The organism is Cognataquiflexum aquatile (genome assembly GCF_003316845.1).
GTDB classification, from domain to species: domain Bacteria; phylum Bacteroidota; class Bacteroidia; order Cytophagales; family Cyclobacteriaceae; genus Cognataquiflexum; species Cognataquiflexum aquatile.
Window position 1 is genome coordinate 115,183 of sequence record NZ_QMIK01000007.1, and the last position, 57,671, is coordinate 172,853.

At 43.0% G+C, this 57,671-nt stretch carries 36 protein-coding genes (1 of these 36 running past the window's edge); 20 read left to right on the forward strand and 16 right to left on the reverse strand.

Annotation, left to right across the window (positions count from 1 at the left end; genetic code table 11):
* A protein-coding gene (locus DQW11_RS18905) for a TonB-dependent receptor plug domain-containing protein (RefSeq protein WP_113925674.1) crosses the window boundary here: on the reverse strand, positions 1-1,961 show its 5' portion. The gene continues 595 nt to the left of window position 1, outside the view; 1,961 of the gene's 2,556 nt are visible here — the first part of the coding sequence; its start codon is at positions 1,959-1,961; its stop codon lies beyond the left edge, outside the window.
* A 109-nt stretch (positions 1,962-2,070) separates the two neighbouring features.
* Between DQW11_RS18905 and DQW11_RS18910 the strand changes: the two genes are divergently transcribed.
* Complete coding sequence (locus tag DQW11_RS18910; protein WP_113925675.1) at positions 2,071-2,922, forward strand: sugar phosphate isomerase/epimerase family protein; 852 nt, start codon at positions 2,071-2,073, stop codon at positions 2,920-2,922.
* A 54-nt stretch (positions 2,923-2,976) separates the two neighbouring features.
* Positions 2,977-4,353 carry a sulfatase family protein gene (locus tag DQW11_RS18915; RefSeq protein WP_113925676.1) on the forward strand — a complete coding sequence of 459 codons (1,377 nt, stop codon included), beginning with the start codon at positions 2,977-2,979 and terminating at the stop codon, positions 4,351-4,353.
* On the opposite strand, the gene DQW11_RS18920 is transcribed toward DQW11_RS18915, so the two are convergent.
* The 5 genes from DQW11_RS18920 to DQW11_RS18940 form a co-directional block, all read right to left on the reverse strand.
* The gene (locus DQW11_RS18920) at positions 4,350-5,171 is read right to left on the reverse strand and encodes an alpha/beta fold hydrolase (protein ID WP_113925677.1); all 822 of its coding nucleotides are present in this window, start codon (positions 5,169-5,171) and stop codon (positions 4,350-4,352) included. The two genes, DQW11_RS18915 and DQW11_RS18920, sit on opposite strands and share 4 nt — an antisense overlap.
* Positions 5,172-5,480: 309 nt before the next feature.
* Positions 5,481-6,308 (reverse strand): sugar phosphate isomerase/epimerase family protein, encoded by an 828-nt coding sequence (locus DQW11_RS18925; RefSeq protein WP_232826800.1) that lies wholly within the window; start codon positions 6,306-6,308, stop codon positions 5,481-5,483.
* A 36-nt stretch (positions 6,309-6,344) separates the two neighbouring features.
* The gene (locus tag DQW11_RS18930; RefSeq protein ID WP_113925678.1) at positions 6,345-7,478 is read right to left on the reverse strand and encodes a PDDEXK nuclease domain-containing protein; all 1,134 of its coding nucleotides are present in this window, start codon (positions 7,476-7,478) and stop codon (positions 6,345-6,347) included.
* A gap of 116 nt (positions 7,479-7,594) precedes the next feature.
* Positions 7,595-8,047, reverse strand: coding sequence for a nuclear transport factor 2 family protein (locus tag DQW11_RS18935; RefSeq protein ID WP_113925679.1), 453 nt, complete (start codon positions 8,045-8,047; stop codon positions 7,595-7,597).
* A gap of 40 nt (positions 8,048-8,087) precedes the next feature.
* Positions 8,088-9,488, reverse strand: a complete 1,401-nt coding sequence (locus DQW11_RS18940) for an aminopeptidase P family protein (RefSeq protein ID WP_113925680.1) — start codon at positions 9,486-9,488, stop codon at positions 8,088-8,090.
* 312 nt (positions 9,489-9,800) lie between these two features.
* On the opposite strand from DQW11_RS18940, the gene DQW11_RS18950 reads away from it, so the two are divergent.
* Positions 9,801-11,369 carry an L-serine ammonia-lyase, iron-sulfur-dependent, subunit alpha gene (locus DQW11_RS18950; protein WP_113925682.1) on the forward strand — a complete coding sequence of 523 codons (1,569 nt, stop codon included), beginning with the start codon at positions 9,801-9,803 and terminating at the stop codon, positions 11,367-11,369.
* 234 nt (positions 11,370-11,603) lie between these two features.
* Here DQW11_RS18950 and DQW11_RS18955 read toward each other — a convergent pair whose 3' ends face one another.
* From DQW11_RS18955 to DQW11_RS18975, 5 genes are all read right to left on the reverse strand, one after another.
* The gene (locus DQW11_RS18955) at positions 11,604-12,284 is read right to left on the reverse strand and encodes a hypothetical protein (protein WP_113925683.1); all 681 of its coding nucleotides are present in this window, start codon (positions 12,282-12,284) and stop codon (positions 11,604-11,606) included.
* A gap of 61 nt (positions 12,285-12,345) precedes the next feature.
* Positions 12,346-12,753 carry a hypothetical protein gene (locus DQW11_RS18960; protein WP_113925684.1) on the reverse strand — a complete coding sequence of 136 codons (408 nt, stop codon included), beginning with the start codon at positions 12,751-12,753 and terminating at the stop codon, positions 12,346-12,348.
* Complete coding sequence (locus DQW11_RS18965) at positions 12,753-13,169, reverse strand: hypothetical protein (protein WP_157966152.1); 417 nt, start codon at positions 13,167-13,169, stop codon at positions 12,753-12,755. The genes DQW11_RS18960 and DQW11_RS18965 overlap by 1 nt, the downstream gene beginning before the upstream one ends.
* A 221-nt stretch (positions 13,170-13,390) precedes the next feature.
* A complete protein-coding gene (locus DQW11_RS18970) occupies positions 13,391-16,108 on the reverse strand; it encodes a DUF6797 domain-containing protein (RefSeq protein WP_113925686.1) in 2,718 nt (905 codons plus the stop codon).
* Positions 16,109-16,387: 279 nt separating this feature from the next.
* Positions 16,388-19,555 (reverse strand): PVC-type heme-binding CxxCH protein, encoded by a 3,168-nt coding sequence (locus tag DQW11_RS18975; RefSeq protein WP_113925687.1) that lies wholly within the window; start codon positions 19,553-19,555, stop codon positions 16,388-16,390.
* A 320-nt stretch (positions 19,556-19,875) separates the two neighbouring features.
* On the opposite strand from DQW11_RS18975, the gene DQW11_RS18980 reads away from it, so the two are divergent.
* The 4 genes from DQW11_RS18980 (at position 19,876) to DQW11_RS18995 (ending at position 27,352) form a co-directional block, all read left to right on the forward strand.
* Positions 19,876-22,257, forward strand: a complete 2,382-nt coding sequence (locus tag DQW11_RS18980) for a DUF1549 domain-containing protein (protein ID WP_113925688.1) — start codon at positions 19,876-19,878, stop codon at positions 22,255-22,257.
* A 15-nt stretch (positions 22,258-22,272) separates the two neighbouring features.
* Positions 22,273-23,703: a DUF1501 domain-containing protein gene (locus tag DQW11_RS18985; RefSeq protein WP_113925689.1), complete on the forward strand. Its 1,431-nt coding sequence runs from the start codon at positions 22,273-22,275 to the stop codon at positions 23,701-23,703.
* Between the two features lie 140 nt (positions 23,704-23,843).
* Positions 23,844-26,501, forward strand: coding sequence for a c-type cytochrome (locus DQW11_RS18990; protein ID WP_113925690.1), 2,658 nt, complete (start codon positions 23,844-23,846; stop codon positions 26,499-26,501).
* 131 nt (positions 26,502-26,632) lie between these two features.
* Positions 26,633-27,352, forward strand: a complete 720-nt coding sequence (locus tag DQW11_RS18995; RefSeq protein ID WP_113925802.1) for a 3-keto-disaccharide hydrolase — start codon at positions 26,633-26,635, stop codon at positions 27,350-27,352.
* 205 nt (positions 27,353-27,557) lie between these two features.
* On the opposite strand, the gene DQW11_RS19000 is transcribed toward DQW11_RS18995, so the two are convergent.
* On the reverse strand, positions 27,558-28,343 hold the full coding sequence (locus tag DQW11_RS19000) for an NIPSNAP family protein (protein WP_113925691.1): 786 nt from the start codon (positions 28,341-28,343) through the stop codon (positions 27,558-27,560).
* Between the two features lie 336 nt (positions 28,344-28,679).
* Here DQW11_RS19000 and DQW11_RS19005 point away from each other — a divergent pair, with 336 nt between their 5' ends.
* The 4 genes from DQW11_RS19005 to DQW11_RS19020 all read left to right on the forward strand — a co-directional run bounded on the left by DQW11_RS19005 (position 28,680) and on the right by DQW11_RS19020 (position 33,759).
* A complete protein-coding gene (locus DQW11_RS19005; RefSeq protein WP_113925692.1) occupies positions 28,680-29,756 on the forward strand; it encodes an aldose 1-epimerase family protein in 1,077 nt (358 codons plus the stop codon).
* Positions 29,757-29,890: 134 nt separating this feature from the next.
* The gene (locus DQW11_RS19010) at positions 29,891-31,102 is read left to right on the forward strand and encodes a cupin domain-containing protein (protein ID WP_113925693.1); all 1,212 of its coding nucleotides are present in this window, start codon (positions 29,891-29,893) and stop codon (positions 31,100-31,102) included.
* A gap of 266 nt (positions 31,103-31,368) precedes the next feature.
* Complete coding sequence (locus DQW11_RS19015) at positions 31,369-32,400, forward strand: sugar phosphate isomerase/epimerase family protein (RefSeq protein WP_113925694.1); 1,032 nt, start codon at positions 31,369-31,371, stop codon at positions 32,398-32,400.
* A gap of 198 nt (positions 32,401-32,598) precedes the next feature.
* Positions 32,599-33,759, forward strand: coding sequence for a Gfo/Idh/MocA family protein (locus DQW11_RS19020; protein WP_113925695.1), 1,161 nt, complete (start codon positions 32,599-32,601; stop codon positions 33,757-33,759).
* A 71-nt stretch (positions 33,760-33,830) separates the two neighbouring features.
* On the opposite strand, the gene DQW11_RS19025 is transcribed toward DQW11_RS19020, so the two are convergent.
* The gene (locus DQW11_RS19025) at positions 33,831-34,436 is read right to left on the reverse strand and encodes a DUF2911 domain-containing protein (protein WP_113925696.1); all 606 of its coding nucleotides are present in this window, start codon (positions 34,434-34,436) and stop codon (positions 33,831-33,833) included.
* Between the two features lie 201 nt (positions 34,437-34,637).
* On the opposite strand from DQW11_RS19025, the gene DQW11_RS19030 reads away from it, so the two are divergent.
* The 9 genes from DQW11_RS19030 to DQW11_RS19070 all read left to right on the forward strand — a co-directional run bounded on the left by DQW11_RS19030 (position 34,638) and on the right by DQW11_RS19070 (position 54,431).
* Entirely contained in the window at positions 34,638-44,300 is a 9,663-nt protein-coding gene (locus DQW11_RS19030) for a non-ribosomal peptide synthetase (RefSeq protein WP_113925697.1), read from the forward strand.
* The gene (locus DQW11_RS19035) at positions 44,297-45,013 is read left to right on the forward strand and encodes a 4'-phosphopantetheinyl transferase family protein (RefSeq protein WP_113925698.1); all 717 of its coding nucleotides are present in this window, start codon (positions 44,297-44,299) and stop codon (positions 45,011-45,013) included. Before DQW11_RS19030 ends, DQW11_RS19035 begins: the two co-directional genes overlap by 4 nt.
* A gap of 42 nt (positions 45,014-45,055) precedes the next feature.
* On the forward strand, positions 45,056-47,260 hold the full coding sequence (locus DQW11_RS19040; RefSeq protein ID WP_113925699.1) for a S9 family peptidase: 2,205 nt from the start codon (positions 45,056-45,058) through the stop codon (positions 47,258-47,260).
* Between the two features lie 453 nt (positions 47,261-47,713).
* Positions 47,714-48,616: an EboA domain-containing protein gene (locus DQW11_RS19045; RefSeq protein WP_113925700.1), complete on the forward strand. Its 903-nt coding sequence runs from the start codon at positions 47,714-47,716 to the stop codon at positions 48,614-48,616.
* Between the two features lie 122 nt (positions 48,617-48,738).
* Complete coding sequence (locus DQW11_RS19050; RefSeq protein WP_113925701.1) at positions 48,739-49,647, forward strand: TatD family hydrolase; 909 nt, start codon at positions 48,739-48,741, stop codon at positions 49,645-49,647.
* Positions 49,648-49,649: 2 nt separating this feature from the next.
* Complete coding sequence (gene eboC / locus DQW11_RS19055) at positions 49,650-50,561, forward strand: UbiA-like protein EboC (RefSeq protein WP_113925702.1); 912 nt, start codon at positions 49,650-49,652, stop codon at positions 50,559-50,561.
* Between the two features lie 93 nt (positions 50,562-50,654).
* The gene (locus tag DQW11_RS19060; RefSeq protein ID WP_113925703.1) at positions 50,655-51,809 is read left to right on the forward strand and encodes a 3-dehydroquinate synthase; all 1,155 of its coding nucleotides are present in this window, start codon (positions 50,655-50,657) and stop codon (positions 51,807-51,809) included.
* Between the two features lie 34 nt (positions 51,810-51,843).
* The gene (gene eboE / locus DQW11_RS19065; protein ID WP_113925704.1) at positions 51,844-53,058 is read left to right on the forward strand and encodes a metabolite traffic protein EboE; all 1,215 of its coding nucleotides are present in this window, start codon (positions 51,844-51,846) and stop codon (positions 53,056-53,058) included.
* Positions 53,055-54,431 carry an alkaline phosphatase family protein gene (locus tag DQW11_RS19070; RefSeq protein ID WP_113925803.1) on the forward strand — a complete coding sequence of 459 codons (1,377 nt, stop codon included), beginning with the start codon at positions 53,055-53,057 and terminating at the stop codon, positions 54,429-54,431. Before eboE ends, DQW11_RS19070 begins: the two co-directional genes overlap by 4 nt.
* 174 nt (positions 54,432-54,605) lie before the next feature.
* Here the strand turns inward: DQW11_RS19070 and DQW11_RS19075 are convergent, their stop codons facing one another.
* From DQW11_RS19075 to DQW11_RS19085, 3 genes are read right to left on the reverse strand one after another with little or no spacing between them, the layout of a single operon-like run.
* The gene (locus tag DQW11_RS19075; protein WP_113925705.1) at positions 54,606-55,886 is read right to left on the reverse strand and encodes a TIM barrel protein; all 1,281 of its coding nucleotides are present in this window, start codon (positions 55,884-55,886) and stop codon (positions 54,606-54,608) included.
* A complete protein-coding gene (locus DQW11_RS19080; RefSeq protein WP_113925706.1) occupies positions 55,870-56,064 on the reverse strand; it encodes a hypothetical protein in 195 nt (64 codons plus the stop codon). Before DQW11_RS19080 ends, DQW11_RS19075 begins: the two co-directional genes overlap by 17 nt.
* Positions 56,061-57,461, reverse strand: coding sequence for a purine-cytosine permease family protein (locus DQW11_RS19085; protein ID WP_113925707.1), 1,401 nt, complete (start codon positions 57,459-57,461; stop codon positions 56,061-56,063). The genes DQW11_RS19080 and DQW11_RS19085 overlap by 4 nt, the downstream gene beginning before the upstream one ends.
* Between the last annotated feature and the right edge of the window lie 210 nt (positions 57,462-57,671).

Consider the following 57,671-nt stretch of genomic DNA (forward strand, 5'->3'; position numbering starts at 1 on the left):
AAAAACTCAAGCGCCCTGCCTGTCCCGATTGGCTCGCCTGTCCTCAGGGTGCTATATTGGTAATGTGGGCCTCCTCCAACAGCCCTGGTGACCCCTATGTCATATCCTTCCAAGCTTGTGAATTCAGCATCCAAGTCTTTCCATTCTGATTTGAGAAAGGTGGCATTAAGACTGCTTTGATAGATTACCATTCCGATTTTAACCGAATTCAAACCGAGAACCCATTCCATCCCTCTGTTTCTGATTTCCCCAAAATTCTGGTAAGTATTGGGATAATAGGAATTCCCATCTGTATAATCCCAATCATATGCCCGCATCAGATTGATAAAATCAGAAGACCTGCTTGTAAAAAACCTCAATTCCCCAGATAGCTTATTCTGGAAAAAGGAACCACTCCCTCCTATTTCCAATTGATGGGTGTCTTCCCACTTCAAATCTGGGTTGGCATAATGGGTGAAATTAACAAAAGGTTCCACCTGTAAAATTGTTTTGCTCAAACCAGTGCGATCAGGAATCAAACCGGTATGGGAATAGGATGTAAAAATCTGAAATTTTTGACTGAGACGGTATTTCAGATCCAGTCCAAAAAACTGCCCCCATCCTGCATTTTCCCCCAAATTGGAAGAAATTTCAGGTTGGTAGAGGAAGTCAAAGTACAATCTTTGTTTCCAATTGGACTGCAAGAAAAAACCCAAGGCATTCAGCGTATATTTACCGATTTGAGGATTCAGTGTTTGCACCACGACAGTATTCTCAGGTTCAAATGGCCTGATTAGATTGGTGCCTGTTTGGTCATAGGAAATCTTTTGGGAGGATAAACGAATACCCGGATTGAAAGTAAAGTCGTTGATTTGAATCAAATAATCGGATGAAAACTCCATGTAAGTACGGTCATCCTTTCTTGTTTTATTCCTCTGAAAGGTTCCCGCATTATTGCTCAATCCAATGATACCATCAAATTGAAACTGATCTTTTGTTAAACCGACTTTGCCTATTCTTCCACTGATTGTCCATTGGGGAAAAGGATTGGCAGTAATATTTGCCTGTACCATTTCCATTTTTGAATCCAAAGTATTTTGATCCGCAGTCATTCGAAGCCATGGATTTCCTCCATACCTATTGAAGGAATTGACTGGTTGATCCAATGCAAAAGTCGGATTCATTCCCACCGCTGCCTGGAAAAAATCAGAATTACCTATTTCAGAATCCCTATCAACAACCAAAGCCGAGACTCCTGCTTTGACCTTATTTTTCAAAAAAGAATAATCAAGGGCACCATAAATACTTAATTGTTGGAAGCCGGTCTCCTTTTGGATACCTGCCACATTGCGATGACTGAGGATTACTTTGGAATTCAAATTTCCCGTCCGGTAACCGAGTTTCAGACCGGTATTGGTTGACCAAGCAGTTTGTGTCAACGCTTCCAACCAATCCGTATCACTGTTTCCAAAAAATGTTCCCGGCGGCGCCTGATTCCTATATTCCTGTGCATTCAGGTTGCCATAAGGTCTTTGGTAATTTTCCATGCTGACATTTTGAAGAAAGGTTACTGAAAGCCCTTCCTTCCCATTATTGGAAATTGCAGCATCAAACACTCCGGCGGCAGCTTGTAAACCCATTTGTGCCAATTGGCTCCCTCTGCGAACACTCATCGAATCTATCAAAAAAGGATCTACCATGTGCCAAGCCAAACCGGGCATTCCGTCCAACATCAACATCGGCTGCATCCTACCAAGAAAAGTATGGTAACCACGGTAAATCATATCAAAGTTACCATTGGGATTTGATCCCGGTCTTGAGACCAAGAGTCCCGGTATCTGACTCTGTATAGCCTGCGGCAAAGAAAGAATCAAGCCCTGATTGAATGGTTTTTGCTCCATCGTGAGGCTGTCAGATTCTTGAGCTTTAAGTGAAAAAGCTAATTGTAAAAGTCCGATTGCAATAATCAAAAACCGAAGCATTTGTATTTGGGTTGTTTTGGGAACTGAAATTAAATATAGGCTTTTTAGTTGATTTTTTTCATATAGAAGTAATTTGAATTTCTTATTTTTAGCAAAACCCTATTAACCCATGAATAAAATCGGATTTAATGTTTTGGCTTGGTCGGCAGCGATGTCTGATGACCTCAAACCAATTTTGGACAGGCTGAAAAAGATCGGCTATGATGGTGCTGAGTTTTTTGTTGGCTCTGACGATATCCCTGCCTACAAAAGAATCGGAGAGCATTGCAAAAATATTGGCTTGGAGGTCACTACGGTTTTTGTGCTCAGTCCGGAAGAAAACCTCGTCAGTCCGGATAACGATGTCCGCCAAAAGGGCCTTGAAAAAATCAAGTGGACTATTGACCGTTCGCATGATTTGGGTTCGCAGGTGCTTTGTGGCCCTTTCCATTCTGCTTTTGCTACTTTTTCCAAAGCCGCCCCTCAGGATATCGAGTATGCGCGCAGTGCTGAAATCCTCCATCAGGCGGGAGATTATGCCGCACAGGCAGGAATCCTGCTGACGCCTGAGGCGCTCAACAGGTTTGAATGCTACCTCTGCAATACCATGGAGCAGCTTTTTCACCTGCTGAAAATCGTCAACCACCCCAATGTCAAGGCGATGTTTGACACCCATCATGCCAATATGGAGGAGAAAAAACTGGGAGAAGCCATACACCGCATCGCACCTTACCTTGCCCACTTCCACATCAGTGAAAACGACCGTGGCACGCCGGGTTCCGGGCATGTGCCTTGGGATGAGACTTTTGCCGCTTTGGCTGCTATCAAGTACAAAGGATGGCTGACTATCGAAGGATTCACAAGGAACGATCCTGATTTTGCCAATGCCATTGGGGTATGGAGGCAGTTTTCAGAACCTTGGGAAATGGCTGAAAGTGGATATCGATTTATCAGGGAAATGGGAGAAAAGCATGGGCTGTAGGTATTTGTTATGCAATGACTAGACTTTGGTAATTTCACAATTACCCAAAAAAATATGGGAAGAATTCTGATTTTAACCATCTCTATTATTCTAAGCTTAGATCTCCTTGGTTTTTCTCAAGATGACCGGCCCAATATCATTTTCATCCTCACAGATGATCAAAGATGGGATGCTTTGGGATTTGCGGGTAACCAATTGATCTTTACCCCTGAAATCGACCGACTTGCCTCGGAAGGGATATTTTTTGAAAATGCCTTTGTAACCACTCCTATCTGTGCGGCGAGTAGGGCCAGCATTTTAACAGGAACTTATGAAAGAACACATGGGTATACTTTTGGACAAGGGGAAATCAAGCAGCCATTTATTGATCAATCCTATCCTGCTTTGATGAGAAATAGCGGTTACAACACCGGCTTTTTCGGAAAATTCGGTGTCAATTATTCTGGTTTCGAGGAGCTATTTGATATTGGCGAGAATTACGACCGATTGGATCGCTACAAAGATAGAAGGGGCTATTTCTTTAAAACACTTGGTATGGATACGGTTCATTTGACCCGCTATACGGGCCAAAAAGCGATTGAGTTTATCCGCCAAGCACCCAAAGAAAAACCATTTATGCTTTCTTTAAGTTTCAGTGCCCCGCATGCCCATGATCCGGCAGAGGAGCAATATTTTTGGGAGAAGGAATTTGATTCTTTGTATGCATCACAATATTTTCCCGAGCCTCCTTTAAGTGATCAGGAATATCTTGATGCGCTACCTCCCTATGTTCGGGAAGGTGAAAACCGTAAACGTTGGCATTGGAGATTCGACACAAAGGAAAAATACCAAAGGAGTATGAAGGGATACTTTAGGATGATTTCTGAAATTGATCATGAAATCGGGTTGATAAGGAAAGAGTTATCAAAACAGGGAAAGGATAAAAATACAGTTATCATTTTTATGAGTGACAACGGCTATTTTTTGGGAGAGCGCCAACTGGCCGGAAAGTGGTTGATGTATGATAATTCCCTTAGGGTTCCGATGATCATTTATGATCCCCGATCTGTCCAAGCCCGAAAAGTAAAAGACCTGGTTTTGAATATTGATATAGCACCGACCATTTTTGACCTTGCCGGGCTTGATAAACCAAATTCTTGGCAAGGTCTAAGTTTAGCCGGATTTTTAGAAGAAAACAGTCCTAATTTGGGTCGGGAGGATTTTATTTGTGAACACCTTTGGCAGGTGGATATTATACCGCCAAGTGAAGGCCTTAGGACCGAGGACTGGAAATATTTCCGTTACATCAATGATCCTCAGCATGAGGAATTATATGATTTGAAATCAGATCCCTTAGAAAAGAATAACCTTGCCTTGAACCCTAAATTCAATGGCAGATTAATGGAAATGAGGAGAAAATTTGAGAATAAAGAAAAGGAGTTGAGAAATTAAACCTGGATGGATCCATTTGGATTCTTCAACCATTGATCAACCCTGTCATTAAATTCCTCCAGGTTTTCCCAATGGAAAGCATGGCCACTTTTCTCATAGATATGCAATACCGAATTAGGAATTGCAGCGGCTACTTCCTTGGTCATCCATACAGGCGTAAAAATATCCTCTTCACCACCCAAGACTAAAACCGGGCAATTCACTTTTGCCAAATCCGAAAGTACATCATGTGTCACACAAGCAGCAGCCTGTCCTTCCAATCCGATCAGCGGTTGAGGATTCGGATCCAAAGCGGCATTTTTCCTGTCTTCCAACAGACCCGCATGAAATTCCTCATTGTCCCATGATTGCTTGGAAAAAATCAATAACTGGATATAAACGCTGAATTCTTCAGGTTTCAATCTTGCTTTGCAGTCCTTCATGTGTTGGAAAATCGCCTTGGCAGAATTGTCACAACGTGCCCAAGGACACATCAGCACCATGGCTTTGACCCTTGTAGGAAAATGGATCGCCATCTGTTGGGCGATGATGCTGCCCATGGATACGCCGGCTACTTTGACCGCACCCAAACCCAAGTGATCCAACACGCCGATGCAGTCCTGCGCCATCTGAAGGGAAGTATATGGACCTGCAGGCTTGTCGGATTTGCCGACTCCCCTGTTGTCCACGAGGATACAGCGAAAGGATTTTGCCCAATGGGCAACATGTTTTTCCCAGACGCTTCCCGGGGCAGTGATTCCCATGATCAGGAGCAGCGGTTCTCCCGAGCCCTTTTCTTCAAAGTAGATGTTGGTTCCGTTGGTGGTTATGGTTGGCATTTTTTAAAGAATGGTTATTGGTTATTTGTTAATGGTTAAGGGTTGTAATGGTTCTAGTTGTTCTAGTGGTTGGCAGACAAGACTAGTCTAATTGTTTGTGCTTTTATCAATGTTTTTGGATTGCCATAATATTCAGAATTTGGCTTCCCGTCTTGAATCTTATGTCTTGTGTCTTGTGTCAAATTTCTCGCTTCTTGGTCCACACACCTTTACCCCTACTTTTATCTTCGTCAACATCGGTCATCCGACATTTTCCCAGTCTCGCTTCTCCTTCTCGTTTCTAGCATCTCATATCTCACGTCTCATATCTCAAATCTTCAAACTCGGAACAAGCGTTTCCTGGATCCATTTTCCGTCGTGCAAAGTGACAAAATCAGGATCTTCCAAGGCTTCTTTTCCCTCGTCCTCACAGATGATCCAACCTGCATAACCGATTTCCTTGAGCCACTGCGTGATTCCGATCAGGTCGACTTTTCCTTTTCCCATCAGGGCAAACTCCGGATTTCCATCCCAATCTTTGTAATGCACATGGTTGATGATGGATTGGTATTCTTTCATTTTGGCAAGGGGATCCATGCCGCCGTTGATGATGTGGCCGACGTCAGGACACCAACCTGTGGCAGACAGGTCAAGTCCCTCCAGGATGACTTTGTAATCGTCCTCTGTCCTCGTGATGGAGGTATGGGGGGAATTTGGGTGGAAACTGCTTTCGACTCCTTTTTCTTTGGCCCTTCGGGAAACCCTGTTCACGATATCTGTAAGGCTTTTTCTTCGCTGCACGATATCATGTCTGCCGGTTGGAATCTGAACCGTACAAAGGACCGAGCCTGGAAAACGCTGCAGCAAATCGATCGCATTGTCTGCGACCTTCCGCTCTTCCTCAGTTTCTTCTTTACCGTTCCAGTCCAAAGCCAAGGCTACCGCGGCCAGTTCAATGCCCTGTTCTTTGAGTTTTTCTTCCAACAAAACCGGATCCGACAATTTGCCCATCCAGGAAAAAATAGGTTGGATTCCGGTAAAACCTGCCTTGGCTATGATCTCGATCATATGTCCCAACTGGTCTTTGTAGGTTTCTCCGTTGTTGTTCATATACCAGGTATACACCTCAGCACCGAATTTGAATGGTAGTTTTTGCATGGTTTTATTTTTGGGGTTTTGATGATTTTAAAGCGACTAACTGTTCCATTTTTGTAATTCATTGGTAATAAATGCTTCAAGTATTTCCTTTTTGGGCAATTCCAGTAGGTATTTGGAAACGAATAATTTGTTGTCCATGCCTGTGGTGGCGAACTCTACCAACGCAGTGTTTTTGTTGGTGACCAATAATATCCCAACTGTGGGATTATCATCACTTTGCATTACGTTGGCTTTGTAATAGTTTACATAAGTATTGAGTTGCCCGATATTGTGATGGTTAAAGTCCTCGACTTTTAGCTCTACCAAAACATGACATTTGAGGATGCGGTGGTAAAATACCAAGTCAATAAAAAAATACTCATCTCCGATCAGGATTTTCTTTTGTCGGGCCTCCAGGCAAAAACCATGTCCCATTTCCATCATAAAATCCTGTAAATGGTCAAGCAAGGCTGATTCCAAATCATTTTCCTCCACCGCATCTTTAGCCTTCAATCCCAAAAATTCAAATGCATAGACAGATTTCACTATATCTGAAGGATTGGCGACTTCTGCCTTTTGTTGGGTGATTTGGCTGAGCATTTCAGGCTTGATGCTCATTCCACTTCGTTCGTAATACAGGCTGTTAATTTGGCGTTTGAGTTCTCGGACGCTCCAAGTGCCTTTGATGCATTCGAGTTCGTAGAATGTCCGCTTTAAATTATCTTGAATTTTGATCAATTCCACAAAATGTGTGAAGGACATTTTACTTACCAATACACTCCCATTTATTTGGCTTACAGCATATTTAGATTCGGAGGTCGGTGACCTCAAAATTGGCAATGATTTTTCTATTTGAGATTTTGGGGTCAGTGACCCAAGAATTTGAAATGGTAAAAGATTATTGAATTCTTGGGTCATTGACCCAAGAATTTGCGGATAGCAAAAATAAAACTGCCGACAGCGCGAGAGTTCAGCAGACACTAACCCCTTTATTTTGATTTCAAGTGATAACTTCTTGAGCAGTTCAGTGCCATAAGATGCCCTATCCTCTCCCTTTTGCTCGAACTCTACAATATAGTACCCGATCAGCCAATTTCTTAAAGTCAGCGATACATTAACAGCTTTGAGCGCCTGCTGCTGAAAGTGGCTATGGGTTTTGGAAATTGTATCTATTAAAAGTTCAAAGTTCATTTCTATATCGTATTTACGTATTCCCAATTTGTTAAAAACCAACTCACTACCAATCAAAAAAATCGTTAAACGTCCGTGAAGACACGGACGTGGCGCGGTTATTTTAAGTTAACACCTCACTTGCCCTTCAATTCCTCATCAGGGATTGCCATGGTATGGTTGGCCAAAAGCTTGTACTGACCCTTTTCTTTGACATAGGTCCGCATAAAGTGGTAGGTGACCGGACTTGGTCCTCGGTCCACTACCGTATAGCCACTCACCACGGCGGTATTTCCCAAAACCACCACCTTATGGTCACGGGAAACCCTTCCTCTTGTATCATTCGGCTGACCAGATTGAATCCGCTTGGCCTTGGCCACGACCGCTTCCCGTCCATCAATAAGACTTGCATGGTTGTGAACCCACACAAAATCGACAGCCAGTAGGTTGGACAAAAAATCAACATCAGATTCCAAAAGGGCTTTTTCCCATCCAAGGTCCAGGTCGATAAGTTTTTGATGATCTTGGGTTTGGGCTACTGATGGGAAAATCAGGAAGCAGAGGAATATTATTGTGGCGAGTTTTTTCATGGTTATTGGGTTATTGGTTATTGGTTAATGGGTTATTGGGTTATTGGATTGCTTTTGCTCTGATATTTTCAACATCCATGATTTCTATTGGTAATGGTTCTCCCAAAATCCTGGAACCGGTGTCTGTAATCACAAACCCATCTTCCACCCTGATCCCGCCAAAATCCCTGAAATGAGCAAGCTTTTCATAATCAATAAAATTACTGTGCAGATTTTCTGCCTGCCATTGATCGATCAGCTTTGGGATAAAATAGATTCCCGGTTCGATCGTGACACAATAACCCTTCTCCAGTTCTTTGCCCAAGCGGAGAGACCTCAGACCAAATTGACTGCTTTTTTTCAGTTCATCTGTATATCCTACATATTCCTCTCCCAAGTCCTCCATATCGTGCACATCCATACCCAACATGTGTCCCAAACCACATTGGAAAAACAAGGCGTGAGCTCCCTGATTTACTGCTTCATCCAAGTTGCCCTTCATGATCCCAAGTTCTTTAAGACCTTCTGCGAGTTTTCTACAGGCCAAAAGGTGAATTTCCTTGAACATTACTCCCGGTTTTAAGGCAGCAACTGCGGCGTGATAGGCATTCAGTATAATCCGATAGATTTCCCTTTGCCCATCAGAAAATCTTGATCCCACAGGAATGGTCCGTGTAATGTCGCCTGCATAATGGGAAGCTGATTCAGCACCAAAATCCCCCAAAAGCATTTTTCCTTTGACCAGGGTATTGGAATAATTGTGATTGTGTAGAATCTGTCCGTCAATGGTAATGATAGGCGGAAAAGATAAACTTCCACCTGAGGAAATCGCTTCACCGGTCACCAAGCCCAAGAGTTCGAATTCCTTCATTCCGGGTTTGGCAGCTGACATTAATTTTTGGTGCATTTTTACGCTGATGTTCACCGCTTTGGTCAACTCCCGGATTTCCTCCTCAGACTTGATAGACCTTAGCGAAACAACTGCTTTGATAAACTCTACCGAGACAAGGGAATGAATCTCTTGATGGTTCTTTTTAAGCCAAACGGCTAGTTTTTGAAGATTTTCAGGCCTATAGGGAGGAAGGAAATGGATTCGCTGATCTCTGCCAGATGTCAAAAAACTACCTATCTCACTTTTTGATTTGGTGTAACTCATTCCAACCTCGTTTGCCAAATCTGACAAAGGAGGATGGGAACCTTGCCACACCGTTTCTTCAACAGTCAAATTATCCCCATAGAGGATTTCAATATCCTGATCAATATCAATGACAGCAGTGAGACCCGGCATATCCAGTCCAAAAAAATAAAGGAAAGTACTATCCTGTCTAAATGGATACCAGTTGTCTTTGAAATTGACACTGCTTTCTTCATTTCCCAAAAAAAGGAGGACTCCGGAGCCAATCATTTTCTTTAACCGGTTTCTTCTTTCTATATATGTTTCTTTCGAAAAGGTGGTTTGCATACTTTTTTCTTTGACCAAAAATCAGTTCCCATCCAAGATAGAAATTACATTTTAGCAATTCAAAAACCAATGATAAAATCCCTCCACCCACTCCATGAATGGTCAGCTTACATTCTTTTCTTCAGATTAACGGATTGGTTTGAACCACAAACCTGCAATGAAAAAACTGCAACCCGGTCGGGCTAAATGCCGGAGGTATTTCATTTCGAGGAATTTAATTTTACCAAATGCAATAAATTGGTTTAAAGAATTTGGGGAATGACAATTTTCAAAGGTTTAAGTTTTATATTTAAGTAGAAAACAGAAAGTATCATGAACTATCCCAGCATATTTAATGACGTCATCGGCCCTGTCATGAGAGGCCCATCCAGTTCCCATTGTGCTGCTTCGCTGAGAATCGGGAGGATTTGCCATGACCTGATGGATGGCAGGATTTCAGAAATCCAGATAGATTTTGACCCTAACGGTTCTTTGGCTACCACGCACAAAGAACAAGGTTCGGATATGGGCTTATTTGGTGGTTTTTTGGGTTGGGAAGCCTATGATGAGCGTTTGGTCAATTCTGAAATGCACATCGGTGCTGCCGGGATCAAGGTTAAAATAGACATCAAAGACATACAGGCAGAGCATCCAAATACCTATAAAATCACCTTGCACAATCCTTGGGAGACCCATCAGGTTATTGCCATTTCAACCGGCGGAGGGATGATTGAAGTCATCGAAATCGATGGGGCAAAGGTTTCCTTGGCAGGTGATTGTTTTGTTTCCTTGTTTTATTCCAAAGACAAACAAAAGCTCAAAAGCTACCTTCAGCAATCCGACATCCTCGGAGAGATGGAAATTCACACGGAAGAAGGGGATTTTTTAGCGTTAAAATCCCAAAGCTTTTTGGATGAAACGCTGATTGAAGAAATAAAGACCATTGAGGGAGTTTCTCAAGTCAAACAGATAAAGCCTGTTTTGCCTGTACTTACCAGAACCAACCAAACAGTCCCTTTCATTACCTGTGATGAAATGCTGGCTTACAATCGGGACAAGAATTTGAGTTTATGGGAATTGGCTGTGCGGTATGAAAGTATCCGGGGCAACATTACCTCTGTGGAAGTCCTTTCCAAAATGAACGAAATCCGGATCATTCTCAAAAATGCGGTAGAAACCGGACTCAAAGGAACTTCCTTTGAGGATAGAATCTTGGGTCCCCAATCGGTAAAATTCAAGTCCATGATGGAGGACAAAAAACTGATTGACGGGAATGTTTTGAACCGGATTATCATGTATGTGTCCGCCATCATGGAGGTCAAGAGTTCCATGGGAGTAATCGTGGCGGCACCAACTGCGGGTTCATGTGGCGCTATGCCCGGAGCAGTATTGGGAGTAGCAGATACGTTGGGACTTTCTGATGAGGAAACCGTCAAAGCCTTGATGATCGCAGGTTTGATCGGAGTATTTATTGCAGCGCATTCCACCTTCGCAGCAGAAGTGGGAGGCTGTCAGGCCGAGTGTGGTTCCGGTGCGACGATGGCAGCTGCTGCGATTGTCCATTTGGCCGGAGGCAACATCAATCAAAGCATTTCTGCGGCTTCGATGGCTTTACAGAGTTCTTTGGGAATGATTTGTGACCCGATTGGTAACAGGGTAGAAGCTCCCTGCCTCAACAGAAATGTGATGGCCGCCTCCAATGCGCTTTCCTGTGCCAATATGGCCTTGGCAGATTATGACCATTTAATCCCTCTGGATGAAGTCATTGAGACCATGTATGAAGTGGGAAAAAGTATCCCAAACACCCTGAGATGTACCAATCTCGGAGGATTGTCCATCACCAAGACAGCCAAAGAAATTGAAGCGCGGCTGACGCAGAAATATTTTTATAAGAATTGTTGAGGGGTGTTGATCTAAAAAATAAGTGGGGTTTTCCTTTTTACAACTGTACAGGTTATTCCTAGTTCGATGTATGGTGGTGAAATTCTCCTGGAGAGGTACCTGATTGAGCTTAAAGAAGGTGGGTTTTTGGTGATGTTTGCTTCAAACTTTCACCTAAATAAAAAAAGATAATAATATTCATATTCACTCTGTAACTCAAACTGTATACTAGAAGATGTTCGAAAGCGTATGTGCTTAAGTTATCCAGTTTATTATCATTTTATTTAACTTCCATTTACTTTCTAAATATTCAATAATTACAAAATAACTAATACCTTCCATTTTAAATGGGTAATAATTAACTATTAAAACCCCATATTTTTTTTCTTCATCAAAATATACTTTTGAAAAAGCTAGAATTCCACCAAACTTTCTATCAGTTATTTCCCATGTATTTGGATATTCCCTATTTAGATCAGATTCAAGAATTAACTGATAATTTTCGGGTACATTAAATTGGTTTAAACCCCAAGTGGACCTAGGTTTATCAACTTCTTGATTATTTTCTACTATTTCATTTATCAATAAGCTATCAAAAAATTCTATTTGTCTCAAATCGTTAAAGTCAATCGGTAAATTTGAATCAACTAGCCCAAGAAGTAACCTTTTGTCTATCAAATTAATGCTATCCAATTGCTGCTCATACTTTTCTAAAATTTTATTTGCTGCTATTGTGTCAATTCCTATAATGTTTAATTCTTTATCAAAAAGTGGAGGGAGGGGAGGTGGAGGGAAATTAAAGGCCGAAATCCCTAGACTATCAATCAATTCTGGAAAAATTTCACTAATAACCTTGACATCAGTTTCATTATTTCTTCCACAGCTTATCGCCAAAATAAATAATAGAATAAGGAGTTTTGTTTTGGTCGCTGCCATTATACAAACATTTTTTCTTTAGAATGGAAGTAAATCTTCAACTGATTTTCCACTCGAATATTTATAATGGTATTCTCAGTGTCAATGCCGGAATATCTCTTGGTTGTCCAGGAAGGAAAATCGGTTGATAAACTGCCTGATTTTGAAGAGAAAGTTGTGCTGCCATCCTAGCATTTGAGCCTGAACTTAGAAACAATGGTACACTGGTCATAATTGATAATAATCCTGTAACTGTTAAGAATGATCTTAATCTTTGGTTACTTGAACCATCAAAATCGTCATATTTTACTGGGATTACCAAAGAAGTAACTGCTAAGGTTGTACCACCTCCTACTAAGATCAATCCTGCCTTAAATTGCGAATCACTTAATTCTGATAGTTCTTGGGGTGTAGTCAGTACGGAATTAGATTGGGCAGGAGAATAAAAAGATATTCCCAATAAAATTACTGCCAGAAAAAATGTTTTCATCAGTTCGAAGAATTAAGGTTAACAGTAAAGGTAAGTGCAGGGTATACTTTTTGTGTTTGCGGAAGGGTGAGACCACGGACAGTTTGGGTACCCAAACTCAAATGGGCAGCTTTTCTAGCTTTTGAAGCGGAACTTATAATTATAGGAACTCCAATAATTGCGATAGGAACACCAACATAAAATAGATAGGGTCCAATTCCATCACCTGAATCAGAAGATGCGCTGCTGACACCAAGCGCAATAATACCTACTCCCATCATACCGGCTCCAACAACCAAAAATCTAATTCCGGTCTTTTTCTGTTTTTCACTTTGTTTTAAGTATTCTTTTATCAAAAACTCTTTACCATTATCTTGAGCCTGAAGATTTAATGATAACATGAAGAGGAGAGAAAAAATGAAAGTTACTTTTATCATAATCTATATGTTAATAACAATATCTGAGTCCTTATTTTTAAGGTAAGTTAAACACATAACTATTGACTTACTATTTTTTTAGAAAGTTTTTTGCGCTCAAGCCTCAATGCCTTGACTAAAAAATGGGATTAGAGCTTCAGTTAATAAAAAAACAGGTAATTCCAATCAAAAAATAGTTTTGAAAAAAACGAGGGTAGACTAACGCATTTTTATAATTGATGTTAATTTCCCCCTAATTGATGGATTGTATTCTGAATCAATCCTTCTAGCTCTTTCCCATCGTCATCTTTGACCCGATATTGAATCTCCATTCCCCAAGTGGGCTTGATCAGGGGTATGGTAAGCTTGATGGATCTTTTATCTTTTCCCAATTCCGCTTTTGTGACTGACAATGTTTGTTCATTGTAGTGTTTTGAGCCATATTTTCTTGATCGCAATAGATCCCAGGTTTTCACCGTGTAGTGGGCAGTATCAGCAACACTTCGGACATCCAATTCATCTGTAAAGCTTAGCTCAATCCCTTGGGTAGTAGCTTTTATTCCTACAGGAATTACCATTGGCTGATCTACTTTTCTGATGCGGTAAAGCCCTCCCAACTGTGGCTGGGTGGAACCCCATGCCGACAAGCCACAGAGGTACAGTTGCTCATCGCCAGGATTGAATCTCCCACGCATCACGCCGGTAGAAAATCTAGGTATCGGCAGTTCAAAGATACCTCCCTGAACTTGCTCCCCTAATGTTTCATAGGGGACGACAAAGACTTTTCCATAGCCATAGGAGAAGTTGAGAAGCTTCCCGTTCAGGGCTCCCCACTTTTTGCTATTTACCCACAAAAGCTCGGACGGTGATTGGTCTCTTTCTCTATCTACCCAGACCAATGGCAATTCCATTCCCTTTTCAGTGCTGTCGGCGGGTGGATTATATCCAAACATATTTCCATAAAAACCGCCTTTTTTCACCCAATTGATCCGGTTCATGGGATTCCAATGACCTTCCTGGTCAGTGACTATAAATGTCCCGTCAGGATTGAGACAAACTCCGTTTGCAGCCCTAAAACCGGTAGCAATGATCTCGGTCCGGAGTCCGTCTGCACTTACTTTGATCAGGGTTCCGTGCTGAGGCACCAATGCTTCCCTGGCATGCCGGGCACTTTTTGCGTAATAAAGGTTCCCTGCTTTATCCGCCTGAAGTCCCATGGCAAATTCATGAAAATGGTCCGTGACCATATGGTCATTGTTGAAACTTTCATAAAAGTCGGTTTCCCTGTCTCCGTTGAAATCATGAAGACGGACAATCTGATCCCTGCAGGTAATGAAAATTTCCTCATTGATTACTTTTATCCCCAAAGGCTGAAACATGCCTGAGGCTATTCGTTGCCATGAAAGTTTTCCCGTATTTTTTGTAAAGCCCTCCACCAGCCAAACATCTCCATCGGTAGAACAAATCACCCCTTTGTTAGAGTCTTTGAAAAAGTCCAGTCCGCTCAACCTGAATTGATTCTTCCATGGACTGTCAAAAGGCGGATTCATAATGTCCACCTGAAAAGGACCTTCCTGCTCTCCTTTGAGGATTTCTGTGGTCAATTTTTGGGGATAACGGGCAGGACCGCCTTTGATCAGTGGATTTAAGTCCTCCGGTGGTGCCGAAGTTTTTGAATACTGCTGAAGTCCTTTCATTCCGGGTGCGGTGATCAGGATTTTAACCTTCAAAGATGAAGAAGGAACAAGTTCCATGACGGTAAACCCTCCCTCATTTTTCAAAACAGCACCTTCACCCACGAGTGCAACGGATGTCCCGCTTGGGGCAATTCTCATTTTCAAAGGTTTTTCAGAGGGAGAAATGTTTAAAGTTCGGGTGAAAACAGGTTGGTTATCCAATGTTTCCAATCCAAAAGTTTCCAAAACTTTAGCATTTCCAACGGTATAAGAAACAATCACCCGATCTTGATACTGATAAAGCCCTTTGTAATGCGCCCACTCCCGTGGCAACGGTCCAAATTTCCTTTTGTCCCTGGCTGTGAACCTTGGGTCGGCAAATGTACCTGTATTGGGATCTGCCCAACCGGGAGAAACGGGGTTTTGAAAGTGAAGGTCCCCTACCGTTCGCGGTGAGATATTGTGACTTCCATTAAATAGAATCGCTTCCCAATCAATAAATCCTTCACCTGTCCAGGCTCCTGCAATTCTCATCAGGTCATGGTCAAACATCATCCAGGCATTGCCGGCTGCTACTCCACCTTTTCCCTGATCCAGTCTTATGGCTATTCCTTTATAGGCAAAATTGCTTTTGGAAAAATTTTCATCCGGAAGAGGTGATGGACCTGAGGATCGTTCCCTTTCCGGGGCATTCCGTCCGACCAATTCATAGGTATTGATCAAAAAATTCCCATAGTCCATTTCTGCCCAAGGCTTGAATTCTTTAGGCGCAGGACCTGTGTTTGTCCCGGTTGGCAAGCCGGCCAAATACGCTGAATCGATTTCGAAGAATTGATCGGGGTTTTCTTTTTGCAAAAAAGTTTCTCTCAAATAATTGATGATGTCATACTTTTCTACCGGAGTCAAATTGACTTGAGGAGGCATCGATCCATATCCTCGGGTAAGGGTCTGATAGATCGAATATGGATCTTTCCCCACTTTGAAGGTGTCTTCCCAAAATTTGAATGCCGTAGGAATCGATCCTACCTGGTCAGGATTTCCATGACAATTGAAGCAGATATTATTGTAAATATGCTCCCCGGTCCTTATGGATTCGTCATGCCTATCGCCCAATGCGGTAAGAAGCCCTTTATGGTCAATGTCCTTTTCAAAGTCAGGGAGATCGGATTCTGAAAGAATAAATCCTTGTACAGAATCTGTATTCTGATTTTCCTTCGCTTGTTTACAACCAAAAACAACAAGTAAAAGGAAGAGGCATTGAAATAAAATTTTGGGTCTATTCATTTTGTGTCTCGGAAAATAACCTATGTCAAAACCAAAGGGTAAGGCAATGAAGTTGGATTAATAAATGGTTATTGGGTTAATGGCTTAATGGGTTATTTGGTTATTTGGTTAACTGATTTTGGTATGGATCAATCTTCTCGCGGGTTTCTAAAAAAGACCTTCGAGGTTCAAGTAAACCTCAAAGGTCTTGTCTATCGCTTTTTGCTTCTTTTCAATTCCACCTTCCAATCTTCCTGACTTCCCACTTCCCAACTTCCAATCTTCCCACTTCCAAACTTCCTATTTCTCCATCGGATGATCTTTTAGCAATTCGGCAGGAGAATAGAATCCCTTTTTGTCAGCAACCTTGGCCCTGACTTCTTTTACCTGATCAGGCCTTATGGGCGGAGCTTCATTGCCAAATGAGTTTCTCACGTAAGTCAAAACCGCTGCGATTTCATTGTCATTGAGCATCCCTTCATATGGTGTCATCGGAACCTGACCCGGATATTCCCTACCCGATACTGTGATCGGTCCCATCAATCCTTTCAGCACAATTTTGATCAAGCGCTCCTCACTTCCCAATACCCAAGGTGTACCCACGAGAGGCGGAAACAAAGAAGCGGAAAGTCCACGTCCGTCATTTTGGTGACAGGTACTGCAAAATCCGTCTCTCGCATAGATTTCTTTGCCCATATTATACAGTTCGAGGTCGCTGCCGGTCAACTTGGACTTGATGGTTTCCTCTTTTTTCTCTCTCACTGAAAGTCCATTGATATGGGCTACTGCAGCTTCATGTGCGTGAATGGACCATTTGTCCAAAGGCATTTTTTCTGCTTCCGCCAATATCGGCAGTCCCTTTTCCCTTGGCAACCAAGATGCTGCCACGATAGCTTCCAAGCGCACTCTGCTATTCTCATCCTTGACGGCTTCCATTAGCAAACTGGCCTGATCATTTACCTGATGTCCTGAGTAGCGAAGTACCCTCACAGCAGCTGCTCTCGCCCTGAAATCCTTTGCCTTTAACATTTGCTTGAGCAATTTTTGATCGACCTTGTTCAATCCCCAACTCACCCACAATCCTTCCAAAAGATAATGTTCATAATTGGGATCATTTTTATCCAGCTTTGATACCCAAGCTTCAATGGCAGGAAGCACTTCTTTGGGATCCCTTCCTCTGAGTTCACGGCGGGTGCGGTAACGCGTCCTGAATTCCGGCAGCTTCAGATTGTCCAGCAATTCTGGAATGGATGCGCCATAAACTTTCGCAGGAGTAACCAAAGGACGGGATGGATACGTGATCCTATATACCCGGCCATGTACGTGGTCACGGAGCGGATCACGGGCATTGTGCTGCATGTGTCCGATCAGGACATTGTGCCAATCGATAAAATAAAGTGAACCGTCAGGAGCAAACTCCATGTCCACAGGACGGAAATTACGGTCAGATCCTTTCACAATATCCTGCCGGAATTTGGTGATAAAACCGGTCCCTTCGTCCATGACCTGATGTTGCTTCATCCCCAAAAATCCAATGGTATTGGCGATCAGCATATCTCCCTGTACTTCCTCCGGGAAGTGTCTGCTGGAGACGAATTCCAATCCTGAAGTCGGGCGGACTTTATGGGCTTCTTCAATCAGATTTTCAGATTTGTGGGTAGCTTCACCATACCTCGGCAATACCGATCCCGGCATCATCCACCTCACATCAGGACCTGAAGTTTCGGCAAAGAAATTTTGCCCCCAATCGTCAAAAGCAATTCCCCAGGGATTCGGTATCGACAACTGTGCGGTACGCTCAAGATGGCTTCTGGCAGGATTGAATCTGTAAAATCCGCCATTTGTCGCCCTGACAGGACCATAGGAAGTTTCGACATTGGTATGCAAAAAGACTCCCTCAGCCATGTAAATGGATCCTGACGGATCTGCCGCGAAAGCCGAAATCACGTGGTGCGTATCGTGGTCATCAAATCCGCTCAAAAGTGTTTCAATCTTGTCGGCTTTGTCATCCCCATCTGTGTCAATCAGGATTTTGAGGTTGGTTCCCTGGGAAATATATACCCCCTCAGGAGCAATCTCAAAACCCATCGGTAGATGCAATCCGTCGGCAAAAATGATTTGCTTGTCCGCTTTACCATCACTATTGGTATCTTCCAAGATAATGAGCTTGTCATTTGGACGTGCATCTCCAGGCCTGTAATGCGGGTAACTCGGAACCGTGGCTACCCACAGTCTGCCTTTGTTGTCAAAGCTCATCTGCACAGGATTGGCCAAGTCAGGGAATTCCACTTCCGAAGCAAACATCTCGATTTTGTAACCTTCAGGAACAGTAAGTTTGTCCAAAGCATCCTGACCGTAGAGGTATTCTGTACTTCCGTTTTGTTCGGGATTGTAATTCGTCTCTACAGGAGGCAATGTCCTGGTATTTTTGTCTGCTGCGGCCAGATCCATTTTCTCGCCTTTTGCTGCTTTCCAGATTGCCTCATCACGGATGGCAGTCATCTGACGGATTTTTTCCAATTCTGCGGGATAATTATCCGGGCCAAACGGCGCGTACCGGCGACCAAAAACATGGACCCCGTTGGGGATTTTGTAGTCATTGTGCCACAACCAGTTTTTCTCCATCACCATATCATGGATCAAAGTGCGGTGTTCTTCCGCTTTTGGATTATCATCCCCAAAAACAACATCGGCAAGCAGCACGGCTAGTTTCTTATATCCTTCTTCATTCAACTGAGAACCGTCAATGGTCAAAGGTTCTGCACTCGAATCATACCATTCCTGTGAGGGAGTAAATGCGTCCACAAAAAGGACTATATTCTTTTCAGAAACCTCCTTCATCGCTTGGGTATACAGCGCTAGGTTTTCATTTTCCTTTTTGCCATTCGGCAAATCCCGAATATCCGAAAGGTCCTCAAAAGCAATGGGAGAAATGATGGCAAGTTTGGGGGCAGCTTTCCCATTGTATTGTTGCTTGAGGGTATGCTTGATAAATGCATCTAGTTCGCCTTTATAATTGTCAAGTCCATCTACACCCTGAAAGGACTCATTATATCCAAAAAACGCCAGGATCACATCAGCCTGATGTCTGGTAAGCCACTCATCAGGAGATTCAAAATGACCCTCAGAACCTGATTTATTGGCATATTCAGTCTGGAATTCTTCTGCTCCGGGAAATGCCCAAGGAGACTCCCTGCCTGAATGCGGTCTGAATCCCGGCGTATCTCCCCCGTCTCCCATATTGCGGATATACAGCAAACTATCAGGATAACGCACATGCATTTCTGTCTCAAACTGCCCGTATTCCATCATCCTCGAGGCAAGGTTGTTACCAATCAGGATAATGTGGGAGCCTTTGTTAAAATCAAGTGAATCGGATTTTTTGCATTGGTAAAAAATGGTGGAGACTAACAAAATCAAGGTGATTTGTAACAATCTTTTGCCGTTGTTTTTGATTGGGTTTATCATATGTGCTTTTCTTTATACATATTGCCCAAGATGGTACTCCCGGGAATTGGTGGTTTTTTGGAATGATAAAAGTTTTTTTTATTTCCCGGTATTCTATCCTGTCATATCCTGTTTACAGGCCTGAACCCGGTTGGGGAATTTCCCTTTAAGGTATACACAGGGAATTCAAATAGCAAACGGGAATTGGCAGTCGGCAAAAAGCTATTTTGAATGTTCTGCCGAAAAAGAGAAACGTGAAGGTACAGGATGGATTTTTATCCAAAAGAGAAGAAAATTAGGATTACGATTTATTAATCAAATCTATTCCGTTAAATTTTAAGATGATTTCAGAAGGCTTTTGGCTTTGGCAGTTTTTGGGGAGGCTCCATCCTATGGTGGTGCATTTTCCTATTGCCCTGCTGCTGTTTGGCGCTTTTCTTGAATTCTTTACGATTGGTAAATTCCAATCCAAATTACGGCCCGGCATCAACCTAATGGTTTTGGCAGGTGCTATATCCGTCTTGATAGCGGCTGTCTTTGGGCTTTTGCTGGCCACCAATGATGCTGTGGAAGGTGACCTGTTAGACCTACACCGATGGTTAGGAATTGGATCTGCGGTTTTTAGTGTAGCTGTACTTTACTTTTTGAATCAGGTTGGAAAGAAAAAACAAACCGGAAAAATAAAAGCTTACCGCGCAGTGCTATTTATAGCCGCATTTGGAGTCGGATTTTCGGGACATTTTGGAGCATCCTTGACACATGGCGAGGATTTTTTGACTGAAACTTTCCCTTGGAACAACAGCAATTCTTATGATTCCGGCAGTTTTGACTTGGCTGCTTACGAAAGCGGTGCATCAGGATTAAGTCCTGAAAAGGAAATGCAGTTGATCGGGGAAGTCCGGACTGTCTTGGCGCATAACTGTTACAAATGCCACAGCGGCGCAAAGACCGAAGGCGAGCTGAGGTTGGATGAAAGGGAATTTGTCTTTCAAGGAGGAGAATCCGGTGCTGTTATTTCACCCGGAAATCCTGATGAAAGTGAGCTCTTCCGCAGGATCAACTTGCCAAAAAACCACAAAGATGTCATGCCTTCCAAAGGAAAGCATTTGAGCAAGGAGGAAATTGACCTGATCGGTTTTTGGATAGAAAAAGGCGCACCGTGGCCTGATGGTGCTGAGCAAAAAAGCGTCTATCGGGTAGCGGAATTGGCACCGAGAAAACCGGTATTACCACCACAATCTACCGGACTTGAAAATCCCATCGACCTTTGGGTGAATGCTTATTTCGAAGAAAACAACCTCACTTGGCAGACTGCAGTCGATGACAGGACTTACCTCCGCAGAATTTATCTAGATGTGGTTGGATTGGTTCCGAGCCCTGAAGAATTGGAATTGTTTACCAAGGATTCCAATCCTGACAAAAGAGCTGTTTGGCTTCGGAAACTGCTTGACCGAAATGATGATTATGCCACTCATTGGCTGACGTTTTGGAATGATGCCCTGCGAAATGACTACACCGGAACCGGATACATCACCAATGGCCGCTACAATATCACCGATTGGCTCTACAAATCCCTGCAAAGCAACAAACCCTATAATGTTTTTGTAAAAGAATTATTGAATCCGACCGACGCTTCCAAAGGATTTATTGAGGGAATCAGGTGGAGAGGAACAGTCAATGCAAGCCAACGAACTGAGATGCAGGCCGCCCAAAATGTGGGTCAGGTAATCTTGGGACTCAACCTCAAATGCGCCTCATGCCACGACAGCTTTATCAGCGACTGGAAATTGGAAGAAGCCTATGCTTTTGCCAATATTTTTGCCGATTCTACTTTGGAAGTCAGCAGGTGTGAAAAACCTATCGGAAAATTAGCAAGTACCAGGATCCTTTGGGAAGAACTTGGCGAGATGGACAGCAGCGCCACCCGCTCAGAAAAATTGAGGCAGTTATCAGAATACCTCGTCCAACCGGCCAATGGTAGGATGTACCGTACCATTGTCAACCGTATCTGGAAACAGATGATGGGCCGCGGCATGGTCGAGCCCGTGGACGAAATGGACAATGAACCTTGGAGTCAGGACCTTTTGGATTGGCTCGCATCGGATTTTGTAGAAAAAAACTATGACCTGAAGGAATTGATCTTCCTGATCGGCACTTCCAAAATCTACCAATCGCAATCATCCGGGGTGAAAAGTGCCGACCTTTTGGTTGCCGCCGATTATACTTTCAACGGGATGGTGAGGCGGAGAATGACCGCCGAGCAATTTTCAGATGCAGTCAGTCAGGTTTTCAGTCCTGTTTTTGAAGAAAAAGACCTCAAATACAATCCAAGTCAACTTCTTACGGAGCAAAGTTCCAATATCCACTTTACCCGGGCTTCCCTTGTCGCCAACAACAGCTTTCTCACCGCTTTGGGAAGGCCAAACCGGGAAATTGTCTCCACCAACCGTGATTCACAGGCGAGTTTGTTACAGGCTTTGGAATTGACCAATGGCGAGCGACTCAACACTGTTTTGCAAAAAGGTGCAGCGCAGTGGAAAGAAAAATACAATTACGGACCCATCATTATTGAAGAGGTTTACAACAAAGCTTTGCTCCGAAAACCAAGCAAAAAAGAAAGTGAAATCGCCTTAGCGGCTTTGGGAAACTCTCCGGATGTGGGTCAGATACAGGATTTCTTTTGGGCAATTGTATTGTTGCCTGAATTTCAGCTTATTTATTAAAAGGAAAAGGAAACAATGAGAAAGGACCTGAACAGAAGGGATTTTTTGAAAAAAACCAGCGCAGCCGCCATCGCCGCCATGGCTGCCGGTGCTCCTTTTGCAGGTTTGATGTCCTCTTGTAATTCAAAAATCTCCATTCCCGCTACGGCGGACACGGTCATTTTGCTTTTTATGGCCGGAGGAATGGCCCATACCGAAACCTTCGATCCCAAAAAACATACGCCATTCCGAAAAGGCATGCAATCAAGTGAAGTACTCAGTACTTTCCCTTCAGTGCCGACAGTTTTGGACGGTATCCATTTTTCCGAAGGACTGGAATCCATCGGAAAAATCATGGACAAAGGAACCCTGATCCGCTCCTATGTCGCTGCAGACCTCGGACATATTCTACATACACGCCACCAATACCATTGGCATACCTGCTACGAACCGCCGCAATCGGTGGTCGTGCCCCATCTCGGATCGTGGATTGCCAAAGAATTGGGTCCGCTCAATCCTGTCATTCCCCCATTTATCAATATCGGTCAAAGATTTACTGTCGGGGAAGGAGAAGAGCTAAAGGCATTTCACAGTGCAGGATTTCTTGGGAGTGAGTTTGGACCATTTTTGATTCCTGATCCTACATCAGGTCTGGAAAGTGTAAGACCGCCGGTGGGAATGTCTACCAAAAGGTTTGAGTCCCGAAACCAACTTTATGAAAACCTGATCAAGGAAAGTGCGATGGGGGAATTTGGCAGTGATTACCAAAAGGAATCCCTCAAAAGATCCATGGAACAGGCTTATATGCTTTTGAATTCTCCCGAGGCCAAGGCTTTTGACCTGACTCAGGAACCAAAGGAAAGCTACGACAGATACAATACAGGAAGGTTTGGATTGGGATGTCTATTGGCAAAAAGACTGGTCGATCAGGGAGCGAGATTTATCAGCGTGACGACGGAATACGAACCTTTTTTCGGTTGGGATACCCATGACAATGGCCATACCCGATTGAAAGACATGAAGAAAATGATCGATGCACCGATAGCTCAATTGATCAAAGACCTGGATGAAAGCGGTAGACTGGAACGCACGATGGTGATCGTCGCGAGTGAATTCAGCAGGGATATGCTTACTGAAGGCAGGCCTGACCTGAAAGTCTTGGATCAGGTAGAAGTTCCGGAAATCATCGAAGACATGAAAAATTATGGCATGCATCGGCATTTTACCGATGGATGCTCGGTATTGATGTTTGGAGGAGGAATCAAAAGAGGTCATGTTTTTGGCAAAACTGCCGATGAGCGTCCCTGCAAAACCATAGAAAATCCCATCAAAATAAATGACCTCCACCAAACGGTTTACCATGCATTAGGCATTGCTCCTGACACGAATTATATCATCGAGCAGCGGCCTTTCTATACCACGCCGGACGGACACGGAAAAGTGGAAATGCGATTGCTAAAGGGTTAGTCATACCAAAAGCTTCAAAAAGTATATCCATGAACGGTTTCACTTGAAAATCTATTTGAGTTAACTTGAAATGAAATTTCTATTACCATAAAACCCAATCAAACAAACCATCAACCGAACAATTTCAAACCAAAAAAAATATGTCCTCCACCAAATTAACCTTAAAATTCCTCAGCCTTTTTTTGGTCACGGGAATTCTCTTTTCCTGTGGCAAAGGAACAGAAGAAGAAAGTAAACCCCTCCATCCCAAAGTCGCCAAATTAAAGCTTCCTGAAGGTTTCAAGGCCGAACATCTTTATAGCCCAGGAGAACATGGGCAGGGCTCTTGGGTCGGAATGACCTTCGATGACAAAGGCCGAATGGTCGTCACAGACCAATACGGATCTCTTTACCGTCTGGAAATCCCTGCGATCGGTTCGGACTCTTTGGCTCCTAAAGTGGAAAAACTGAAAATAGGCACCGGACCGGATGACAAGATCGGGATGGGTTTTGCTCAGGGTGTTCTTTTTGCCTTTAATAGCCTTTATGTCACCGTCAACCACAATGCCAACGAGGAATTTGAAAAAGGAACAGGCCTTTACAGACTTCAGGATCTGGACGGCGATGACCAATACGAACAGATTACCTTGATTAAATCGCTTCAGGGCGAACCCGGAGAACATGGTCCGCACAGCATGATTTTGTCACCTGACAAGAAGTCGATATTTATTGTAGCAGGAAACCATGTCGATGTGCCTGAAATGAATGCCTACAGAATCCCAAGGGTTTGGAATGAAGACAATGTATTTCCGGTGATCAAAGATCCCCGTGGACATGCCAACAGCCGCATGGCACCCGGAGGATGGATTGCTCAAATCGATCCTGAAGGGAAAAATTGGGAGCTCTTCAGCGTGGGTTTCAGAAATGCCTACGACATTGCTTTCAATGAATCCGGAGAATTGTTTACCTATGATTCGGACATGGAATGGGACTTTGGAATGCCTTGGTACCGACCCACCCGAATCTGCCATGTCACAAGTGGAAGTGAGTTTGGCTGGAGAACAGGAAACCAAAAATGGTCGCCCAATTATCCTGATAACCTACCTGCTACATTGAATATCGGACAAGGATCACCCACCAACGTGATGTTTGGAACAGGTGCAAAATTTCCTGAGAAATACCAAAAAGCACTGTATGCTTTCGATTGGAGTTTTGGGATCATTTATGCGGTCACCTTGACCCCATCAGGTGCTACTTATTCGGCCACAGCAGAGGAATTTATTTCAGGTTCACCGCTGGCATTGACCGATGGCGCCATCGGCCCCGACGGAGCGATGTATTTTATGACCGGAGGACGAAGGTTGGAGTCTGATGTATACCGAGTGTATTACGCAGGGGATGAAAATACCGAAGTATCAAGCACATCTTCGGAAATTCCCGAAGCGCATCAAACCAGAAGAAAACTGGAAGAATTCCATACGGGCGGGCCAAAAGCAGGTGCGGTGGATTTTGTTTGGCCTTACCTGAAGGACGAAGACAGGTTTATACAATATGCTGCAAGGGTCGCTTTGGAACACCAGCCAATCAGCGAATGGAAAGACAAAGCATTGGCTGAAAAAGATCCAAAAATCCTGACCCAAGCCATGATTGCCATGGCAAGACATGCTGACAAATCCCAGCAGCCACAGATGCTTCAGGCAATGATGGGTGTAGATTATGGGAGTCTGAGCAATACAGATAAGCAAAACCTGATCCGTGCCTTTGAACTGACGCTGTTCAGGCAAGGCGTTCCTACAGGAGATTTGAAATCTCAGCTAGTGGCTTACCTGAATCCTAATTTCCCTTCAAATGACAATCACCTTGACAGGGCCTTGAGTAAAGTCTTGGTCTATATCGATGCCCCTGACGCCGTTTCAAAAAGCATTGCTTTGTTGAAAACCGCCAAAGACGATGCGGATTATCAGAAGACATTTACTTCTTCTTCGGATTTGATCTTGAGAAATCCCCAATACGGATTGGACATCGCAGAGATGCTCTCAAGTGTCCCTCCTGCCCAACAATCCTATTTGGCTACGGTTTTGGGAAATGCCAAAGTCGGATGGACACCGGAATTGCGTGAGGAATATTTCACCTGGATCCATGATGCCTTCCAATACAAAGGAGGCGTAAGCTATGTTGGATTTGTGGACAGGGCCAGAAAAATGGCTTTGACACATGTGCCCAAATCTGATTTTGATAAATACAATGAAATGTCCGGGGCTTCCTTGCTGACCGGGAGTGGCAATGACCTTATCGTCAGCGATGTACAGCCTGTCGGTCCGGGAAGAAGATGGACTGTAGAGGAAGCATTGCCGTTGATGGCGAATCTTAAAGGAAGGGATTTGGTAAAAGGAAAAGCCATGTACGCTGCTACTTTATGTCAATCCTGCCACACGATGAAAGGTGAAGGTGGAATAATCGGTCCCGATCTCACACAGTTAGGCACGAGGTTTTCTGCAAAAGACATTCTCGATGCGACCATCAATCCCAACAATACCATCTCAGACCAATATGCCGCCACCATTTTCTATATGGCTGATGGAAGCTCGGTTTTGGGTAAACTGACTGATGAGGATGCGGACAAATATTTCATTTCCCAAAACCCATTTGCTCCGGATATGATCAGGGAAATCGCCAAAAAAGATGTCAAGAGCAAAAAACTCTCTGAAGTCTCCGTCATGATGCCGGGGATGATCAATAGACTCAATGAGGAAGAGTTGAAAGACTTGGTGGCTTACCTGATCTCGGGCGGAAATGCCGACCATGAAGTGTATAAATAACAAGTGATATTTTCCATATTTAATCTAAAAACCAAATGAAAAAGTCAGCCTTTTGGCAAAATACTTTTCCAATGATGACCCTTGTTTTAATCGGGTTGGCAGGATGCAACAATCCCGTACACAATACAGAAATGAAAAGCGGGGAAACGGGTATTGTCCCGCCAAGTGCAGCTCCTGAACCTACCGGATTCGTCTCCATCTTTGATGGAAAAAGTCTCTCAGGATGGGAAGGCGATTCCACTTATTGGCGGGTAGAGGACGGTAATATTGTAGGTGAAATTACGCCTGAGACCATTCTTGACGCAAATTCCTTTTTGATTTGGCAAGGCGGTGAACCGGCGGATTTTGAACTCAAACTTGAAGTCAATATCACCAAGGACGGCAATTCCGGTATCAATTACAGGAGTGAAAGATTCACAGAGCTTCCTTTTGCATTGCGCGGCTATCAGGCGGATATTGATGGCAAAAATGCCTACACGGGTCAAAACTACGAAGAAAGAAAGCGTACCACTTTGGCCTATATCGGGCAAAAAACCACCATCGACCCCCAAACTCCGGCAGGTGAATTACAGGGTAATATTGAGAGAAATGCCTGGAAAGGCCTTCGCGTTACTGGAGAATTGGGAGATGCGGATTCCCTGAGGACATTGATCAAAAGCGAAGATTGGAATATGATCCATCTTGTGGTCCAAGGTAATGTGATGAAGCACTTTGTCAACGGCGTGCTGATCAGTGAAGTGGTGGATGAAGACACTGTCAACAGAAGTATGAAGGGGTTATTGGGAATTCAGGTCCATGTCGGTCCTCCGATGCAGGTCAAATTCCGGAATATCCAATTGAAGGAGCTTTAAGTTTCATAGTCATCCGCTTCTTTGAAAGAAACCCAATATTTCTCTTCAGACAGGACGGAAGTCGGAAGTCCGATGTACCGGACATTTTGGTCTTCTGCCATGATTTAAGCTGATTTATCATTTTACTTGCATGATTTTTATAAAATTAAAAAAGGTCCAATATGATAAAACATGTTGGACCTTTTTCTTTCACCACTATCGAATTCTAGATGTCCGAATAGTCAGTCGGGTAAAGAAGTCGGGTATCATTTTTGGAAACCGTATTTTGGTATTCCTCCATCACTTTCATCCTGTCCCAATCAGGATCTGTTCCAAATGCTTTCCAATGCGCATCCCTTGATTCCATATTGGTAAATGTGGTCATGTACATCAGATTTGGCATTTGGGCACCGGCCAAAGTCTCGGCAAAAAATACAGGATTGAAATCCAATTTGAAGAAAATATCTATTTCTCCCTCATTGAACATTTTTACTTTCTGTCTATACAATCTTTCGGTCGCAGCCTCATAACTTCTCAATTCGTAAATTCTGTCTTTTTTTGGCCCCTCTACTTTTGATTCCATGAACCTTGCCATTCCCGAAAAAGCCTGCAAAAACGCAGTTTCTATTCTTTTGTATGGGGGATTATTGTGAGGCGCATTGATATAGTCCTTTCCCGCGACTAGATAGGCAGCATCCTTATCCAATTTGGATTGAAGGCCCACATATTGCTTCAAGGACTTATACGGAATCCATACATATATTTTTTTACCGGCATCGGGTGGGGTCGCAATCGGTTTGAAAACCCCGACTTTTTCGATTCCATTTCTATGCAAAGCGGGCAACAGGGCATTTTGCAGGTAATTGTCAATCTGGCTTTCCTGGTTTTTGCTATCTATGTGATAAATCTTCAATTCGTAATAATCTCTTTTACTGCTTTGGGCTAAAAGCTCCGAAGCGAAAAAGAAGCAAATAATCCCAAGGAGGATCGGAAGTGATGTGTTGATTTTCATGGTTTTTTTAGGTTTAAAGCTTCTTCAATGTACTGAAATCTCCATTTGGATTGGAAAGTAATTGATAATACGCAGGAGAATTTTATGAATGGATAAAAATTTACAAAATGTCTTATGTACTTTTTGGTTCATCATTTCTGTAGGTTAAAATACACTGGAATAACTATTGGAATATTCTGAAAATCCGGAATTTTCATGCCTGGAAAAAGTTAAACTTGGCTTTTTTGATAGTTTTAAATAGCTAATTTTAAGGGAGATAAATTTCATGCCTGACAGAACAGGATACCGACATAGATTTCAGATGATAAATTGAATTTTGAATATTTTACAGGATTTATGAGTGATTTGAACGAGCTGAAGCAGTCCAATTGGAAAGACAAAATCTCCAACCCCATGCAGTTGGGAGGGATTGAAACATCCGTTTTGGACAATGGATTGGGTAAGGGAGTTCGGATCGCCTGGATCAATACCGGAACAGGCCTGAGATACAAAGTGGTACTTGACAGAGGAATGGACATTGCCGATGCCTTCTTCAATGCACACAGCCTGGCTTGGATCAGCCATGCAGGTATCACTTCACCTCAACCGTTTTCAAACAAAGGGATTGATTGGCTGAGGACATTTGGAGGAGGATTGTTGACCACCTGTGGGCTTTCACATGTTGGCGGTCCCGAATCCGATGAATTTGGAAATAGAGGATTACATGGAAATGCAAGTAATATCCCGGCAGAAATCACATCCATCATTCAACCTGATCCACTTAATGGAAACATGGAAATGAGTATTACCGGCATCATCCGGGAGACAACTTGCTTTGGTCCTTCATTGGAGATGAAAAGAACCATTTCAGGAATATTGGGCGAGCCTGTTATCAAGGTCAGGGATGAAATCACCAACCTTGGCAATACGCCGGCACCTCACATGTTGCTCTATCATTTGAATTGCGGTTGGCCGCTGATAGATGAAGGAACAGAAATCGTTTGGGAAGGAAAATGGAATTCCATGGACAAAGATCCGAACAACAGGATTTTCAACCCAAAAAACAACTTCAAAAAATGCCCAGCTCCGATGGATGCCCATGCGGGTTTTGGCGAAGATGTAGCCTTTATTGATCCCAAAGCCGATGAAAACGGGAAAAGCACCTGCGGATTTGTCAACCAAAAACTTGGAATCGGTCTTTCTCTTACCTTCAACAAGAACCAGCTTCCTTGGCTGATCAACTGGCAACATTGGGGAAAAGGTGAATATGTGACTGCACTAGAGCCGGCTACCAACCCACCTATCGGCCAAAGTGGTGCAAGAAAAAACGGTACTTTGATTCTTTTGGAACCCAAAGAAAAAAGAGTCTATGACCTGGAGATAAGGGTTTTGTCAAGAGATAATGAGATTGCAGAATTAATCAGGGGAAGCTAAAAAACATGAAATGACAAACACACAAACCTCCATTCCTTAAATAATATCCATTAATATCAAATATCAATTAATATCAGATAGAAATATATTAAGCTTATTTATCAATCAACACAACCCATTAACCAATAACAACAATGAGTTTGGCAAAAAAAGCATTAGACCAAGGAGAAGGAATTCTGAGATTGACCCCAACATGGGTGCCGCGTTCTTTTTGTGTTCCGGGAAGGCGAATCAAACTTCATCCTGACGATTATTATGCACTTGGGGGAGCCCGGGGAGGAATTGACGAGCGTTGGTTTTCTTCGACGACTCCTGCCCAAAACGGCCCCTTAACAAGTAAAAATGAAGGTCTCAGCCATATCGCTTTTGAAGACGGTGGCAAAACCGAGCTTTTCTTGTTGAAAGATGCCATAGCCGACATCGGGGCCCAAATCATCGGTGACAGGTTATGGAACAAATACAAATCGTGGCCGATGTATTCCAAGTTTTTTGACAATATGGGCCCGCTTCCTCACCATATCCATCCGAGTGATGAATTCGGTGCACTGACCGGACAAAACGGAAAGCCTGAAGCTTACTATTTTCCACCGCAGGTGAATAACCACGGCGGGGATTTTCCCTATACTTTCTTCGGAATTGCCCCGGGGACATCCAAGGAAACCATCCTTGACTGTTTGAAAAACTTCAACAAGGGCGACAACAAGATCACCAATTATTCTCAGGCATTCAGACTACAACCCGGAACAGGTTGGGATGTACCCCCCGGAATGCTCCATGCACCGGGAAGTTTGTGTACTTACGAACCACAAAAAGCTTCAGATATTTTTGCCATGTACCAGTCCTTGGTCAATGAGGCCATCATTCCGGATGAACTCCTATGGAATGCCACTCCAAAAGACCGAATCGGAGATTATGAGCTGCTTTTGGAGATGATCAATTGGGATTTGAATGTCAATCCAAACCTGATGGACAACCACTACATGGAACCAAAGCCCGTGCATGATATGGAGAAAATGCATGCTGCAGGATACCATGAGTCTTGGATTTGCTATCGCTCTCACGATTACAGTGCCAAAGAACTAACCGTTTTCCCGGGTCAGACTGTAACCATCACCGACAATGCCGCTTACGGCATGATCATGATGCAGGGCCATGGAAAAATGGGGGCTTGGGATATCGAAACACCAGCCCTGATCCGGTTTGGACAGTTGACCCATGACGAATATTTCGTCAGCGAAAAAGCTGCGATGGCTGGTGTCAAAATCACAAATCATTCAAAAACCGATCCCATTGTCATGTTGAAGCATTTCGGTCCTGACAATCCGGATTTGAAAATTAGAAATTGAATTTTGGTTACGTCATTCTGAACCGTAGCCTGCGAAGGTGAAGAATCTCATTTATAGTGGAGACCCTTCACTACGTTCAGGGTGACGTAAAAAAGTATAAGTATCTAGTAAAAAGAGGCGAGATATTAGAGCCGAGAAGCGAGAAAAGCTCTGATTTCGAAATCAGTTAATCAATTAACCAAATAACCATTAACCTTCTAGCAAAATACCCATTAACCGAATAACAATAATCCATCCAATAACCATTAACAAATAACCAAAATACCATGTCCCAAAATAACTATCCAAAACTACACAATGCGACTTGGCCGGGTATTGTGGGGAAAGGCCCCGACTCAGAGCCAATCATTTCATTTGAAGACATGCTGCAATATACCGCCGCCGCAGAAGTCAATGGAGTAAAGTTTGACGGTATTGATATCGGGCTTTTTGATCCACATATTGATCTGGATATGTCCGATGACGGTATCAAGAGATTGGCAGAAAAAGTGCAGAAACTCAACCTGAACATCGGAAGCCTTGTTGCGCCGATCTGGGGTGGGCCTGCTATGGGAAGTAAGGAAGACCGGGCGCTGTTTGTGGAAATGGTCCGCAAATCATGTGTTTTCGGTCAAAAACTCAAAGACCTTGGTGTGAGACCTTACGGAATAGTAAGGATTGATTCGGCTAGCAGTGTTGAAAACTGGGCCAAAGACCCGATCAACAATACCAAACTGATTGCACAGACATTCAGAGAAGCTTGTGATGTGGCTGCGGATTTTGGAGAAAAGCTCGCTGCCGAAGGTGAAATCTGCTGGGGAGGCATGCACAGCTGGAGGGCGATGGTGGATACTCTTGACCAGACCAACAGACCCAACATCGGATTTCAGGCAGATATGTCCCATACTTTCCTTTACATGTTGGGTTACAACAGCCCGGATGACAGGATTCTTCCAAAGAACTTTGACTGGAATGACCGGGAGACATTGGATGAAGCATTCAAAAAATTGACAAAAGCACTCCGTCCTTGGACCATTGATTTCCATGTGGCCCAAAATGACGGGACAGTTTTCGGTTCGGGTTCGCATGACAAAACAGGCAGACATTGCCTTGCTAATGATCCAAATGGCAAACTTGATATTGCTAGAGACGCAGGCCATTGGCTGCGAAATGCAGATGGAGAACTGACCAAAGCCTTCCAGCATATTTGTTGGGATGGCTGTATGTTTCCCAATGCCGTGATGGGCAAGCAGCAGACTTGGAACGACATCCTTGCCAAAATGATCGAAGTGCGCAATGCACATGGATGGGTTGGGTAAGGAGGAAGTGGGAAGTACGAAGTGGGAAGTATGAAGTAAAAGGTAAGAGGTAAAAGGTTGGAAGTAAGAAGTTTGAAGTGGGAAGTATTAAGGAGGATTTGAAATTCTTTCCAACTTTTGAACCTTGAAATTTTTAAACTTTCTAACCCTTTGAATCTTCCAATTTTAAAATTTTCAAATAGAAAACCAGAATAACACATGAGCAAAAAACATATAAGAATCGGACTCATAGGAACGGGCTTGATGGGTAGAATTCACACCAACGCCTATAAGCGCATCCCTGACTTTTTTCCTGAATTTGAATACCTGCCAGTATTGCAAGCTGTATGCGCAAGGAGGGAAGATAAGGTCAAGGCCTTTGCTGAACAGTGGGGCTATGCCTCATACGAAACAGATTGGAAGAAAATCATTGCAAGAGATGACATTGATGCTGTGGATATATGTACACCCAATGCTTTTCATGCCGAAATAGCCATTGCGGCAGCTGCTGCAGGAAAGATGATCCTTTGCGAAAAACCGCTCTCCAAAACCTTGGAGGAAGGTGAAAAAATGGTCAAAGCCGTAGAAAAGGCAGGTATAGCAAATACTGTTTGGTATAATTATAGAAAAGTCCCGGCCGTGACTTTAGCCAAGCAAATCGTCGACTCGGGAAAACTGGGGAAAATATTCCATTACCGGGCCAATTTCCTCCAGGACTGGACAATCAATCCCGAACTGCCACAAGGTGGAGATGGGCTCTGGAGATTGGATGTAGACGCTGCAGGTTCGGGGGTGACTGGAGACCTTTTGGCGCATTGCATCGATACGGCCATGTGGCTTAACGGCGGCATCAAAGATGTGTCAGCCATGACCGAAACTTTCGTCAAAGAAAGGGTTCATCAGGGAAGCGGACAGGTTCAGAAAGTCGGCATTGACGATGCATGTATTTTTCATTGCCACTTTGACAATGGATCTCTCGGGCTTTTTGAAGCTACCAGGTATGCAAGGGGGCACAAAGCCCTTTATACCTTTGAAATAAACGGAGAACATGCCTCGATCAGGTGGGATTTACACGACATGAACTGGCTGGAATATTTTGACCATAAAGATGATCCTCATGTCAGGGGATGGAGAAAAATCCACATTACTGAAGGAGAACAGCCTTACATGAAAAGGTGGTGGATTCCCGGAACTAGCATCGGGTATGAGCATTCTTTCATCCATCATGCAGCGGATTTTTTCCAAAGCTTAGAAACCGGGAAACCCTGCTCACCGACTTTCAAAGATGCCTACGAAACCCAAAAAGTCTGTCAGGCAGTACTTGACTCCGCAGCCTCAAAAAGTTGGAAAGATACCGGAGTTAAATGGACAGAGAAGTAAACCAAAAGAGCATAAAAAAAAACCTCCAAAAAGGAGGTTTTTTTGTTTTCCGTTTGATGTAATGGGAATAATCAGAAAGCTCCTTTAAAGCCTTCCATTTTTTGGTCCACCTGAGTGTCAACCATAAATGACAGTCTTACTTTTTCCCACGCCATAGTCACCTTGGCCACTTTGTTGTTTTCTGCAGAGATGGCGTAAGAAAGTCTTTCCTGAGAATCCGCTGTCATTACTGGTGTTACTTTGATAGCAACTGCATCATCTTTTGCCATTGCTTCCTCGTCGATTTTGCCGTCTTTCATGTAGGTAAAAACTGAATTGGCTTTACCGTTAAGGTGAACAGTCCACTCGCCAGAAGCCATTGGTGTGATGAAAATGGAATATTTTCCGGCACGCAGATTTTTACCTCCAACGCTTACTCCTGTGCTAAATTCAATGATGGTTGTAGCATTGGCACCTGCTCTCCATGTTACTCCATACTTTTCCAACTCTCCAAAAATCTTCCTTCCTTTTACAGCTGGAGAGGAATAGTCAATGCTGATTTTTGTAAAACCAACATTTTGAGATACAAATGCCGCGGGGCTGGCTGAAGGAGACTGTAATTGGGCATGAGACTGCACTGAAGCTGCCAAAAACAACATCAAGGTTAATGCAAAGAAATAGATTCTGGTGTTTTTCATAATTTTGAAATTTGGATTTATGGATTTTGAACGGTGAAGATACGATAAGGAATTAAAGTTAAATTAATGGTTTCTAAAAATCCATAATTTTTCTTAATGATTGGTATAATATTTTTTCGATAATGCTTGTATTCCCAAAATACAAATACTAGATTCTCAAATAATAATTATACTATTTTTTATACCCAAATTAACTTAGTTATGTCAGTAACAAAATCGCTAAATAACCAATCAGCGACAGGATTTTCGCAATCAATCAATGGTTATTGGATTAAAAAGCTTGAGGGCATCAAAGAGTTACAACTGCCAAAGGATCCTTCAAATTCTTTGACAAAAGGAAAAGAGAATAACACGCTTAACTTTTTTTTAGATAAGGCTCTACTCCATGATATCAAGGCCTCTTTTTCTGAAAAAACCCCCTCATCGTCTTTAGTCCTTTTTGCAGCCCTGAAAGTTTTGCTTTACAGGTATAGTAGCCAAAATGATTTTTGTATTGGTACAACCATCAAAAAATCGGGGCTTTTCCGACCAAATGGGGGAAATGAACAAAACGAATTTTTGGATATCCTGCCTATTCGTTCCAAAATAGATGGCAGCATGCAATTTGATGAGTTGGTTCAAAAATTAGAGATCGGTTTAGCTGAAGCCAATTCCTACAATCAAATCTCTGTTGATCAGATAATTTCCTTATTAGGAAAAAAGAACGAAAAGGATTTGAGTTTACTTTTTCCCGTCATTTTTGATTATCAAAAAAATAAGGAAAACCATGAATCCAACCACCGAGTAGCAATAAAACTTCAGGAATTCAATTCTACGCTGTTTTTTGGCTTTGTGGAAAATGACGATACTATCGAGGCTACGATCACCTTTGACACTGAAATGTATTGCTTCGAAACAATTCAGAGGATGGCCTCCCATTTTTTTACGCTTCTTGAATCTGTACAATCCAATCCAACCTTAAACTTAGGTCTCTTAAATATTATTCCTAAAGAAGAAGATTTACTGCTGAAATCCTTCAACGATACTGAATCCCCATTATCGGACACAAAAACAATTTTGGATTTATTTGAACAACAGGTAATAAACAACCCAAATGCGGTAGCTGTTGAATTTGAAGGAAACGAGCTTTCTTACAGTCAATTGGATGCCAAATCAAACCAGCTAGCCCATTTTTTAATCAAAAACGGACTCAAACCTGAAAGTCCTGTTCCGATCTGTATGGACCGGTCTCTGGAAATGATCATAGGGCTTTTTGGAATCCTCAAATCAGGTGGGGCCTATGTCCCCATCGATCCTGCCTTTCCAAAGGACCGGATTGATTATATGATTGAAGATACCAAAGCGGATTTTGTCATTTGTTCTTCTGAAACAGCCCACAATTTCAGCGATAAGGTAAATCTTGTCATCATGGACCAGGAAATGGAGGCGGTTCTCAGGATGCCTTCTGGTAAACTTCCGCTTTCGCTCCTACCTAAAAATCTTGCATATATCATCTACACTTCCGGATCCACAGGAAAGCCAAAAGGTGCTATGGTGGACCATGAAAACCTCATCAACTTTTCGATTAGCTTAACAAAAATTGTAGTGTATGATTCCTCTTCGCGTCAGCTATCGGTAACTACTTTCATTTTTGATGCATTTTGCCTGGAACTTTTTGTACCCCTGATAAATGGAGGGTCTGTTTTTTTGGTAAAAAAGGAAATTGCCATGGACGGATTCAGCCTTTCCAAAAAACTGGAAGAAGTTCGTCCTACCCACATGCAGGCTACGCCTTCCGGTTGGCAATTACTCCTCAGTTCGGGATGGAACAATCCGGAAGGAATTATAATGACTACAGGAGGTGAAGCTCTTTTGGAAGAAACGAAAAATCTTCTCGCCCAAACAGGAAAGCTTTGGAACCTTTATGGACCAACAGAGACTACAATAACATCAACATTCAAAAAAATGGAGGTGGGTGAAAAGGTAAGCATCGGAAAGCCCATCGACAATACATCTGTATACATCCTTGGTCCTGAAGGCGGGGTAAACCCTATCGGGATTCCCGGTGAACTCTGCATAGGTGGAAAAGGTGTCGGACGAGGTTACCTCAACAAGCCAGATCTTACCTCTCAAAAATTCCTTCACAACCCATTCAGCAATGTCCCAGGTGATAGGATGTACCGTACAGGTGACCTCGCCAGGTGGCTACCCGAAGGAAACATCGAATACCTCGGCAGGATGGATGACCAGGTCAAAATCAGGGGATACCGAATCGAGCTCGGTGAAATCGAATCCGTCCTGCTCCTCCACCCCACCGTGAAGCAGGCCGTGGTCATGGCAAAAGAATACGGGCAAGGTGACAAAAGGCTCGTGGGGTATGTGGTCTGCGACGGCGATTTCGACAAAGAATCCGTCAGTGCATTCCTCAGGTCAAAACTCCCTGAATACATGGTCCCCGCCCTTTGGCTTCAGCTCGAAAAACTCCCCCTCACCTTCAGCGGAAAAATCGACCGAAAGGCACTGCCCGATGTCGGTTCCGCTGATAGGGTGACTGCCGGATATGCTGAACCAAAAAATGACCTCGAAAAACAGCTTGCCACTCTCTGGCAAAAACTTCTAGGGTTGGACAGGGTTGGAATCCATGATGATTTTTTTGCTCTTGGAGGACATTCCCTTCTTGCAATGCGTACCCTGGCAGCAGTCAGAAAAGATTTGGGGGCAGAACTTTCCATTCGTGAGCTTTTCTCTGCTCCCACGGTCGCACAACTTGCCCTCATCCTCCAGTCTAGAAGAGGGGAAGTCTCAAGTAATGTTCCTCATCCCGTGGCAAGGCCTGAAAACATTCCCCTTTCTTACAATCAGCAAAGTCTGTGGTTCATCCACCAGCTGGAAGGAAGTATACAGTATCATATTCCCCAGATCCTCAACATTAACGGAAACCTAGATATTTCGGCCATAGAAAAAGCCCTCAAAACCATTGTCAACCGTCACGAAGCCCTCCGCACTGTCGTCACCGAAAAGGATGGCAACTATTGGCAAAAGGCGCTTGGAGAAGACCTTTGGAAGCTGGACAGAATAGATTTATCTGATCCTGAACTCCTTGACAATGAAATTTCAGGACTGATAAGAACTCCTTTCGACCTCACCCATGACCACATGATGAGGGCATGCTTGATCACAAAAACCAAAGGCGATTATTGTCTGGTAATCACCATGCACCACATTGCATCTGACGGATGGTCTGCAAACATCCTGAGAAAAGAACTCACCGAATGCTATCAGACCATCACCAAAGGACTGCCAATAATCCTGTCTCCACTTTCCATACAGTATATTGACTATGCCATCTGGCAAAGAAATTTCCTGAACAGTGATTCAATACAGCCCAAGATTGACTATTGGAAAGCCAAACTCAAAAACGTCGTTCCTCTTCAGCTTCCAACAGATTTTAGCAGGCCTTCCGAAATAAGCAGAAACGGTGGGACCGTTCGGTTTTCAATCACCAAAGAATTGATATCCGATCTAAATAGAATAGGATTACAATTCAATGCGACACTGTTCATGACACTTATTTCAGCATTCAAAGTGTTGATGTACAGGTACACCGGGCAGGAAGATATATGTGTCGGTACACCAGTCGCAGGAAGGAATTATCAGAATCTTGAGAATCTGATAGGTTTTTTTGTCAATAGTATTCCTTTACGAAATGCTGTTGAGGGAAAAATGAGATTCGATGAATTGCTCAAACAGGTGCAAACCAATACGCTTGATGCTTTTGACAACAGTGAAATACCTTTTGAGCAAATGGTGGAATCTCTTGAAATCAAAAGGGATCTGAGCAAAAACCCTGTTTTCCAGGTGTTGTTTGCCCTCCATAGCGCCAATGATACCAGATTTCAAACGGAAGACACCAAATGGTCTTCATTCAATTATAATCATTCAACTTCAAGATTTGACTTTGCTTTTGAATTAACAGAAGCAGAGAATGGCCTTGATGGAATGGTAGAATTCAGTACAGACCTATTCTTGAAAGAGACCATAGAAAGGATGGTTGGCCATTACAAGATCTTATTGTATTCAATTTCTAATAATCCATCTATCAGGATTGATAAGTTAAAAATGATAGGACTTGAAGAAGATGATCTTGTTTTAAGAAAATTCAATAATACAAAATCCAGTTACCCCAAAAATGAAACAATTGTAAGTCTATTTGAGAAAATAGCGAAGCAGTCACCAAACAAGATTGCTGTTGTCGCCGGTGGCCAAAATATTAATTATAAAGAACTTGACGAAAGAGCCAACCAATTCGCCAACTACCTGATATTTAAAGGTGTCAAGTCAGAAAATCCCGTACCTCTTTGTATAGATCGATCCATTGGGATGGTCATTGGGATTCTAGGAATTCTAAAGGCCGGCGGCGCATTGGTTCCTATCGACCCTTCGCTACCTGTAGAAAGGATTGATTACATGTTGGAAGATACCGGGGCTGATTTTGTTATATGCATTTCCAATACTTCAGACAAAGTCTCAAACCACAAAAAACTATTTTTAGACCGAGAACAAGAGGGTATTTCCTTAATGTCTTCTAACAAGCCACTCCCCTCACCTAATCCTGAAAATCTCTTTGATATCATATATACCTCAGGATCTACAGGAAAACCTAAAGGCGTGATGGTTGAACACAGAAATCTGGTCAACTTCCTTTTCAGCATGTCCAAGGATGTAGATTTCAATCCTTCTTCCAGTATTCTATCGGTCACCACCTATAGTTTCGATATTTTTTATCTTGAACTGTTTCTTCCGCTTTTTCAGGGAGGCTGCGTAATCTTAGCTGATAAAGAAACTACCCTTGATGGCTATAAACTTGCACAGTTAATTGAAGAAAAAGCACCTACTCACATGCAAGCCACGCCGTCAGGATGGCAATTGCTTCTTGAAAGTGGATGGAAAAACCCAACAGGGATTAAAATGCTGGTGGGCGGAGAAGCGCTAAAGGCGGATACAAAAAATGCTTTGTCTTCTTTAGGAACGCTTTGGAATTTATATGGTCCGACGGAAACCACTATTTGGTCTACTTTAAAGAAAATGGACCCTTCCAGAAAAGTGACTATTGGTAAGCCTATTGCCAACACTTCTATCTATATTCTTGGTTCTGGAGATCAACCCAATCCAATAGGGATTCCGGGTGAGCTCTGTATTGGAGGGGATGGTGTTGGAAGAGGTTACCTCAACAGGCCTGAACTTACCTCCGAAAAGTTTGTTCGTGACACCTTTAGCGAAAATAAAGAGGCTAGATTCTACCGAACAGGAGACCTTGCTAAATGGTTGCCCGATGGCAATATTGAGTATCTGGGCAGGATTGATGATCAAGTCAAAATCAGAGGCCACCGAATCGAACTTGGGGAGATTGAAACTTTACTTCAGCAACACAAAGGGATTAAACAAGCAGTCGTTGCAGTAAAACAGGATAACTTTGGAATCAATAGGCTAATAGGCTACGTGATTTGTAAAAGTCATTTTGACAAGGATGAGGTCATTTCTTTCCTCAATGGAAAACTTCCAGAATACATGGTCCCTCATACTTGGATGGAACTGGATGCTTTCCCTTTGACTTTCAATGGGAAAATAAATAGAAAAGCCCTACCTGAACCAGTAGCAGAATCCAATGAAACCATAAAATATGAAGCCCCCAAAACAGACCTACAAAAAAAGGTGTCTGAAGTTTGGAGGAAAATACTGGGAGTTGAGAAAGTGGGGCTCAATAATGATTTTTTTGAACTTGGGGGCCATTCCCTCATGGCCATGAGGGTTATTGTAGCTTTGAGGCAAGAAACTGGACAGGTACTTTCTATCCGAGATCTATTTTCTAACTCCACTTTGAAACAATTCACAGAAATCCTGTCCACCAAAGAAATTGATGATAAGGAAGATATAGTCAAAACATTAAGAGAAAGAACTGAAATTATTCCCCTTTCCCATAATCAGATGAGCCTTTGGTTTATCCATCAATTAGAAGGAAGTATTCAGTACCACATTCCACTGATCCTTAACATCCGGGGAAAGCTCAACATACCAGCCTTGGAGGAAGCGCTCAGAACTATTGTCAACCGCCACGAAGTCCTCAGGACCGTGATCAGGGAAAAGGACGGCAACGATTGTCAGTACGTGCTCGGAAAAGATCTCTGGAAGCTTGAAATAATGGATTTACCTGATTCGGGACTCCTTGACAGTGAAGTTACAGGACTGATCAGGATACCTTTCGACCTCACCAGGGACCATATGATGAGGGCCTGTATCATCACATTAGCCGGCAACGAGTATTGTTTGGTAATCACACTGCACCATATAGCGTCTGACGGATGGTCCGCAAACATCCTGAGAAAAGAACTATCGAAATGCTATCAAGCCATTACCAACGGAAAGCCGATACCGCTGCCTCCACTTCCACTGCAGTATATTGACTTTGCCATCTGGCAAAAAAACTTCCTCAATAGTGATTCATTTCGTACTAAGATTGACTATTGGAAAAACAAACTTAAAAACGTAGCCCCTCTACAGCTTCCAACAGATTTTGTAAGGCCTGCAATGCATAGTAATAAAGGCAATAACTTTCGCTTTGCGATAGATAGTGTTTTGGTTTCCCAACTCAAAGAATTAGGAAAAAATCACCAATCCACACTTTTTATGACTTTGCTTGCCGCATTTAAAACCTTACTTTACAGATATAGCGGTCAGGAGGATATCTGCGTCGGAACACCTATTGCAGGAAGAGAAAGTCACGAAATAGAAGATTTAACAGGGCTTTTTGTCAATACTTTGGCGCTAAGAACCAGTATAGGGGGAAATATGGCCTTTTCTGATGTCCTCAAAGATATCCGCAACACCACCCTTGAGGCTTTTGAAAACCAAAAAGTCCCCTTTGAAATGGTGGTGGAATCACTCGGGCAAGAAAGAGACTTAAGCCGAAATCCTGTTTTTCAGGTTTTATTTGTTTTACAGAATGTTCCACAAAATGAGGTTCACTTGGAAGATGCCGTGGTTTCAGAAAAGCCTTATGAGCATTTCACCTCAAAATTTGACATGACTATTGACCTTACGGAGACTGAAACCGGCATAGAAGGGATAGCAGAATACAATACAGACCTTTACAAACATGAAACGATTGCGCATTTCGCGGGTCATTATATCCATTTATTAAAATCAATCCTTGAAAACCCAAATGAGGAAGTTGGAAATTTAAAAATCCTTTCTTCACCAGAAGAAAAAGAATTGATTGAATCCTTTAATTCCAAAGTCCAGGATCTTCCCCCTCAAATAACAATTCTAAATATGTTTGAGGAGCAAGTTGAAAAATCACCTGAAGCCATTGCGGTGGAATTTGAAGGCAAGAAACTCACTTACAGCGCATTGAATAAGAGGTCCAACCAGCTTGCCAACTTCCTCCTTAAGAAAAATCTTCGACCTGAAAGCTTGGTCCCGATTTGCCTCGACCGTTCTCTTGAAATGATCGTCGGTATATTGGGGATTTTGAAAGCGGGTGGCGGCTATGTACCGATTGATCCCACATACCCGGATGAAAGAATTGAGTATGTCTATACTGATACCCAGGCAAACTTTATAATAACGACGTCTGACTTAAAAACAAGGCTTCAAAACCTGGGAGAATTAATCATCTTAGATGAAGAATGGCCAGAAATTGAAAAGATGTCAGAAGAATTTATTCCAATAGACATCCAACAAAATCATTTGGCCTATATCATATACACTTCCGGTTCCACCGGAAAACCTAAGGGTGTGATGATTGAACACAAGGGTTTAGCGGCGTCCACATTGGCCAGACAATCCTATTATAAGGAAACCGGAGCGGTTCTATTGATCCCCTCATTCGCATTTGATTCCTCGGTGGCAGTAATCTTTGGAACCCTTACTACAGGAGGAAAACTGATTCTTTGCAAAAGTGAACTGATAAAAAATCCTCACCATATCAAAGAACTCCTTCACGATACTGAATCCATCCTCTGCGTCCCTTCTTATTACAGGTTCTTGTTGGAGGAGGATCTATTGGCAAAAGCAAAACTTTCCAATGTCATAGTCGCAGGAGAAAATCTTGATGAATCATTGGTAAAACTCCATTTTGAAAAATCAGGGAACGCTTCCCTTTACAATGAATACGGCCCTACAGAATGCACAGTTTGGGCTTCTGTGGCAAAAATTCAGTCGCCTACTGAAAAAGTGACTATTGGAAAACCAATAGATTATTTGAACATATACATCATCAATAAGGACAATCAATTAAATCCAATCAATGTCACAGGAGAACTTTGCATTGGCGGTCAAACTTTGAGCAGAGGATATTTGAATCTCCCTGACCTTACTTCTGAAAAATTTGTCAATAATCCATTCACCACTATCAAAGGTGCAAAAATGTACCGCACAGGCGACCTCGCCCGATGGCTACCGGATGGCAACATTGAATATTTGGGAAGGATTGATGACCAGGTCAAAATCAGGGGATACCGAATCGAGCTCGGCGAAATCGAATCGACCATCAACAGTATCGACGGAGTAAAAGAATCAGCAGTGATATTGAGGGAAGACCTGCCCGGACAAAAACAATTGGTAGGATACGTTGTATGCCAAGAACCCCTTCAAACAATAAACCGAGAGAACTGGATTTACCAAGTAAAGGAAAGATTACATGAGATTTTGCCCAATTTTATGGTGCCAGGTAACATCGTTCTTTTGGAACATCTACCCTTGACAGCAAATAATAAAATAGACAAAAAAAATCTTCCTAAGCCTATAGAAAAAATCAATGAGAAAAAAACGCCAACAACAAATCTTGAAAAAACAATTTCTAAAATTTGGTGCAGCGCATTGAAAAAAGAAATAATAGATATAGAGGCAGATTTTTTTGAATTGGGAGGACATTCCCTCCTTGCTGTGAAAGTAATGGCAGCTCTGGAAAAAGAAATTGGTTCAAAACTCGCCATCAACCAAATATTCAAACATCCGAATATTCTGGAACTGGCAAAGGCCCTTGAAAACATCAATCAAAATCAGACCGGTTGGAATTCCCTCGTTCCAATAAAACCTTCAGGCAATAAACCTCCTTTGTATATTGTCCACGGGGTAGGATCGACAGTTTCAATTTATTATAGTCTGGCAAAATATATTGAAGACGACCAGCCCATTTATGGATTTCAGCCAAAAGGTTTGGATGGCATAGAGACCCCAAATAAGTCCCTTGAAGAAATGGCTTCTTATTACATTTCCCTGATGATCGATCAGAATCCACACGGCCCTTACAATATTTCAGGCTATTCCTTTGGTGGATATGTGGCTTACGAAATGGCGAGACAGCTTCGTTCAATGGGAAAACAAGTCGGAAAGCTCATTTTGTTTGATACATCATCTTTGGACTCCTATGAGAAACTTTCAACTTTTGATAAAATAAAACTCAGATCAAAAATAATTCTCAATGAGATTAACTTTGTCTTGCATGAACCCCAAGGTTATTTTGAAAAGAAATCAAGGTCCTTTCAAAGAAAAAGAGACAAACTCCTTGTCAAAATGAAACTAAAACCCGATCCAAAATATTTGGGTGACTCCAAAAGTGTTCTGAACAGAATTGCAAAGAATAATGCTGATATCTTAAATAAATACAGACTAGGTCCTTACAATGGCCCACTTCATCTATTCCGCGCAAAAACTCAGGGCTTTTATGTCGAAGAACCAAAATACTACGGATGGCTTCCTTTCGTTGAAAAAGTCCATGTAGTACATGTCTCAGGCCATCACGATAATATTTTCAAAAAACCGGAAATCTTAAAAGAAATGGCTGAAAAAATTCAAAAGGTCCTTGATGAAAAAACTGTTTCATGATCCTCGATAAATCCATTGATTGGCAAGAAACCAATCCCATTTGGGAAAAATTCGCAGCCTCTCCGCTTTTGGATGAGCTTCATATAATCCGGATTGGGATAGCTAATAACTTTGAGAAAATCCAGCGGCATACAGGATTATTAACCGGGGAAGAATTAAAAAAATCAGAAAGATTTGTGAGAGAACAGGACAAATACAGTTTTCTTGTCAGCTCCGTTATGAAAAAAATTCTTTGCGGCCACTATCTCGGACGTGAACCCAAATCGGTGGAATTTGAGGTGAATGAATTCAACAAACCCAAAATCAGAAATCAAGAAAACATCCATTTCAATACCTCGCATTCAGGTGATTGGCTCGTATTTATTTTTTCCAACAATCCCTGTGGCATTGATATAGAAGGAATAAATCCTGATTTTGATTATAAGTCCATTTTGGAAATGTCTTTTCATCCTGATGAAATTGATTTTATCCAAAAATCAAATCAACCGGTCAATCAATTTTTCAAAATATGGACTATCAAAGAATCCATTTTAAAAGCGGAAGGAACCGGATTGATGGATAACCTAAATGAATTGAATACACTCCAGGATTTTACTAAATTGCCAAGCAACACTGATACTTGGTATACCAAAAGCTTGTTGATCGAAGAAGATTATTGGTGCAGCCTGTGCTTTAAAAACGCTTCTGCAAAAACAAAATTCTTTGAAATCTAAAAATCTGCCATATCCTTTTCTTTTAAAATTTAACCAATCCCTATGAAACCCTATCATACCCTGAAGCTGTTCTTGGTTTTCTTTGTTTGTCTTTTCATTTCCTATGCACAAGCCCAACAAGGTGATATCAAATGGTCAAATGATGGCACGGCTTATTTCAGCGTCGAACAGAACGAGATAGTCCAATACACCTTGCCGGCAAACGACAGGAAAGTGCTCATCAGCAAAAAACAACTGACTCCTTCAGGAAAAAGTGATCCGCTTGAATTGGACTTGTATGCATTTTCGGGTGACAATTCCAAGCTGCTTATTTTCACCAATTCCAAACAGGTTTGGAGAATCAACACACGCGGGGATTATTGGGTTTTGGATTTGAAGAACAACAGCCTAAAACAATTGGGCAAATCGAGGCCCGAATCTTCGCTCATGTTTGCCAAAATATCCCCTGACGGCACCAAAGCAGCCTACGTCAGTGAATACAACATCTACTTGGAAGACCTTGCAACACAGAACATCACCCCACTTACCAAAGACGGAAACAGGAAATTCATCAACGGAACTTTTGATTGGGTATATGAGGAAGAATTTGCGTGCCGTGACGGTTTCCGTTGGAGTCCTGACAGCAAGTCGATCGCATTTTGGCAATTGGATGCAGAAGGAACAAGGGATTATTACATGATCAATAATACCGACTCGGTGTATTCCAGGATCATTCCTGTAGAGTATCCAAAAGTCGGTGAAAGCCCTTCAGCAGCTCGGATCGGCGTGATTGATATTGCTACCGCCAAAACCAAATGGATGGATATCCAAGGTGACCCAAGGCAACATTATCTCGTCAGGTTGGAGTTTATTCCCGGTACCAATGAATTTCTCGTGCAGCAGCTGAACCGTAAACAAAACGAAAGCAAAATCCTGCGTTGTGATGCCGCAACTGGAAAAGTCACGCTTATTCAGACTGAAACCGACCCTGCTTGGGTAGATGTCATGAGCCCGGGTGACGATACTTATGATATCGATTTCAAGCATCCGGTACATTGGCTTGCCGGTGGCAAAGAATTTCTTTGGACCAGTGAAAAGGGAGGTTGGAAGCAACTATACAGAATCAGCACAGATGGGAAAAAAGAGCTTTTGGTCACACCGGGAAATTATGACGTGATTTCAATGAAGGCCTATGATGAAAAAAGCGGTTTTGTCTATTTCATCGCCTCTCCTGACAATGCCACCCAAAAATACCTTTACCGCAGTAGACTAGATGGCAAAGGCAAATTGGAAATGGTCACTCCGGAAGGGTTTCCGGGAACACACAGCTACAATCTTTCTCCAACAGCAAAATTTGCGCAACACCGTTTTTCAAACCACTACACCAGACCTTTGGGCGAAATGATCAGCCTGCCAAAACATCAGGCTTTGAATGAAAAAGAAAGTATCGCAGCAAAATTCACTTCAGCTCAAGTGGAAAAAACAACCGAATTTTTCAAAATCACCACTGAAGAAGGTGTCGAGATGGACGGTTGGATGGTAAAACCGGCAAACTTCGATACTTCCAAAAAGTATCCAGTGGTATTTTATGTTTATTCTGAACCTTGGGGTGCGACGGTCGCCGACGGATTCGGGTCATCTAGAAACAGTCTCTACAAAGGGGACATGAGGCAAGACGGGTATATCTATATCTCTCTTGACAACCGCGGAACTCCTGCCCCAAAGGGCAGAGCATGGCGCAAATCCATTTATAGAAAAATCGGTGACATCAATATCCGAGACCAAGCATTAGGTGCTAAGGAAATCCTAAAATGGTCATTTGTGGATCCCGAGAGGATCGCTGTTTGGGGTTGGAGCGGCGGAGGCACTGCGACACTTAACCTGATGTTTCAATATCCTGAAATTTACAAAACCGGCATTTCCATCGCTGCTGTGGCCTTTCAGCTCACTTATGATAATATTTATCAGGAAAGGTACATGGGATTGCCTCAGGAAAATCTTGAAGACTTTGTAAACGGTTCACCGCTATCCCATGCCAAAAACCTGCAGGGCAATCTGCTTTACATCCATGGTACTGCCGATGACAATGTCCATTACCAAAACGCCGAAATGCTCATCAATGAACTGATCAAACACAACAAGCAATTTCAGGTTATGCCCTACCCCAACAGGTCACACAGCATATCAGAAGGACAAGGGACTTTCCTCCACCTTTCTACGCTGTATACTGACTATCTGAAGAAATATTGTCCTCCTGGGGGAAGGTAAAATTGGCGGATTCTGACAAAAACTTTAACCCAAAGAATAAGCTTTCCTTAGGAAAAGTGTGATGATTCACATTTTTTCCTTTGGAAAAGTGTGGTTCAATACATTTATTCCTTTGGAAAAGTGTAAAGCATATTTTCACCAAAATGTTAAACATGGAGTTTGTCCAAATTCTGCAAAAAACGAGTTATGATTTTAATCATATTTTTGTGTCAGTCCCAAATCGGAAATCCTCACCTTAGTTAAATCCTCATTTATATCATATTAAAATGGCTTAAATCTCGGCAAAAAGACCACTTTTTCTAAGGCTCAGATCTGTCTGAGAAAAAAACAAGTGAAATTTTGTAAATAGTACAAAGTCGGATTTTACCCTTCAAAATCGATCTCGTCCATATTTTCAAAAAAACCATTAACTTTAAAATGCTGATTTATTTGACCCAAATAACAGTCTAAACCATGGACAAAATTATAGATTTAGATAAAGCCAAAGCCTTTCTTTTTGAACTGTTAAAACAAGAATCCGATCCAAAATCCATTGAGTGGCTTTTGCTTCAAAAGGAAAAAATCCAAAATGAATCTTCTTATCTGAAGTTTTATATGGCCTTTGGTCAGGCTTCGAGGTATTTCAAAAAATACCTTTTACAGCCTTCGGAAAGTCAAAAAACCGAGGCAAATACCCTGTTTCAAGGTTTCCGTCCCGATACTTGGGACCAACTGCAGACAGCAAGAACTTACCTTTTGCTTCACTTTGAAGAAAGAGACCCGACCTCTTGGGTGACGGCGATGAATAAACTGTTTGAAACCGGCGACATGCACGAACAGCAGTCCCTTTATGCCGCCATTCCTTTGATGCCTTTCCAAAAAGAAATGAGGGACCGCGCCATCGAAGGTCTCAGAACCAACATCAGTTCTATCTTTGATGCCATTGCGCTGAACAATCCATATCCTGCCGCTAATTTTGATGAAAGGGCTTGGAATCAGATGGTGATCAAGTCCATTTTCCTACTCCGTCCTTTATACCAAATCGAGGGAGCGGATGAAAGGGCCAATCCTCAACTTGCCAATATCCTTATCGACTTTGCCCATGAAAGATGGGCAGCAGGGCGTAAGGTGATGCCTGAGCTTTGGCGTTTTGTCGGGCCTTTTATCAATGAAGAAAACATAAAAGACATAGAGGTAGTGTTACAGACCGGCGACATGCTTCAGGAAAAGGCCGCGCTTTTGGCTTGCAGCAAAAGCAGTTTTGACAAAGCAAGGAACCTGCTTGATGAAAACCATGTCATCAAAGAAGCCATCGAAACCGGAGGAATTACTTGGGAATCAATCGGAAAGGAATTTCAGGAAACGCTGCCGAAATAGGCTTCAAATAGATATTCCTAACAGGTTTTGGAGTTCAATATAACTTACAATGGACTATAGACTGTTGACTATGGACCATTTAAAATAAATAGTATAGTTTACCCACATAAAAATATCACACAATGGAAATGTTTATAGATCCCCATATTCATGTTGTTTCCAGGACTACTGATGACTACGAAGCCATGCGCAAAGCAGGTATCGTGGCGATCATCGAACCGGCTTTTTGGTTGGGTCAGCCACGAACTGAGGTGGGAAGCTTCAAAGATTATTTCAGCACATTGGTTGGTTGGGAGCGGTTCCGCGCCAAGCAATTCGGCATCGTCCATTATTGCACGATGGGGCTGAATTCCAAAGAAGCCAACAATGTGCCTTTGGCCGAGGAAGTAATGGAATTGTTGCCGTTGTATGTAGGCAAAGAAGGCGTGGTGGCCATCGGTGAAATTGGCTACGATGACCAAACGGAAGCTGAGGACCGTTTTTACCGCCTTCAACTTGAATTGGCCAAGGAAGTGAATCTCCCTGTTCTGATCCATACCCCACATAGGGATAAGAAAAAAGGAACTTACCGCAGCATGGATGTCAGTGAAGAACACGGCCTTCCACCAAGCATGGTCATCGTGGACCACAACAATGAAGAAACCGTCAAAGAGGTTTTGGACAGGGGTTATTGGGCAGCATTTACCATTTATCCACACACCAAAATGGGAAGTGAGCGGATGGCCGAGATAGTAAAGCATTATGGTCCCGAAAGGATTATTGTAGACAGTGCCGCAGATTGGGGCATCAGTGACCCTTTGGCGGTTCCAAAAACAGCCGCTTTAATGCGCAAAATGGGAATTCCTGAAGAACATATCCGAATGACTTGCTACCAAAACGCCCTGACAGCCTATTCCCAAAGTGGACAGATGGATGAAATGGATTGGCTCAAACCCGAACCAATCGACCAAAGAGAAAGGCAATTTGGCAACTCGGTCCTTAGAGGCGGACAGACCCCAAGAGTCGAAGGATCTGACATTGTGGAGAATTAAGCATGTCAAAAATCAAAGCATACCTTCAACTCACCCGCCCCGCAAACATCGTCACTGCCATTGCTGATATTTGGGCAGGCTTCGCCATAGCAGGCGGAGCCTTGGTTATTTTTGCTGACCAAACCAAGTTGATAGACTCGCCCGTTTTCCATAACCTTCTTTGGCTGACACTTTCCACCATCGGATTGTACGGCGGCGGTGTGGCATTCAATGATGTGTTTGATGCTGAATTGGATGCAAAAGAAAGACCTGAAAGACCGATTCCCAGCGGAAGAGTTTCCAAGGAAAAAGCCGCTTTGATGGCTTTTCTGTTGCTTTTGATGGGAATTATTGCCGCTTGGAATGTCAGTACTCTCAGCGCATTGATTGCTTTGACTGTCGCTGTTTTGGCGGTCTTGTATGATTATTGGGGCAAGCATCAGTTTATTTTTGGCCCCATCAACATGGGCCTTTGCCGTGCGGGAAACCTGCTTTTGGGAATCAGCGCCTTCCCCGTCATGCTTCAGAGCTATTGGTATTTGGGATTTATACCGCTGATTTTTGTGGCTGCGATCACCATGATCAGTCGTGGGGAAGTCCATGGTAAAAACAGAAGAGCCCTGAAAGGTGGTTTTTTGATGTACGTTTTCATCATACTTTCTATTGCTGTTTTAAGTATTCTGCAAGGGAATCGTTTTTTTCATGTCATTCCATTCATCGCACTTTTTGCCTACATGATATTCCCTCCTTTGATCAAGGCTATCCGTGAACAAATCCCCCAACTGATAGGAAAGGCTGTCAAGGCAGGGGTAATTTCTCTGATTATCCTCAATGCTTCCCTTGCAGCTGCATTTGCCGGATGGCAATTTGGTATAATTGTATTATTGTTATTGCCCATTTCAATTTACCTTGCCAAAAAATTCGCCGTCACTTGAAATTTTTTGCAATCATATTCAGTTGCAGATTAAGAAAACAAAAAGGCCATATTTGAGATTGAATAGAGACTTTGATAATTTAAGTTTATAAAAATGGAAAAGATTATTGAACAAGCCTTCTCCGTGCCGTTTCGGTATCAGGTTTGTTTTTTGGAAGGAATTTTTAATGTCAACAACCCGATGCTTGCCGATTTTCTGGACAACGGAAAAAAAGCAAAAGCATTTTTTGTGGTGGACAGCGGTGTGGCGGATGCTTTTCCCAATCTCCTCAACGATATCAATGATTACGCAAAGGCCTATGAAAACAAGTTTTTGCTCAGTACGGAACCTGTGGTAGTCCCCGGTGGGGAAATATCCAAAAATGACGAAACTATTTTCAAAAGAATCGTGGATGCCACAAGCATTTACGGAATTGACAGACATTCCTATATCGTGGGAATCGGGGGCGGAGCGGTGTTGGATATGGTGGGTTTTGCGGCAGCCATTTCCCACAGGGGAATCAGACATATCCGGATTCCGACCACTGTGCTTTCGCAAAATGATTCCGGAGTAGGCGTCAAAAACGGCATCAATTCCTACGGAAAGAAAAATTACTTAGGCACTTTTGCTCCTCCTTTTGCAGTCATCAATGATTTTAATTTCCTCATAACATTGGATGACAGGGATTGGAGATCGGGAATTTCAGAGGCAATCAAAGTCGCTCTGATCAAAGATTTGAGCTTTTTTGAGTGGTTGGAAAAACATGCCTCTCCGCTCGCAAACAGGGTAATGGAGCCTATGCAGGAACTGATCATCAGATGTGCCCAAATGCACATGAACCATATCGCGGGCAAAGATCCTTTCGAAACGGGTTCGGCGAGACCTTTGGATTTTGGACATTGGGCAGCTCATAAACTGGAGCACCTTACCCACTATCAGGTCAGGCATGGTGAAGCCGTTGCAATTGGAATTGCTTTGGACAGTACCTATTCTTATCTCAAAGGAATGATCAGTCAAGGTGATCTGATGCGGATCATAAATCTGATCAAAACCTTGGGTTTTGAAATCTACCATCCGGAATTGTCGGGTCAGGCTTTGCTGAAAGGCTTGGAGGAGTTCAGAGAGCATCTTGGCGGTGAACTCACCATTACTTTGTTGGAATCTATGGGCAAAGGAGTTGAAGTCCACCAAATGGACAATGAGCTGATTCTGAAATCCATTGATCAGCTTAAATTGTTTCACCAAGAAAATCTTGTTGCCCGCTCCTGATTTTTGGGTTTAATTTGATTAATTCTATAAACCCATGTTTAAAAACGGTCACCACCTAACCTATTGCACCAATATCCATCCGGGAGAAAGCTGGGAGGCAACTTTTCAAAACCTCAAAGAATACATCCCAAGGATAAAAGCTGAGGTTTCTCCAAACGCAGCTTTTGGGATCGGACTCCGTTCATCCCATGAGGCTAGCCTAGAATTGGCAAAAACCGAAAACCTGGAGGAATTCAAAGCTTGGTTAGCAGCAAACGACTGTTACGTATTTACTTTCAATGGATTTCCTTACGGGGGTTTTCATAATCAGGTCGTCAAAGACGAAGTCCATCAACCTGATTGGACGACTCGGGAGAGATGGGCTTACACAGACCGACTTTTCGATATCCTTGCAGCGCTCATTCCCGAAGGCATGGATGGCGGCATATCCACTTCTCCGCTATCCTACAGACATTGGTATAAAGACCAGTTTCAGTTGGATAAAGCGATTCAAACTTCCACGCTGAACCTTGCAAAAATTGCTGAAAAGCTATATTTAATCCATAAAAATTCAGGCAAACTCCTTCACCTTGACATCGAACCGGAACCAGATGGAATTCTGGAAAACACACAGGAAGTGCTTGATTTCTATCAAAATTGGCTGGTTCCTGTTGGTGGAAAATACCTGACCGATAAACTTGGAATCTCTTCCCAAGAGGCAGAGTCCTGTCTCAAAGAACATATTCGGATCTGCTATGACGTCTGTCATTTTGCGGTAGTTTATGAAAAACCTTCTGAAATATTTAAGGCATTCCGATCAGCAGGAATCAAAATCGGCAAAATACAGATCAGTGCGGCTTTGAAGGTAAATATCCCCAAGGACCAATCTACAAGGAAAGAATTAGAATCCCTGCTTAGCCCTTTTGCAGAGTCAACATACCTGCACCAAGTCGTAGCCCGAAACTCCGACAGCAGTTTGGTTTCTTTCAATGATTTGCCGGAGGCCATGGAAACCTTGGAAAATACAGTTTCGGAAGAATGGAGAATCCATTACCATGTCCCGGTTTTCCTAGCGGACTATGGGAAAATCGCCTCCACGCAACAAGACATCCTTGATGTGTTAGATTACATCGCCAATGACCCTGTCTGCAATCACCTCGAAGTGGAAACATACACTTGGGAAGTATTGCCGGAAAGCATCAACCTTGATCTCGGAGGATCGATCATCCGGGAACTGCAGTGGGTCATACAAAACAGCAGCAATCCATGAAAAAAACAGTAGTCATAGATATCGTCGCTTTGTCCGGTCGGGTGATCGGCGAGCATACCCCATTTTTGAGAGATTGGATCGCCAAAGGTCAAAGCGCCACCATCGAACCGGTCCTGCCCGCAGTTACCTGTTCGGCGCAATCAGTCTACCTTACAGGAAAATGGCCTTCCGAAAACGGCATCGTCGGTAACGGTTGGTATTTCAGGGATGAATGCGAAATCAAGTTTTGGAGACAATCTAACAACTTGGTCCAATCTGAAAAAATATGGGATGTTGCCAAAAAAATCAATCCTGAGTTCACCGTTTCCAATATGTTTTGGTGGTACAACATGTACTCCAATGCGGATTATCAGGTAACCCCAAGGCCGCTTTATCCGGCCAACGGCCTAAAATTACCTGACTGCCACAGCCATCCGATGGACCTGAGAGACAGATTACAAAACGAATTGGGACAGTTTCCGCTTTTTTCCTTTTGGGGACCCAATGCAAATATTTCTTCAACCAAATGGATTGCGGAAGCATCCAAAAAAGTGGACGAGTGGCACAATCCAACGCTGACGCTGATCTATTTACCCCATTTGGATTATAAGCTGCAACAATGCGGCATTGATTTTTCCAAAATCGGAAAAGAACTGACTGAGATAGATGAAGTTGCCAAAGACCTAATCGGTTACTATGAAAAACAGGGTGCCAAGGTGATTTTGCTGTCTGAATACGGCATCACTTCAGTCAATCAACCGATCCACATCAACAGGATTTTGAGAGAAAAAGGTTACATCTCAGTCAAAAATGAATTGGGATTGGAGACTTTGGACGCCGGGACATCGAAGGCTTTTGCCGTGTCCGACCACCAATTGGCACATATTTATGTCAAAGACAAAAAGGATATTCCGGCAGTCAAATCATTGTTGGAAAGTATTCCTGGCATTGAATCCGTCTTGGATGAAGCAGGCAAAAAAGCCTTTCACCTTGACCATGAAAGATCAGGGGAATTGGTGGCAGTCGCTGACAAAGATTCCTGGTTTACCTATTATTTTTGGTTGGATGATGCCATAGCCCCGGACTATGCACGTTGCGTGGATATCCACCGCAAGCCGGGATATGATCCTGTCGAGATGTTTGCCGACCCAAAAATCAAAATGCTCAAAGCAACTATTGGGCTCAAAATCCTGAAGAAAAAACTTGGTTTCCGGTATTTGATGGACATCATTCCTTTGGATGCTACTTTGGTCAAAGGGTCGCACGGTGCCATTCCAAAAGACAGCTTAGACCATCCTGTATTTATCAGCCAAGATCCTGCATTGAATTCCAAAGCAAAGCTCTCTCCCATCGAAATCCAGGATCTGATTTTGAAATCGGTATTTGGCAATTGAGATATTTGAGAAATTAACCGCAATGAGCGCAAAGGTTTCGCAAAGTGCGCCTCGCCTTCATTTCACCGCCATTGTCAGTGTCTCCACTGACAATGTTGTAAAGTGAACTTTCGAAAAGTCAGTGAGGACGCTGAATGGGCCGTTGGGATAACAATTACATCCAAACGCAAAAACCTACAACCCCGTCGCCCTCGTATTCTCTCCCCTTTTTTGGATCAGCTGCTTTCGGATTTCATGTTGTCTGTAAATGGAAATGGGTTCCAAAGCCCCGCCTGATTGCAACCGGGCTTCTTTCAATAATGGCCTCACATCTGTCAAGAAAGCTTTTTGCAGGATTTCCTGCGCCATAACGACATCCCCATTGATTTGGTGCTCGTTAAGTTTCACCCGATCCACCAATAAGGATTTGGCATAGGCAATCTTGATCGCCTCCAAAGTCTGCATCAGGTCTTCCAAGGGATCTTTGGTATTGTGGCTCGCATCGATCATCCAAGAGATACTTTCCCAAGTCTGACAACTGTCTTCAGCACCTGCCACAAGTTCAAGGAAAATCAAAAACAACTGATAAGGTTTGATACTGCCTGTCGTCAGGTCATCGTCACCAAACTTGGAATCGTTGAAATGGAATCCCGCCAACTGATTTTGCCCCAATAAAATCCCCACAATTTGCTCGATATTGGTATTTGGAAGGTGGTGTCCAAGATCGACAAGGACTTTGGCGCGGTCTCCCAACTGCCTGCACAGCAAATGCGAAGTGCCCCAATCCGGAATCACCGTACTGTAAAAATTCGGTTCGTAAGGCTTGTACTCCAGCAGCAGTTTCCAGTCTTCGGGCATTGAAGCATAGATTTTTTGGAGGGATTCAAATGTATTGTCCAAAGCCCTACGGAAACTTTGCTGACCGGGAAAATTACTTCCATCGGCCAACCAAACTGTCAGTCCTTTGCTACCCAACTTTCCCCCAACTTCAATAACTTGTTTGTTATGGGCAACTGCCTGTTCTCTGACCTTTGGGTCATTGTGACTCAGGGAACCGAATTTGTAGCTTTTCTCCTGCCCATAATCCTGAAAGGTATTGGAATTGACGGCATCAAAACCGATGTTGTGGCTTTTGGCAAGCTGCATGATTGCGGCATAATCCGATGGGATGTCCCAAGGAATGTGCAGGGAAACAGCATCTGTACTTTTGGTGAGTTTGGCCAAAAGGCCGATGTCTTCGATTTTTTCCTCCAATGACCTCGGTTCTCCCCCAATCCCAAATCTTCCAAATCTCGTTCCTCCGGCACCCAAGGCCCAACTTGGCACCGCTATCTGAAAACTGCGGATCTTCGAAAGTATTTTCTCGATTGAAATCCCTTCATGTTCCAATTGCGAAGACAAAGCAGCAAAGGACTTCTGATGAAGGGCTACATATTTGGAATTCGATTCCTGTATATTTTCAGTTGTCAGCCGCATTGTCTTTGTCCGTTTTACTGTTGATCCAAAAAGGCGAAGTCCCAAACCACAAAACCATCCCAACAGCCATCAGGGTCGTATTGGTCTGCATGTCAATTTTACCCAAAAATACCAATACCGATGGTATGATGGACAAGGCCAAACCGATGTAAGAAATGATGATCAATAGGATTTTCATACGAGCGCCTCCTTTCCTTTTGGGTATAATGTTTTGGATAAAATCAAAAATGTGAATACGGCGATAAACCATCCGGGTAAACCAAGGAAGAAAATGTCGATTCCGAATCCCAGATTCAAACCCAGACAGACGGCCAAAGTAATCAGCCAGGTAAAGAAAGTGGCATTTGAAAAGGAGATGTTTCTATTGTAAGCCATCTCCTGCTGAATTCCGAATTTGGGAGAAAGGTAAAAATCCGCAAATATCACCGCTCCCATCGGCATCAATACCAAGCCATACAAGGCTACAAAGTCCAAGAGCTTCATCACCAAAGCCGGAAAGCATGCCGCTATAGTTGTTACCGCACCGACCCAAGCGGTCACTTTCCAGGTTTTCATTTTTGGAAAAACACCCTGCAAAGCCAGTCCTGCACGGTAGATCGTAGGATTGGCAGTGGACCAACCTGCAACCACTACGCAAACAGCACCCGCCACACCAGCGGCACCATAGGCTATCGGTCCGGGTGCAAATTCAGTGGAAAAATTGCTGCTTTGAAGAAATGCTGCATATAGAATTCCAGAAGAAATCCATGCAATGAAATGGCCTATAAACATCCCTGAAAATGAAAGAAATCCATATTTCCAGGATTTTGCATAGCGGAGAATCGTCAGGTCAGACATTCCGATGTGCATTGCCATATTGCAAAACCAGGCAAAGAACAGCACATGCCAAAAGGAAAACTTGCTCACGCCCTCCAAAGGAATACCCGTCCAGATCACTTTATTGGCAACAGCCCAAAACTCCGAAAAGCGCGTAACTCCAAGTTCCGGCAAAATCGCTAAAGCTGCAGACAAAAAAATCAAAATCATCCAAGGTGCCGCCACATTCGCAAATCTTGCGACTTGGTTATACCCTTTGATCGCTACCAAAGTGGTCAAAAAACCGATCACCAATACCACCAAAACCCACCCTAAAGATGTGGGTAACCAGGTTGTGAGCGTCGGCATGGTCAGGTTAAAAGGAATGCCAACTGCTGTCGCTGACACTGCAATCATTGATCCCGCCAAGAAGCAAAACATCAGCGCATTCACCACATTGTAGATCGACACCATCTTGTACCCACAAATCCTCTCCAATTGGTAATAAAGCGTCATTCTTTTGGAAGTCGCTATCGGCGCCGTCATCAGTCCCCAACTCAATACTGCCAAGATATTTCCCAAAATCAATCCCGCAAAAAAATCAAAAGCACCGACGCCGTGCGCAACAAAGAGCGGCCCGATGACAAATTCCGTTCCGGCGGTATGTTCTCCGGCATACATTCCAAGGAAACTCCGCCAACCTTTCTGTGCGGAAGCGGGAACAGGTTCTCGCTCGTATTCATTCACTGCCGGGCCGGTATTTTGGGTTTGTGGGCTCATAAGATCGGGTTAATCTAGTAAGTAAAAGAATAAAAATCCAGTCGCTATCCTGCACTGTCCGCACCAAACAAAAATGCAAAATTTTAAATAATTCGAGTTTAAATTGCCTCCTTTTCTTGCCATATTGGGAGAAAATTAACCGAAAACCTCAAACCCAAAATAACCTGTTGGATCTCTTTTCAATGGGTTAGAATTATCCCTGACGGAAAC

Excerpts from the sequence above, each read along its gene's own strand:
- DQW11_RS18910 (WP_113925675.1), top strand. The coding sequence starts at position 2,071 with ATGAATAAAATCGGATTTAATGTTTTGGCTTGGTCGGCAGCGATGTCT.
- DQW11_RS18915 (WP_113925676.1), top strand. The coding sequence starts at position 2,977 with ATGGGAAGAATTCTGATTTTAACCATCTCTATTATTCTAAGCTTAGAT.
- DQW11_RS18920 (WP_113925677.1), bottom strand. The coding sequence starts at position 5,171 with ATGCCAACCATAACCACCAACGGAACCAACATCTACTTTGAAGAAAAG.
- DQW11_RS18925 (WP_232826800.1), bottom strand. The coding sequence starts at position 6,308 with ATGCAAAAACTACCATTCAAATTCGGTGCTGAGGTGTATACCTGGTAT.
- DQW11_RS18930 (WP_113925678.1), bottom strand. The coding sequence starts at position 7,478 with ATGAACTTTGAACTTTTAATAGATACAATTTCCAAAACCCATAGCCAC.
- DQW11_RS18935 (WP_113925679.1), bottom strand. The coding sequence starts at position 8,047 with ATGAAAAAACTCGCCACAATAATATTCCTCTGCTTCCTGATTTTCCCA.
- DQW11_RS18940 (WP_113925680.1), bottom strand. The coding sequence starts at position 9,488 with ATGCAAACCACCTTTTCGAAAGAAACATATATAGAAAGAAGAAACCGG.
- DQW11_RS18950 (WP_113925682.1), top strand. The coding sequence starts at position 9,801 with ATGAACTATCCCAGCATATTTAATGACGTCATCGGCCCTGTCATGAGA.
- DQW11_RS18955 (WP_113925683.1), bottom strand. The coding sequence starts at position 12,284 with ATGGCAGCGACCAAAACAAAACTCCTTATTCTATTATTTATTTTGGCG.
- DQW11_RS18960 (WP_113925684.1), bottom strand. The coding sequence starts at position 12,753 with ATGAAAACATTTTTTCTGGCAGTAATTTTATTGGGAATATCTTTTTAT.
- DQW11_RS18965 (WP_157966152.1), bottom strand. The coding sequence starts at position 13,169 with ATGATAAAAGTAACTTTCATTTTTTCTCTCCTCTTCATGTTATCATTA.
- DQW11_RS18970 (WP_113925686.1), bottom strand. The coding sequence starts at position 16,108 with ATGAATAGACCCAAAATTTTATTTCAATGCCTCTTCCTTTTACTTGTT.
- DQW11_RS18975 (WP_113925687.1), bottom strand. The coding sequence starts at position 19,555 with ATGATAAACCCAATCAAAAACAACGGCAAAAGATTGTTACAAATCACC.
- DQW11_RS18980 (WP_113925688.1), top strand. The coding sequence starts at position 19,876 with ATGATTTCAGAAGGCTTTTGGCTTTGGCAGTTTTTGGGGAGGCTCCAT.
- DQW11_RS18985 (WP_113925689.1), top strand. The coding sequence starts at position 22,273 with ATGAGAAAGGACCTGAACAGAAGGGATTTTTTGAAAAAAACCAGCGCA.
- DQW11_RS18990 (WP_113925690.1), top strand. The coding sequence starts at position 23,844 with ATGTCCTCCACCAAATTAACCTTAAAATTCCTCAGCCTTTTTTTGGTC.
- DQW11_RS18995 (WP_113925802.1), top strand. The coding sequence starts at position 26,633 with ATGAAAAGCGGGGAAACGGGTATTGTCCCGCCAAGTGCAGCTCCTGAA.
- DQW11_RS19000 (WP_113925691.1), bottom strand. The coding sequence starts at position 28,343 with ATGAAAATCAACACATCACTTCCGATCCTCCTTGGGATTATTTGCTTC.
- DQW11_RS19005 (WP_113925692.1), top strand. The coding sequence starts at position 28,680 with ATGAGTGATTTGAACGAGCTGAAGCAGTCCAATTGGAAAGACAAAATC.
- DQW11_RS19010 (WP_113925693.1), top strand. The coding sequence starts at position 29,891 with ATGAGTTTGGCAAAAAAAGCATTAGACCAAGGAGAAGGAATTCTGAGA.
- DQW11_RS19015 (WP_113925694.1), top strand. The coding sequence starts at position 31,369 with ATGTCCCAAAATAACTATCCAAAACTACACAATGCGACTTGGCCGGGT.
- DQW11_RS19020 (WP_113925695.1), top strand. The coding sequence starts at position 32,599 with ATGAGCAAAAAACATATAAGAATCGGACTCATAGGAACGGGCTTGATG.
- DQW11_RS19025 (WP_113925696.1), bottom strand. The coding sequence starts at position 34,436 with ATGAAAAACACCAGAATCTATTTCTTTGCATTAACCTTGATGTTGTTT.
- DQW11_RS19030 (WP_113925697.1), top strand. The coding sequence starts at position 34,638 with ATGTCAGTAACAAAATCGCTAAATAACCAATCAGCGACAGGATTTTCG.
- DQW11_RS19035 (WP_113925698.1), top strand. The coding sequence starts at position 44,297 with ATGATCCTCGATAAATCCATTGATTGGCAAGAAACCAATCCCATTTGG.
- DQW11_RS19040 (WP_113925699.1), top strand. The coding sequence starts at position 45,056 with ATGAAACCCTATCATACCCTGAAGCTGTTCTTGGTTTTCTTTGTTTGT.
- DQW11_RS19045 (WP_113925700.1), top strand. The coding sequence starts at position 47,714 with ATGGACAAAATTATAGATTTAGATAAAGCCAAAGCCTTTCTTTTTGAA.
- DQW11_RS19050 (WP_113925701.1), top strand. The coding sequence starts at position 48,739 with ATGGAAATGTTTATAGATCCCCATATTCATGTTGTTTCCAGGACTACT.
- eboC (WP_113925702.1), top strand. The coding sequence starts at position 49,650 with ATGTCAAAAATCAAAGCATACCTTCAACTCACCCGCCCCGCAAACATC.
- DQW11_RS19060 (WP_113925703.1), top strand. The coding sequence starts at position 50,655 with ATGGAAAAGATTATTGAACAAGCCTTCTCCGTGCCGTTTCGGTATCAG.
- eboE (WP_113925704.1), top strand. The coding sequence starts at position 51,844 with ATGTTTAAAAACGGTCACCACCTAACCTATTGCACCAATATCCATCCG.
- DQW11_RS19070 (WP_113925803.1), top strand. The coding sequence starts at position 53,055 with ATGAAAAAAACAGTAGTCATAGATATCGTCGCTTTGTCCGGTCGGGTG.
- DQW11_RS19075 (WP_113925705.1), bottom strand. The coding sequence starts at position 55,886 with ATGCGGCTGACAACTGAAAATATACAGGAATCGAATTCCAAATATGTA.
- DQW11_RS19080 (WP_113925706.1), bottom strand. The coding sequence starts at position 56,064 with ATGAAAATCCTATTGATCATCATTTCTTACATCGGTTTGGCCTTGTCC.
- DQW11_RS19085 (WP_113925707.1), bottom strand. The coding sequence starts at position 57,461 with ATGAGCCCACAAACCCAAAATACCGGCCCGGCAGTGAATGAATACGAG.